We start from the raw sequence: 56253 nt of genomic DNA on the forward strand, positions 1-56253 counted from the left end.
CGTGCGGTAACGTGTGAACCAGTCGTCGAATGCCGCACGGTCAATAAACTCATCGCGCAGTGGGGACAAGGCACTGTGTTGTTCCGTTTGGCTGAGCATGCGGAACGTTCGCGTGTAGTCGCTACCTTCCCGCGCCATCAGGCTAAACAGTTCGCTAAGGATTTCGTTATCGTTTTTCTGCTCGCTAAAGAAACCCAGTTTTTGCCGCATGCGTTGCCCATAGCGGGTGAGCAAGGCCAGTTGATAACCGTCCAGCGCATCATTGAGCACATCAACCGGGATGAATGGCGACAGCGTCTGCGCCAGACGTTGTAGGTTCCACAACGCCGCAGCAGGCTGATTATCAAAACTATAGCGCCCCTGATGATCGGAGTGGTTGCAGATAAAATCTGGCACGTAATCATCAAGGAAACCGAAGGGACCATAATCCATCGTCAGGCCAAGAATCGACATGTTGTCCGTGTTCATCACCCCATGCGCAAAGCCTACGGCTTGCCAGTCGGCCATTAACACCGCGGTGCGCGTAACAACATCCGTAAACCACAACTGATACTTATCCGCCTCTTCCTGCCATTGTGGCCAGTAATGACGGATCGCAAAGTCAGCAAGCTGGCGTACTTTTTCCGGTTCACGACGATAATAAAAGTGCTCAAAATGACCGAAACGCATATGGCTTTGTGCCACGCGAATAAGCATCGCGCCTACTTCAGTGGTCTCTCGCTGCACCGGAGTCTCGCTGGTGACAATCGACAAGGCCCGGGTTGTGGGTATCCCCAAATAATGCATGGCTTCACTGGCCAGGCTCTCTCTAATCGTCGAGCGCAGCACGGCGCGCCCATCCCCCATGCGGGAATAAGGCGTTAATCCAGCGCCTTTCAGATGCCAGTCAAGGGTTGTGCCATCTGCAAGCAATTGCTCACCCAGCAGAATCCCTCGTCCATCGCCGAGTTGCCCGGCCCAGACACCGAACTGATGCCCGCTGTAGACTTGTGCCAATGGCGACATCCCAGGTAGTAGCGATTCGCCCCCCCATACACCTGCCCCACCAGAAACATCAAACAACGCATCTGGAATACCCAATTGCGCAGCCAGAGCATCGTTATGCCAGATGATGTGCGCGTTTTTCAGGGGGGTGGGCGAAAGAGCGGTATAGGTTGCTGGTAATTCATCACGCCAGCGAGTAGTAAAAGACAGGGTCATAGGGCCTCCTGTCTCTAGTGTAGACTGTTAATAGCCTGTTAAACACCAGCAAATAAAAGGGTTATCATTTTACCAGTGAAATGATCTTTGTAGGTGATACCGCCGGCCACAGTCCTCCTTGCATAGCGCTGAATCCCAAAGGCAATACCCGCGCCAGCATCTCCTGTGTATCAATACCGCTAATGATGATTGATTCACAACTGGGGGATAATTGTGCCAGAATAGCCCGCATAAACGGCTCAAACGAAATATGTGTAATCCTTTGTTGAACAAAGTTTTTATCCAGCACGACACGTTTGAACAGACCATCAAAAATTGCCCGCGTGGATATGCCCCCGGCACCGTAGTTTGTCAGTATTAATGGGAACCGCGCAGCCAGAGCCGCCAGTGTGGGATTTTCTTTGCCACTGTTTAACTCCGGATAACTTTCATTAATCGTCAGTTCAATAAATGAAAATCGTTCAACACGTGAAGCATATTCAGCGTCTGATAATAAAGTATTAGCAACCGCTGGCGTTAAATTAATCCAGGCCGGAATTTTGCGTTGAATAAAAAAGTGTTGGCACGTTTCGATTAATTCCAGCTTCTCGGCAAATAAACGACATTGCTCGTCGTCTGACATCCGGGGCATAACCAGCTCTGTTGGCATGCGTACGTTGCCATCCGGGCTGACAAAGTTTGTAACAATATCGACGAACTCAAGGTCACCTTTTTCACTTCGTGCAGGAAGAAAAGAGAACTCTGAATGATAAAGATAATCCAGTGAAACAATCATTGTGCCAGCCCCTCTGCATGGGTGTAATCCGGCATCCTGTAGCAAAGGATGGAAAAATACGTTGCTGCTGATACAAATAGAGGCCCTTTCATTTTTCCCTTTTTAGCCAGTAAATCGAATCCTTTTTTTTTAGCTTATCCTGATTATAAACGAATATCCAGCTTTGCACTTTTTAATATCTCGGGATAAATCATATTTTTAGCAAGATACGCTCTTAACGTTTGGGGTTATTGACCGACAAACAGCAGAAGTGAAAGTTGACATTTAAAATGAGGATGACGAGACAACCGCGCACCGATCTCGTCATCCGTAATGATTAAATTCGACGTGCCTGCCAAAAGTTTTTACGCCAGTAGACGTTATCCAGTGAAGAACGCATCACTCCGCGACTGGTTGAAGCATGGATAAATTGATTATTGGTATCGTAAATTCCGACATGCAGACCACTTTCACCGGAACCCGTTTTAAAGAAAACCAGATCGCCGGGTAGCAAATCATCTTTATCGATCTCGGTACCAATCTTTGATTGAGTACGTGTGTCTCGCGGTAATTGAAGATCGAATTGGTCACGCATCGTCATCAACACAAATCCCGAACAATCCACCCCGCTACGGCTCATACCGCCATAGCGATAGGGGGTGCCATGCCAGGTTTGCAACTGATCGTTAAGACCCGCGATAACGGCGATAGAGTCCGACAGTCGGGCATTCGGCGCAGGAGCTCGATGGCTGCTGCACCCCGCCAAAAACAATGCTGTGATGAAAAGGAGCCAAAAGCGCATTCAGGACGAATCCTCTGATTTTTATTTTTGTGTCAATTTAGCGTGGAAATTATGTGATTTTCAAGAACCCATTTAACTTAAGTGGTTGATATGAGCATTCTGTGGCCTTCAATATCCAGGCGACGGAAATTTACACCATAGGCCAACGACAGATTTGCTGGCGTCAGCACCACATCACGCGAACCGCTCGCCAGCAGCTTTCCGCGTTTGAGCAACCACGCCTTGTGCGCATGGCGTAGCGTATGGTTAAGATCATGACTGCTCATCACAATGGCGATTCCTTGCAGACACAGCTGGCTCAACAATCTATCCAGCGCGTTTTGTTGCGCCACGTCCAGGCTATTCATCGGCTCATCCAGCAACAAAAGTTGCCCATGCGGATTAGACTGTGGACTCATTTGCAGGATGACGGCCGCCAGACGCACACGTTGCCATTCCCCCCCTGACAGCTGATTTACACCACGTCCCAGTTTATCTCCCAGCCCAAGCGCATCAGCCACCTCCTGCAGCAGGTCTGTTCGCGCTTTATCAGGCTGATGCAGCGTCAGAAAATGCCAGACCGGCATCGCAAATGGCGGATTTTGCTGTTGCGCAAGATAAGCACGATACTGCGCCAGCTTCGCTGCTGGCCAGTCTCCGAGCGGTGTATCACCAAAGGTGATGCTCCCCTCTCCGGTCGTCAGTCCCGCCATTCGCGCCAACAACGTACTTTTCCCCGCGCCGTTGGGGCCCACTAAATGCAGGATCTCTCCTGCTTTAATTTCACCAGATAGCGGGCCGAGTCGGGTAGATTCCGCAACATCCTGTAGCAGCATTAATCGGGACATTAGTTGGCCAATGCAGTCTTTATAGCGTGTACAAGAACCGGGTCCTCAGGCGTCATATCAGGGGAATAACGCTGCAGCACCTGCCCATCCCGACCGACTAAGAACTTCTCGAAGTTCCACAGAATATCGTCCGGGTAGAGCGGTGCCCGCCCTTTACTCGCCATACGCGCATAAAATCCGCTATCCGCCGGTGCAACCGCTGTGGGTGCCGCATCAATCAGCTTCTGATACAACGGATGGCGGGCTTCGCCATTGACATCAATCTTACTGAACATCGGGAAGGTAACGCCCCAGGTGGTGCTGCAATACGTCTTAATCTCGTCTTCGCTGCCGGGCTCCTGCCCCAGAAACTGGTTGCAGGGAAATCCCAGAACGGTGAAACCCTGCCCATGCCAGGCTTTCTGCAGGTTTTCCAGTTGCTCATACTGCGGCGTTAACCCACATTTTGAGGCTACGTTGACAATTAACAGTACATTTCCGGCATACGCCTGCAATGAGGTCGCCTCGCCGTCGATGGTTGTCACTTCCGTATTAAAAAGCGTGTTTTGCATAGCATCTCCAGACCAACAGGTGAATAGTGGGATGACCCTGTTCAGCTTTTAAGCATAGACCGAACCTGCGCTTTCTAGCGCGCAGCTTTTAACAATAACCAGATAAATACCGGTGCGCCCATCGTGGCCGTCACCACGCCAATGGGTAATTCAGCCGATGCCAGTACCAGACGTGCGACAACATCAGCAAACAGTAGTGCAATTGCCCCCGCCAGCGCACACCCAGGGAGTAAAACGCGGTGGTCGGTTAATCCACACAGTCGCAGAATATGGGGGATTACCAGCCCGATAAAACCAATTGCCCCTGCCAGCGCCACGCTCACGCCAACCATCCATCCCGTGGCAACCACCAGCAGGTTGCGCCAGAACCATAAAGGCAGCCCCAGCTGGCGCGCGGAGGTTTCGCCCAGCGCCAGCATATTCATCGGCTGAGACTGGCAACAAATCCACAGCAATACGGGGAGCAACGCGACCATGAGCCAGGCCTGATGCCAGTCTACGCCACCGAAGCCCCCCATCATCCAGTACATCAACTGTCGAAGATCAAAAGAGGTGGAAAAATAGATAGCCCAGGTCATCAGAGCGCTGCAGATAATCCCCAGCGCCACGCCTGCCAACAGCAAACGACTGGTCGATAAATGTCGACGGGCAAAACGAAGAAGAATGAGAGTGATAATCAGCGCACCAGCAATGGCGCATAGGCCCAATGCCCAGCCGGGTAATTGCCCTTGCCCCAACAGCACAGCCGCAATAAGCCCTACCCCCGCGCCATTAGACACACCGAGTAAGCCAGGCTCCGCGAGCGGATTTTCAAACAGCGCCTGCATCACCGCGCCAGCCAGGGCCAGTGCGGCACCTACCAGCAATACGGCAAGTGTACGAGGAAGTCGAATTTGCCAGACAAACAGATCACCGCGAGCGCTAAACCAATCGCCGGGAGCAATCCACTGTTCTCCTGCGCATAAACTTATCATTGTTGCCAGCAGCATCAGCACTGACAGAGACAGTATCCAGCGCACGTTTCGTCGCTGCTGTTGATGGGCGAAAGTCAGCATGTTTTCCATTCTGCTGAAAAAAGATGGGGAGATTCTACGGTGCTGATTCAGTAGTGAAAAGGAAAAAGGCCGCATAGCGGCCTTTTTAGTTATACGCGTCATACTTTGCGTATCGTTAAATCACTCTTCTTTGGGCGTTGCGTTTTCAACCCGGCTTTTTAACTTCTGCCCGGGTCTGAAGGTCACCACGCGCCGTGCTGTAATGGGAATATCTTCGCCCGTTTTCGGGTTACGTCCCGGACGTTGATTCTTATCACGCAGATCGAAGTTACCAAAACCAGAGAGTTTTACCTGCTCACCATTTTCCAGAGCACGACGGATCTCTTCGAAAAACAGCTCGACCAGTTCTTTGGCATCCCGCTTGCTAAGCCCAAGCTTATCAAACAGATATTCTGACATTTCAGCTTTTGTAAGCGCCATAGGTTCAATCCCTCAATGATGCCTGGAATCGCTCTTTTAATGCCTCTACACATTTGGCGACGGTAGCGGCAATCTCCTCTTCTTCAAGTGTACGGCTGGTATCCTGAAGGATCAGGCTGATAGCGAGGCTCTTATAACCCTCCGCAACACCCTTACCGCGGTACACGTCAAACAAGTTTACGCCAACTACCTGATTTACGCCAACTTTCTTACATTCGGATAAAATATCCGCTGCGGGAACGTTTTCTGCCACAACAACAGCGATGTCACGGCGGTTCGCCGGGAAGCGAGAAACTTCACGCGCCTGAGGCACCACGCGGTCTGCGAGCTTATTCCACTCCAGTTCGAACACCAGAGTGCGACCGTTCAGATCCAGTTTACGTTCCAGTTCAGGATGAACAACCCCAATGAAACCAATACGTTCACCTTTCAGATAAATCGCCGCAGACTGACCCGGATGCAGGGCTGGATTCGCTTCAGCTTTGAACTGGATGTCCGCCAGTTTGCCGGTCAGGTCGAGAACCGCTTCCAGATCGCCCTTCAGATCATAGAAATCAACCGTCTCTTTCGTCAGATTCCAGTGTTCATCATGACGGTTGCCGCAGATCACGCCCGCCAGCATCAGATCCTGACGGATCCCAAGGTTAGCCTGCGTATCTGGTACAAAACGCAAACCCGTTTCAAAAATACGCACACGGTTTTGCTGACGGTTTTGGTTATAAACCACCGTTGACAGCAAACCGGTCCACAGAGACAGACGCATTGCTGACATATCGATAGAGATTGGGCTTGGCAGCAGCAGCGCCTCTTCTCCCGGATGCAACAGCGACTGGACTTTAGGATCAACAAAGCTGTAGGTGATAACTTCCTGGTAGCCTTTATCATTCAGCATGGTTTTAACACGTTTCAGCGAGAGGTCCGCTTCACGATGCTCACCCATGATGAGTCCTGCCTGAATTGGGGTATTCGGGATATTGTCGTAACCGTATACGCGGGCGATTTCTTCGACCAGATCTTCTTCAATCTCCATATCGAAACGCCAGCTCGGCGCGACAGCCTTCCACTCGCCCTGGCCTTCAGTCACTTCACAGCCCAGACGACGCAGAATATCGCTCACCTGCTCATCGGCAATAGGGTGGCCGATCAGGCGATCCAGTTTGCTACGACGCAGCGTAATAGTGGCACGCTTCGGCAACGTCGCTTCGTTGGTCACATCAATCACTGGGCCGGCTTCGCCGCCACAGATATCAATCAGCAGACGCGTTGCACGTTCCATTGCTTTGTACTGCAGCGCAGGATCGACACCACGCTCATAACGGTGAGAAGCATCGGTGTGCAGGCCGTGACGGCGCGCGCGACCGGTAATAGACAGCGGACTGAAGAACGCGCATTCCAGCAGAACGTTTTGCGTTTCATCGTTCACACCAGAGTGCTCACCACCAAAGATCCCCCCCATGGCCAGCGCTTTGTTGTGGTCAGCAATCACCAGCGTATCCGCACTCAGTTTTGCTTCACTGCCGTCGAGCAGGACCAGGGTTTCCCCTTCTTTTGCCATACGCACGACAATTCCGCCTTCAATGCGATCTTTGTCGAATGCGTGCATCGGCTGGCCCAGTTCGAGCAGCACATAGTTAGTCACGTCAACCACTGCATCGATGGAACGAATACCGCAACGGCGCAGTTTCTCTTTCATCCACAGTGGCGTAGGCGCTTTCACGTTGATACCTTTCACCACACGCCCCAAATAGCGTGGGCACGCGTCAGCAGCATCGACCTGAATAGGCAGTACATCGTTAATGGTCGCCGCTACCGGGGTGATTTCCGGTTCAACCAGCGGAGCTTTGTTCAGCACAGCCACATCGCGCGCAACACCGATAATGCCTAAGCAGTCGGCACGGTTCGGCGTAACGCTGATTTCAATGGTGTTATCGTTGAGTTTCAGATATTCACGGATGTCGGTGCCAATCGGCGCATCGGCAGGCAGTTCAATAATACCGTTATGATCGTCGGAAATACCCAGCTCAGAAAACGAGCACAGCATGCCTTCAGACGGCTCACCACGCAGTTTCGCCGCTTTGATTTTAAAATCACCCGGCAGAACGGCACCAATGGTCGCTACCGCAACTTTCAGTCCCTGGCGGCAGTTCGGCGCACCACAGACGATATCCAGCAGGCGATCGCCGCCGACATTCACTTTGGTGACGCGCAGTTTGTCAGCGTTCGGGTGCTGACCGCACTCAACTACTTCACCGACAACAACACCGTTAAATTCACCGGCAACGGCTTCCACACCATCAACTTCCAGGCCCGCCATCGTAATTTGGTTTGACAGCGCATCGCTATCAATTGCTGGGTTAACCCATTCGCGTAACCACAGTTCACTGAATTTCATTGTATTACCCTGCCTTTATTTAAACTGTTTGAGGAAACGCAGATCGTTTTCGAAGAAAGAACGCAGATCGGTAACGCCATAACGCAACATGGTCAGACGCTCCATCCCCATGCCGAAGGCAAAACCGGAGTAAATTTCTGGATCGATACCGACGTTACGCAGCACGTTCGGGTGAACCATACCGCAGCCCAGTACTTCCAGCCATTTTCCGTTTTTACCCATGACGTCAACTTCCGCAGAAGGTTCAGTGAACGGGAAGTAAGAAGGACGGAAACGAACCTGCAGATCTTCTTCAAAGAAGTTACGCAGGAAATCGTGCAGCGTACCTTTCAGGTTGGTGAAGTTGATATTGGTATCAACGATCAGGCCTTCCATTTGATGGAACATCGGGGTGTGCGTCTGATCGTAGTCGTTACGATATACACGGCCCGGCGCAATGATGCGGATCGGCGGCTGTTTTTCTTTCATGGTGCGGATCTGCACGCCGGAGGTCTGCGTACGCAGCAGACGCGTTGCGTCAAACCAAAAGGTATCGTGGTCGGCACGCGCCGGGTGATGGCCAGGAATATTCAGCGCGTCAAAGTTATGATAATCGTCCTCAATTTCTGGACCTGTTGCCACGGTAAAGCCCAGCTCACCGAAGAAACTTTCAATCCTGTCGATAGTACGTGTTACCGGGTGCAGTCCACCATTTTCGATACGGCGTCCCGGCAGGGAGATATCGATAGTTTCTTCAGCCAGGCGCGCGTTCAGTGCAGCATTTTCTAATTCGGCTTTACGCGCGTTCAGCGCTTGCTGTACCTGCTCTTTGGCTTCGTTGATTACCGCACCTGCTGCCGGGCGCTCTTCTGGTGGCAGCTCGCGCAGGGTTGTCATCTGAAGGGTCAAGTGCCCTTTCTTGCCCAAATATTCGACGCGGACATTGTCTAACGCGGCAACATCTGAAGCCTGGTTAATGGCGGCCGTTGCACTGGCAACCAGCTCTGCGAGATGTGACATGGTTTTCCTCGTTATGTTGCGATATTCACTAGTCGCTCGTATATACGCAAAATCATTCAAGTTGTATCAAGGCGGCAAAAGAGCGAATGCAGCCAACACAGAGACAACTTGAAGGATGACGCGTATAAAAAAAGCCTCCACCAGGGAGGCTTTTAGGCGCTGTTTTCCGTTTCTTCTTTCACGCGCAAGCCTCCTGAGTTCAGGTGCTAAAGTAAAAGAAGAAGCGGAAAATAGCAGCATTCATGCTTGCGTTACCTTGTGTGGTAAAAACCGGACAACCTTTATTGAAAAGGCTTACGGATAAATTGTCAACCAATTGATTGAACTACAAATAAAAGAGAGGGAGCCAGGCTCCCTCTTTTCACCGGCTTATGCCAGAGCTGCTTTCGCTTTTTCGACCAGAGCGGTGAACGCTACTTTGTCGAATACTGCGATGTCAGCCAGGATCTTACGGTCGATTTCAACAGAGGCTTTTTTCAGGCCGTTGATGAATTTGCTGTAAGAAATACCGTTCTGACGTGCTGCTGCGTTGATACGCGCAATCCACAGTTGACGGAACTGACGCTTTTTCTGACGACGGTCACGATAAGCGTACTGGCCAGCTTTGATAACAGCCTGGAAGGCAACGCGGTATACGCGAGAACGCGCACCGTAGTAGCCTTTAGCTTGTTTCAAAATTTTCTTGTGACGTGCACGGGCAACTACACCACGTTTTACGCGAGCCATATGTGCTCTCCTGTCTCTATATTCTTAGTAAAAAAATGAATTAAACGTTAACGGCTTATGCGTACGGCAAGCACGCGATAACCAGACCCAGATCGCCTTTAGACACGAGGCCTTTTGGACGCAGGTGACGTTTACGCTTAGTAGATTTTTTGGTCAGAATATGACGCAGGTTTGCGTGCTTACGCTTAAATCCACCACCACCGGTTTTTTTGAAACGCTTAGCAGCACCGCGTACGGTCTTAATTTTTGGCATTTTAATAACTTCCACTTCGCATTGTTAATAAACGAAACGTAGGCGAACAACGGCTGTGGAACCCGCAGGCTCCACAGACATTGCTACTTGAAGGCCTTACTGTTTCTTCTTAGGAGCGAGCACCATGATCATCTGACGGCCTTCGATCTTCGTTGGGAAGGATTCGACTACTGCCAGTTCACTCAGATCGTCACGGACGCGGTTGAGCACTTCCATACCGATCTGTTGGTGGGCCATCTCACGACCGCGAAAACGCAGCGTGATCTTAGCCTTATCGCCATCTTCCAGAAAGCGTACCAGGCTGCGGAGTTTTACCTGGTAATCGCCATCGTCGGTGCCAGGACGGAATTTAATTTCCTTAACCTGGATAACTTTTTGCTTTTTCTTCTGTTCCTTAGAAGACTTACTCTTTTCATAAAGGAACTTGCCGTAGTCCATAATACGACAAACTGGCGGTTCGGCGTTAGGGCTGATTTCAACTAAATCTACTCCAGCTTCTTCAGCCTTTTCGATCGCTTCTCTCAGACTCACAATACCCAAAGCTTCGCCTTCCAGACCTGTTAAGCGAACTTCCAGGGCGCGAATCTCGCCATTGATACGATTCGGACGTGCCGTTTGAACTCGTTTTCCGCCTTTAATACCTTATTCCTCCAGTTGTTGAAGACTGCGGCTGCGAATCTCTTGTTGCAGCTTCTCAATCACTTCATTTACGTCCAGGCTGCCCAAGTCTTTGCCACGACGGGTGCGCACGGCAACTTTGCCTGCTTCTACCTCTTTGTCGCCACAGACCAACATGTAAGGGACACGACGTAAAGTGTGCTCGCGGATTTTAAAGCCTATCTTCTCATTTCTCAAGTCTGCATTTACACGAATACCCGCATTTTGTAGTTTCTGCGTTAATTCGTTGACGTATTCAGACTGAGAATCGGTAATGTTCATGACCACAACCTGAACCGGCGCAAGCCAGGTCGGGAAGAAGCCGGCGAACTCTTCAGTCAGGATACCGATGAAACGTTCCATAGACCCAAGAATTGCGCGGTGAATCATAACCGGCACCTGACGTTCGTTGTTTTCGCCAACATAAGAGGCGCTTAAACGGGACGGCAGGGAGAAGTCCAGCTGTACAGTACCGCACTGCCATGCACGATCGAGGCAGTCATACAGGGTAAATTCAATTTTCGGACCGTAGAACGCGCCCTCACCCAGTTGGAACTCAAACGGGATGTTATTTTCTTCCAGCGCAACGGCCAGGTCAGCTTCAGCACGGTCCCACATTTCATCGCTGCCGATACGTTTTTCGGGGCGAGTGGACAGTTTGACGACGATTTTCTCGAAGCCAAAAGTGCTGTACATATCGTAGACCATACGAATGCAAGCGTTAACTTCATCACGAATCTGCTCTTCAGTACAGAAGATATGTGCATCATCCTGAGTAAAGCCACGTACACGCATCAGACCGTGCAGCGCACCTGACGGCTCGTTACGGTGACAGCTACCAAATTCAGCCATACGCAACGGCAGATCACGATAGGATTTCAGACCCTGGTTAAAGATCTGAACGTGGCCCGGGCAGTTCATGGGTTTAATGCAGTATTCACGGTTCTCAGACGAGGTAGTGAACATCGCATCTTTGTAGTTGTCCCAGTGACCTGTTTTTTCCCACAGCACACGGTCCATCATGAACGGACCTTTAACTTCCTGATACTGATATTCTTTCAGTTTCGAGCGAACAAAAACTTCCAGCTCGCGGAAGATAGTCCAGCCATCGTTATGCCAGAACACCATACCCGGTGCTTCTTCCTGCATATGATACAGGTCAAGCTGCTTACCGATTTTGCGATGGTCACGCTTGGCTGCTTCTTCCAGACGTTGCAGGTATGCATTCAGGGCTTTTTTGTCGGCCCATGCAGTACCATAAATACGTTGCAGCATCTTGTTGTTGCTGTCGCCGCGCCAGTATGCCCCTGCGGTCTTCATCAGTTTGAAGTGATGACAGAAACGCATGTTCGGCACGTGCGGACCACGGCACATATCGACGTATTCTTCATGATGGTACAAGCCAGGCTTGTCATCATGGGCAATGTTTTCATCAAGAATAGAGACTTTATAGGTCTCACCACGCTTCACGAAGGTTTCGCGCGCTTCGTACCAGCTGACTTTCTTCTTAATGACATCGTAGTTTTTCTCAGCGAGCTCGTGCATCCGCTTCTCGAGCGCGTCGACATCTTCCTGGGTTAACGTACGGTCAAGATCGATATCGTAGTAAAAACCGTTGTCAACAACCGGTCCGATCGCCATTTTGGTGTTCGGCCAAAGTTGTTTGATCGCATGCCCTAACAGGTGCGCACAAGAGTGACGAATGATCTCCAGACCTTCTTCATCCTTCGCGGTGATAATGGAGAGTTTCGCATCATCTTCAATCAGATCGGAAGCATCTACCAGCTCACCGTTAACACGGCCAGCAATAGTCGCTTTCGCCAGACCTGGACCGATGTCCAGCGCAACATCCATGGGGCTTACAGCGTGGTCGTAATGGCGTTGGCTGCCATCAGGAAGAGTAATAACAGGCATGTTATATCCTTATTTGCAGTGGTGCCCCACACGTAAGAGCACATACAAAGATTCAATATTTAAAATTATCAAAAAGGTCTGGGCTGATTCCCGCTTCACTCTGCGAAATATGTCACAGGTCACCTGACAGGCAACGCTGGACCTACGCCCGTTTTTTGATAACACCGTTTGACAGTGTACACGGCATTACGAGCCGATCAAAGCTGCAATCAATGCGCTTTCCATGATGTAAATCAATTCACGGACACCCTTCTATCTTTGTTACACTAAGTCGAATGGTCTGACCTGGGCAGGAAAAGAACAATGCCAACAAATCGTTTTGCCAAAAAACACGGGAAGATGGTTGTAATACTGCTGGTTATTTGTGCGGCAATGCTGATGCTACGCTGGGCAGCCATGATCTGGGGTTAAACGTCAGAAGTACTATGCCAACCTGAGCAAATATATTCTACAGACTGTTAATTGTGTTTAATTATGACGGTAATGCTGAAATGCCATTTTCAGGACAGCCTATTTATTCATTAAATTGAAAGCGTCTAAAAATGCGGGATGTCAGAAAAGCATCAAAAATAAAGCGCGGTTAGGATAATAAAAGTACTTAACGTTAATTTATAAAAGCCGGGCCATTTAACTGGCCCGGCTAACTATTACATCCGATAGCCGAGCGAAACCGTCGTGCGGCGATCGGTATGCTCCGGCGCGGTTGCCGGCGGTTCGGAGTTCCAGGTCACGTTGTACGCAACCTTCAATCCAAAGTGTTCGTTGATAGCAACATTCAAGGCCGTTTCAGAATTCAGCGTTGTATCATCGGCACCAAATACCGACACACCCTGCGTAAACTTGGTGTTGTCCGTCATCTGCCACGCATAAGCCCCGGACGCATAACCTAACGGCTGCGTTTCAGTGGTGCCATCAGTGTGCTCGTCATAACGTACACCAGGACCGAATTCAAAGCGGAAGCTGTGCACCGGTCCATTAAGAAACTGGCGACCATAACCGGCCGTTAGCACATCACGCTCACGATATCCGTTATAACGGTCTGTTAACCAACTGGCCTGACCAAAGAGATAGTCATAGTCAGTCATGTTGTAACGACTACGACCACCTACAGCATATTTCTCAGATGAACGTTCATCATTTGAGGAGGTGTTGCTGGCATTTCCCCACAGAGACCACGCCGTAGATTGACCATACCAGGTCATGGTGGTGTCTGCGGTTAAAGAAGAACTTTTTGTGTTGCCTGACTGGGCAAGATATCCCGCGTTCAGGTTACCTTCAAAGGGTTTTTTCGCGCTGGAAGGGTCATCCATGACAGTAAAAACGGAATCATCGGCGGCGGCATGCATTGACGCAAACACGCACCCCGTCAGCAATACTGCTGCGGGCACTGTCTTCAAAAGCTTCATTTATAAAGAGTCCGTACAACAAAAAAAGAGACCATAACGGTCTCGGAAACTTTCATGTGGATCAATGACAAAAGACCCTTGAAAGGTAACAAATTATAAAAAGACTCGAATAACATAGCAATAAATTCTTATTTCATTTTTTGAATAAGAGCGTTCTTAATCCTTTATTTTATTTATATATCTTTGGCACGAGAATTTTAAATAAAGCTGCGAGAAATCATGTTGTTAATTACTTCACTTTCGTGACGTTAAGTGCCAGACTGGGGTCAGCCTAACAGGAGGTAAAGATGGTACGTATCTATACGTTAACACTTGCGCCCTCTCTCGATAGCGCAACAATCACCCCACAAATCTACCCCGAAGGTAAACTTCGCTGTACCTCACCGGTTTTTGAACCTGGCGGTGGAGGCATCAACGTCGCCCGTGCCATTGCACATCTTGGCGGAACTGCAACGGCCATCTTTCCGGTCGGTGGTGCGACTGGCGAGCACTTAGTTTCTTTACTTGCCGACGAAAATGTTCCCGTCTCGACGATCGAAGCCAAAGACTGGACCCGACAAAATCTCCATGTCCACGTCGAATCCAGCGGTGAGCAGTATCGTTTTGTCATGCCCGGTGCCGCGCTGACTGATGACGAATTCTACCAACTGCAGGATCAGGTACTGGAAATTGAATCGGGTGCGATACTGGTCATTAGCGGCAGTTTGCCGCCCGGTGTACAAATAGAAAAACTGACCCGACTCATCACCACCGCACAAAAACAGGGCATTCGCTGCATTGTCGATAGCTCCGGTGAGGCGCTGACGGCGGCATTAGCCATCGGCGGTATCGAACTGGTAAAACCCAACCTCAAAGAATTGAGTGCACTGGTGAAACGCGAACTCACACAACCCGATGACGTTCGCAAAGCAGCACTGGAGATTATACAAAGCGGCAAAGCGCTTCGCGTTGTGGTCTCTCTTGGGCCACAAGGGGCATTGGGCGTCAATAAAGAAACATGCGTCCAGGTCGTCCCACCACCGGTGAAAAGCCAAAGTACCGTTGGCGCAGGCGACAGTATGGTCGGCGCGATGACGTTGAAACTGGCAGAAAATGCCCCGTTTGAAGAGATTGTGCGTTTTGGCGTCGCTGCGGGTAGCGCAGCAACGCTGAATCAGGGCACACGTCTGTGCGCGCTGGACGATACGCAAAAAATATATTCGTATCTTGCCCAGTGATTACACCATCCCCCTTATCAAGCATTAAGGGGGATTTACCGACAAAACTGTCGACATGTGTATTATGCGTCTATGATAAAAAATCACGTGATTACAAAGAAGTGAATCATGTTAAACCGAAAGTCGTCATTTCTCAGAGAGGTGTGGAAGCACGACATACAATAAGTGCCTTTCCAGCGATGACGCGTCTACGGTGTGCGTCAGTTCGTGTTTTTTTACCGCATTCTTGCGCTAACCTTATGATCTGGCAGACAACATGGGGAGAGACATCATGTGGCAGGCTATCAGTCGTCTTTTAAGCGAGCAATTAGGTGAAGGCGAAATCGAACTGCGTAATGAACTGCCCGGCGGAGAGATCCACGCCGCATGGCATTTACGCTATGCGGGGCGCGATTTTTTCGTCAAATGTGATGAAAGAGAGTTGTTGTCTGGCTTTACGGCGGAGGCAGACCAGTTAGAACTGCTTTCCCGGAGTCAAACCGTTTCTGTTCCCAAAGTCTGGGCAGTGGGTGCAGACAGAGATTACAGTTTCCTGGTTATGGACTTCCTCCCTCCCCGCCCGCTTGATGCCCACAACGCGTTTATTCTCGGACAACAACTTGCACATTTGCACGAATGGAGCGATCAGCCACAGTTCGGCCTCGACTTCGATAATGCACTCTCCACGACACCGCAACCCAATGCCTGGCAGCGTCGCTGGTCAACCTTCTTCGCCGAACAACGCATCGGCTGGCAACTGGAACTTGCGGCGGAAAAAGGCATCGCGTTTGGCAATATTGACGCCATTGTCGATCACGTTCAGCAGCGACTATCCTCCCATCAGCCACAGCCTTCTCTCCTGCACGGCGATTTGTGGTCGGCAAACTGTGCGCTCGGACCGAATGGCCCCTACATTTTTGACCCCGCCTGTTACTGGGGCGACAGAGAGTGCGACCTGGCAATGTTGCCGTTACATACCGATCAGCCACCGCAGATTTATGACGGTTATCAGTCTGTCTCGCCGCTACCGTTAGATTTTCTCGACAGGCAGCCTATCTATCAGTTGTATACGCTGCTTAATCGGGCAATTCTGTTTGGCGGGCAGCATCTGGTGGTGGCGCAAAAAGCGATGGAAAGGTTACTGGCGGCTTAACGTATAGATAGCCCGAAGGCAGCTTTGCTTATCAGGCCTGACGCTTCACGTAACCCAGGCCTGATAATATCGGACTTACAAAAAGCCCAGTAATGAAAAGAAGACATAGCCGATCACGATAACGATCACCGGCAAAATATAGAGCGGGAAGATTTGTAAAAAGATCGTATGGTGTGGCACGACAATACGCGACTCAATTTGCTCACGCGATAACCCCTCACTGCCTTTTGCCTGTTCCAGAATCAACTGATCTTCAACTCCCTCGCGTAAAAAACGCGCCTGACGACTCATTCTGGCGCCAGAGTCCTGCAATGCCAGACCGATGAATATCAGAATGAAAATCAACCAAAAAACAAGATTCAGTCCGGTCTGAAAATCCGGTGTCGGCGAGTTATACCAGAACAGGTTAAGAAACGGCGTATTCACACGCATCATGTCGATCATCACATGGGCAAAATCGAGCATGACTGCATTAATCCCTTCCTGCTTTTCGCTGTGCGCGTACATAAACTTCAGTACTGAAACCAGTGTTGAAATCAGCGCCGGGATGAAAATCACCCATCCCAGCAACCTTTTCAAGACAGCAATGCGTCCAGCTTGTTGATACGTCATGAGTTCCCCTTGATAAAGACGTGTCATTTTGGCCTAAGTTTACCCGTTGATAACCGTTTTCGCCTGATCTTTAAAGGCGGTATACTGCCAAATTAGCCATAATGAACGCTTAGAGCTCGTTCTGGTGGGCTCTTAATCCCTGTTATCACCCTAAAGGAGAGGTTGTGATGTCAACCCCGCGTCAAATTCTTGCTGCAATTTTCGATATGGATGGATTACTGGTCGATTCAGAACCGCTCTGGGATCAGGCTGAACTGGATGTGATTGCAAGTTTAGGCGTAGATATCACCCGCCGCCATGAACTTCCCGATACGCTCGGTTTACGTATCGATATGGTTGTTGATCTTTGGTTCGCACAGCAACCGTGGAATGGTCCCTCTCGTCAGGAGGTGACGGAACGCATCATTACACGGGCCATTGCGCTGGTAGAAGAAACAAGACCACTGTTGCCGGGCGTACGTGAAGCTGTAGCGCTATGCAAATCCCAGGGGATGCTGGTAGGACTGGCCTCCGCGTCACCGCTGCATATGCTGGAAAAAGTGCTGACCATGTTTGATCTGCGCGATAGCTTTGACGCACTGGCCTCGGCAGAAAAATTACCTTACAGCAAACCGCACCCGCAGGTTTACCTCGATTGTGCCCAGAAGCTGGGGGTATCCCCGTTATCTTGTGTTGCGCTGGAAGATTCCGTGAACGGGATGATTGCGTCGAAAGCCGCTCGAATGCGCTCAATTGTTGTCCCCGCCCATGAAAATCAGGATGATCTCCGTTTTGTGCTTGCCGACGTCAAACTGGCCTCATTGACGGAGCTCACTGCCGGGCATCTTCACGGTTAATCTCCCTCCGGGCAATGACCATATTGCCCTTTTCTTTGCTTGACCAATAAAATTAAAACACCGTTTCAATTTTATTGTATTTTTGTTCAACCTCTTCTATCCTTCTGCTATCGCAATGCATTAACAGTAAAAATAGCTGAGGTGAACATGGTTCTGGACGCGTTTCGTCTTAAGGATAAAGTCGCAATCGTCACCGGTTGTGATACCGGGCTTGGGCAAGGTATGGCCCTGGCGCTGGCTGAAGCCGGATGTGACGTGGTTGGCGTAAACCGCAAAATCCCGCATGACACCGAGGAAAAAATCACCGCAGTTGGTCGGCGCTTTATGGCCATTCAGGCCGACCTCAGCCAACAGGAGGCGCTGTCCAGCATCGTGACGCAAACTGTTGCGGTATTTGGTCGGGTCGATATTCTGGTCAACAATGCAGGTACGATTCGTCGCCAGGACGCGCTGGATTTTAGTGAAAAAGACTGGGATGACGTAATGAACCTGAATCTCAAATCCGTTTTCTTTCTGTCGCAGGCGGTGGCGCGTCAGTTCCTGGCGCAGGGTAACGGCGGTAAAATTATCAATATTGCCTCAATGCTCTCTTTTCAGGGGGGAATCCGCGTTCCGTCCTACACCGCATCAAAAAGCGGCGTGCTTGGGATCACCCGCCTACTGGCTAATGAGTGGGCAGCTCAGGGAATTAATGTCAATGCCATCGCACCAGGTTATATGGCGACAAACAATACGCAGCAGTTGCGTGAAGACAGTACGCGTAATCAGCAAATCGTCGATCGTATTCCCGCGGGGCGCTGGGGAACACCGGATGACTTACAAGGCCCGGTCGTTTTTCTCGCCAGCCAGGCTTCTGATTATATTAATGGTTACACGCTTGCCGTAGACGGCGGTTGGTTGGCGCGTTAATCGTGCATTTGTGACAAAGGGTTACAACGTCACCTCTTCCGCCTACTGTATAAAACCCCTATACTGTATGAATTGACAGTTTATTGGGTTTTATCATGACGGCGGAAGGCCACCTTCTTTTTTCTATTGCCTGTGCGGTATTTGCCAAAAATGCCGAGCTGACACCCGTTCTCGCTCAGGGTGACTGGTGGCATATTGTGCCTTCGGCCATTCTAACGTGTCTGCTGCCCGATATCGATCACCCGAAATCCCTGCTTGGGCAGCGGCTGAAGTGGATATCAAAGCCTATTGCCCGGGCATTTGGCCATCGCGGGTTTACACACAGCCTGCTGGCCGTCTTTGCCCTGCTGGCCACGTTTTACCTGAAAGTTCCGGATAGTTGGATAATCCCGGCCGATGCGCTACAAGGTATGGTGTTGGGCTATCTCAGTCACATACTGGCCGATATGCTGACCCCGGCAGGCGTTCCTCTGCTTTGGCCCTGTCGCTGGCGCTTTCGTCTGCCAATCCTCGTCCCGCAGAAGGGAAATCAGCTGGAGCGCTTTTTGTGCATGGCGCTGTTTGCCTGGGCCATCTGGATGCCTCAGACGATGCCGGAAAACAGCGCAGTGCGCTGGTCATCGCAGATGATTAACACGCTACAGATGCAGTTTAATCGGTTTATAAAGCACCAGGCTGATTAATAAAACAGCCAAAATGTCATTTTAGGTATAAATAATTCCATTTGAATATAAGAGGCAAGTCACAGTTCTGCTAATCTTGCGCCAACAGTATCACCATTACATGGTGATACGCATAATAAGATCAGGAGAACGGGGATGAACTTTCCATTAATCGCGAACATTATCGTGTTCGTAGTACTGCTGTTCGTGCTGGCGCAAGCCCGCCACAAACAGTGGAGTCTGGCCAAAAAAGTACTGGTCGGTCTGGTCATGGGCGTGGTGTTTGGTCTCGCCCTGCACACCATTTACGGGTCCGACAGCCAGGTACTGAAAGATTCCGTACAGTGGTTTAACATTGTCGGCAACGGTTACGTACAACTGCTGCAAATGATTGTTATGCCACTGGTTTTTGCCTCTATTCTCAGTGCCGTTGCGCGTCTGCACAACGCCTCTCAGTTGGGAAAAATTAGTTTCCTCACTATCGGAACGCTACTGTTTACCACGCTGATCGCCGCGCTGGTGGGTGTTCTGGTGACAAACCTGTTTGGTCTGACTGCTGAAGGGCTGGTGCAAGGCGGCGCTGAAACCGCACGCCTGACCGCCATTGAAACCAATTATGTGGGTAAAGTTGCCGACCTCAGCGTGCCGCAGTTGGTGCTGTCGTTTATCCCGAAAAACCCATTTGCCGATCTTACGGGTGCAAACCCGACGTCGATTATCAGCGTCGTTATTTTCGCGGCCTTCCTGGGCGTTGCGGCACTTAAACTGCTGAAAGATGATGCGCCAAAAGGCGAGCGCGTATTAACGGCTATCGATACCCTGCAGAGCTGGGTGATGAAGCTGGTTCGTCTGGTGATGCAACTGACTCCGTACGGTGTTCTGGCACTGATGACCAAAGTGGTTGCCGGTTCCAATCTGCAGGACATCATCAAGCTGGGCAGCTTCGTCGTTGCCTCGTATCTCGGCCTGGGCATTATGTTCGTCGTGCACGGCATCCTGCTGGGTATTAACGGCGTTAGCCCACTGAAATACTTCCGCAAAGTCTGGCCGGTATTGACTTTCGCCTTCACCAGCCGCTCCAGCGCCGCTTCTATTCCACTGAACGTCGAAGCACAAACCCGTCGACTGGGCGTCCCTGAGTCCATTGCCAGCTTTGCCGCCTCTTTTGGTGCAACGATTGGTCAAAACGGTTGTGCGGGTCTGTACCCGGCGATGCTGGCCGTGATGGTGGCACCCACTGTCGGTATTAACCCGCTGGACCCAATGTGGATTGCCACGCTGGTGGGTATCGTGACCGTCAGTTCCGCAGGGGTTGCGGGTGTGGGCGGTGGCGCGACCTTCGCGGCACTGATCGTACTGCCTGCCATGGGTCTGCCGGTCACACTGGTTGCTCTGCTGATTTCTGTTGAACCACTGATCGATATGGGCCGTACTGCATTGAACGTTAGCGGTTCCATGACCGCGGGTACGCTTACCAGCCAATGGCTGAAACAGACCGATAAAACGATTCTGGACAGCGACGATCACGCCGAACTGGCGCATCGCTAAAAGCCTGTCTGTATAAAACAAAAAACCGCCGGTGAGTTGTTCCCCGGCGGTTTTTTTATATCTAATTAATCGCTCAGTTCATTTTCCTGGCGAATTTGGTTAGCCCAGCGCTGTGCCGACTCCGGAACCGTAAATGCAGGCGAACGCTGAAACGCCTCCCCCATTAAGACAAAAGCGACATATTTTCCGCGCAGTATCCATACGTCACGAAACGCATCCATTTTCACCGCATGCTCTGGTGGAGCTGGCTCCACACGAGGAACATAGCTGATAACCGGACGATTTTGTTGGCGAAGAGGTTTCATAATCAGTTGCTTCACTAAAGACAAATTCTAAAAATCTGAAAAACGCTATCTTAGCTGATTTTACCCTCGGACGGTGCAAAAACAGTGAATTCGTGAAGTGGGTGGCGATAACGGGGGGGACGGACTGGTTGCGGCAAATATCAATGACGCAGACAAAAAAATGCGGCGCACCGACGCGCCGCCAACTCAGGAATTAAACGTTCAGAAAACTGCCAAGACGATAACCGCGCTCCGCAATAGCGTATTTCAATGACGAAGACGTCAGTACGTCAAGCTCAGTTAAGCGGGGGTAACAGTAGGCACTTTGTCGAATGATGTCATCGATAAACGCCGGATGACACATCACTTCCAGCGAGGACTCTCCCCGGTCTGCGGACGCGTCCAGCGTCTGCAAGAACAGGGCCTCAGAAATCGCGTCGCCATAAAACTCACTGCTAAATCCCTGGGAGGTACGCAACGTTTCCGGTAAATCGGACGCCAGGAACACCGTTTGCCGATCGATCCGCAACGCAACACCCCTCTCCGCGGCAAAACTGGCGACAATCGGGAAAATCTGCGGGAACATATGCACGTGGTGATGACTATCCAGATGCGTCGGCTCCCGCCCGAACAGGTCAATAAAACGCTGATACTGTGCAGCCAGCTCCTGAGAAATCTCGTCCAGCGGCAATGTATCTTCCTCTGCCATCTGCCAGATCCATTTCCCTAACACACCGTCACGCGTCAGACCCGGCATCGCCGTTAACGGTTTGCCAAGCGTCAGGACAAAGTGCATCCCAACGGCAAGTTCCGGTAAATCGCGACTAAGCTGTACCGCATGCTCTATCGCCTCGCCATTCACCAGAGCAGTGGTTGAGGTGACAATGCCATTGCGACAGGCTTCAACAATGCCGTAGTTTTGCCCTTTGCTCAGGCCAAAATCATCCGCATTCACAATCAGTACGCGTTCCATAGCCAACCTCAGTTAGTGTTGTTCGCTTTTAAGCTTCTCGATGCATCCAGCGAAATTTGGCAGCCATTTTTCATGCGCCAGGATCAGCTCACGGGCAAGAATTTCAGCATCAGTGTCTGAATGCACCAGTGGACTCAGGTTTAACGCCAACAGTACATCATTCAACTCGCCGCTCAGTGCTGCGTTGCTCGCCGCCACTTCAAAACCTTTAATGGTATAGATAAGGCCCAGGACCTTTTCATCGAAATGGGTGATACGTGGGTGCGGAGTTGCACCATTGCGTCCCAGCGTGCAGGTCATCTCAACAGCCCAGTCCGCAGGAATATTATCAACATGACCATGATGAGGAATGTTGACGTAATGCTCGGTCTGCTTGTCGTTGTAGATAGCATTGATGACTTCACACGCGGCATCAGAGTAATAAGCCCCGCCACGCTGTTCCAGCTCTTTCGGTTTAACATTCAACTCAGGATTTTTATACAGATCAAACAGTTGCTTCTCAACTTTTTGTACTACCTGTGCACGTGCGCCACCTTTGTAATATTCACCCATTTCAATCGCCAGCATCTCTTTTGGCTTGAAGTAATACAGCAAATACGAGCACGGCAGCAGTCTCAGTGAACGAATCAGACCTTCACTGAACGGCAGATCGAAGATGTTCTTCACGCCAGAGGCTTTCAACTGACCCGACGCCACGCCGTCCAACAGTTCATCAAAACGTGACACACCGTTGACCAGAACATCCTTAATAAAGACCATATGGTTCAGACCAAACAGATCGATGGATAAATCATCACTCTGTTTCAGCGCCAGGACGTCGCTGATAAACATCTTCATACCGATCGGAATATTGCACACGCCGATAAACTTCTTGAAGTTAGTATGGCGATAGACCGCTTCAGTTACCATGCCAGCCGGGTTGGTAAAGTTAATCACCCACGCATTCGGACACAGTTCTTCCACATCCTTCACAATGTCAAAGATCACCGGAATGGTACGTAGTCCTTTAAACAGGCCTCCAGCACCGTTAGTTTCCTGCCCCAGATAACCATGGCTCAGAGGGATACGTTCATCCTGTTCACGAGCCTTAAGTTGTCCTACGCGCAACTGCGTGGTGACAAAATCAGCATCTTTCAGCGCTTCTCGGCGATCCAGCGTTTTATACACTTTCATCGGGACGCCAGCTTTATCAATCATGCGCTGGCAGAGGTCAAAAATAATGTCCAGCTTCTCTTTACCACCGTCGACATCCACCAGCCACAATTCAGAGACCGGTAATTCATGATAACGCTTAATAAAGCCTTCAAGTAATTCAGGGGTGTAGCTGCTCCCGCCACCGATAGTGACGACTTTTAATTTCTGGCTCATAATTTCTCCCTTCAGTGTAAAAACACTGACACGTATTATGCTCAACCCATTCGTCAGGTATAGCGTGGCAGTCCCAGCGCTATTTTGGGCAAGCTATAAAAATTGGTTATTGGTAAATAAAATTTACTGATTAAATTCCGTTAATTTCTTACGGTAGCTATTGGGTGTAAACGACGTCAGCTTTTTAAACGTTTTAATAAACAGGCTCGGACTACTGTAACCAGCCTCATAGGCAATATCAGTTACAGAATAGTTAGTCATTTCCAGCTGCTTTTTAGCAAAATTAATGCGAATTTCATTAATAATCTGCATTGGCGTTTTACTGTAATAACGCTGGGTTGCACGGGTCAGATACTCCTGGGATTTTGCGGACAGGTGTATCATATTTTCCAGCGCATTTTCGCTGAACTTCCTTTTGTCATGCATGCTTTCCACGGTAGTTTTAAGCCATTGTGGAATATCATCCAGCACCTGTTCTTCCCGATGATGGCGTAACCGATTAATAATATAGAAGGTGACCACTTCTACAAATTCATCCAGTCCGCTTTCACGAAAGTTCAGTGATGCTATAACCGTTTCGATGTAGGTAAGAAACGAGCTGTTCGCCCGATACACCTGCGATGCAACAAAACAAAATGGTAGCAACGGGTGGTAGTGCTGTTCAAAAAAACGTTTACTGATACCAACGTTAAGAATTCGCGTCGCGCCGAAATCATAGAAACTTTGATGGTGCGATCCCAACGGGATAAAGACAAAGTCTCCGCGCTCAAGCAGTACACGCTTACCGTTGATCTCCTGATAGTAACGTCCCGTTAAGACCAGGGTAAATTCGTAGTAATCATGCTGATGCAGCCCACTGATGCTCTCAGTTTTGTTATAGATGAACACATGAAAATTTTTGCCATTAAAAAGCTGCTGCTCATAGACGGTTTTGATTTCCGGTGCGTTAATCTGTAGCTGCATTCTGCACTCCTCGTTATTTCAGCTTCTCGTGAAGCTCAATCAGTTCTGTCACCAGTTCACGTGCCAGCATCGACGTCATCAGGTGGTCCTGTGCATGGACCAGCACCAGGCTGACTTTCATTTTACCTTCACCCTGATCGCCTTCAATCAGTTTGGTCTGGACAAGGTGTGCTTCGTTCAGCGCCATGCGAGACTGTTCCATCATGCTCTTCGCTGACTCAAAATCACCCTGTTTGGCCAGTTTGAGCGCGCCGTACGCCAGACTACGTGCCTGACCCGAGTTGATGATGAGCCCCATCACCACTTCTTCAAGCTCTTCAGCCTCTGACTGCGTATCGACGATATTTTCGATATCTAACATACTCTTTTCCTCTGGTTCAGTCCGGCATGGCCGCATAGCCATGCCGGATTAAATTTAGAATTTCAATGCGTTAGCGATATCTTCTTCGCTTTCTTCTTTATCAATCACGTTCTGAGCTTTGTTGGCGACGACCACGAATGGCAGGTACACCAGCGTTGCGATACCAAGGTTAAACAACGCGACCAGCAGAGCAGCGACGCTACCGTTGGTGTTAAAGAATGCGCCCAACCCGGTTGGCATCGTCCATGGTGCAATGTTGGTAATCGGTGGAATAATGCCTGTGTAATAAGCGGCCAGTGTAATCGCTGCCAGAATCGGCTGAACCAGGATGAACGGAATAAACATAACCGGGTTCATGATAATCGGCAGACCGAACAGAATGGGTTCGTTAATCTGGAACAGACCTGATGGCAGTGCCAGTTTTGCTACCTGACGATAATCAGCGCGACGAGAAGCCAGGAAGATAGCAATAATCAGACCCAACGTTGCCCCACTCCCTCCCAGGAAAATATAGGAGTCCAGCATCGGCTTCGCCCAGACGTGGAACGTCTTACCCGCTTCCAGTGCCGCGTCTACGGAACCAAACTGTTGGTAGATAGAGATGTTTTCCAGTGCCCAAGGGGTCATGATACCGCTGTCCAGTGCAGTCAGTGCCAAAGAACCGTGAATACCAAAGAACCACAACAGCGGAACAAAAATCACGTACGCCCAACCCACCACACTACCCAGTGACGCCAGCGGAGTTGAAATGGAATCCATGATGATCTGGTGGAAGTTCGTTCCCCAGGTGTTCAACGCCCAGGCGATGATCCCCATAATAGAGAGGATAATGAAGCCAGGAATCAGTGCAGAGAACGAGCGAGAAACAGAAGCCGGAACGCTATCAGGTAATTTAATAACCCAATTACGATGCACGACGAAGGTGAACATTTCCGCGACCACCAGGCCGATAATAATACCGGATATAATGTTTGCACCGCCCAACCAGTTAGCACCCACGGCATAGGCTTCGCCCACGCTGTAAGGTGTGACTGTCATAAATGCGGCGACAGATAATAAACCAGCAGCCAGTGCATCGACTTTGCGTTCTTCCGCCAACGCCATACCGATAAAGAATGGCGCCATCAATGACATAATACCCAGCGTACCGTTATAGACGTTCCCACCGATGCCTTTTAAACTATTTAGCGTTTCAATAGTTGAAGCATCAAGTCGAATGCCCATGGAATAAAAAAACGACCCCTCCCCAAAGCTCAGGAAAACGTTATTGATTAATACAAACATTGCCCCTGCGAGGGTTAACGGCATTAAACGAATAAAACCGTTTTTGATTGCATTAACGTGTGGCTGCTTTCCAATTTTTACAGCAAAAGGAAGGAGTACCTTTTCAAGTGAAGCAATAGCGTTACTCATAGAAAAATACCCTTAAATACCGCAATTAACAATTGCGGTGAATGTTAATGAAATAACTCTTTGACGGGAAAATTTAAAATAAAATAATTAATTTGCTGCGGCTTTTTTAATTGCTGCAACTGCAGCCTTAAGCACGCCTAAACCATCGACTTTGCCATACAACAGCGAGTCAATCACTTCTACAGGTTTGTTAGGTAACAAACGCTGAATTTCGGGCAACATATAAGCAATCTGTGGACCTAATAACACAACATCAGCTACTGGGCCTTTTTCTCCGGCCAGCGTTTCAGGAAACGCTTCAATGATAACCGGCACTTCGTATTTTTCAGCCTGAGCACGCATCTTCGAGACCAACAAAGAAGTCGACATGCCCGCAGAACAAAACAGATAAATGTGTTTCTTTTCCATTAAAACGATCCTCATGTGCGATTATCTGTGTACCAGACACTCCGCAAGCCATAACCTGCATCCATGCTCTGGGTAACTTGCGTCAGCTAAATTACTTTTTTAGGTGGCTGAAATGAGTATACGGGATTGCACCCGCGGATGGTATTTCATTGACCAACTAAATTGTCTCTCCTTGACCTGTGGTTATGACACCCCTCACACTTCAGGCAAATAATTCGCGACAATAAATAAGATCGCGTGACACAAAAAAACCGGCACAGTGGCCGGTTCTGCAGAGTGCTCAGGCAATAAACAGATGCAACTACTTCGCAGACTGCGGGTCGGTGTCGTACTCCGCACAGGTCTGGTAGCCGGAATTAATCACGTGCCCAGTATCATCTAATGCAACAAAATAGGTCTCTGCTTTACCATCTCGTTGACCCAGGATGTAGGTCTGACATGTACCACGCGCATGGATCATGCTGACTTCAGATGACGGTTTGCCGGCAATCTGCGCCACTTGCGCCCGACTCATCCCTTTCTTCACATCTTTCACCACGGGCTGCACAAATTGGTCTTTGGTACGATCGTAAGCCGTACACCCTGCCAGCATAGTCAATACCGCCGCTGCGCTCAGAATTCCTGTTAGATTCTTGTTCATATTCCGTCCTCTTGTTTTTCAGCGTGTTATATAAGCCTGGAGCACAACAACGCATTTTTCAAGCTGTCAGTGGATACTCGGGTCATTTCAGAAAATTCTATCAAAACAAAATGATGTTATATCCGGCTGCATCCCTTGTCGTTTGGGCGTCAACGCGTTAGCTTTAACACATCGTTATTTTTGATCATTTCATTTTTTGGAGGGGGTTAAATGACTCTGCAGCAAGAGATAATCCGGGCACTTGGCGCCAAACCACACATTAATGCAGAAGAGGAAATTCGCCGCAGCGTGGATTTTCTGAAATCGTACCTCAAAACCTACCCTTTCCTTAAATCACTGGTGTTAGGGATTAGCGGTGGGCAGGACTCCACCCTGGCCGGAAAGTTATGCCAAATGGCGATTTCCGAGTTACGTGAAGAAACGGGTAACGATGCTTTGCAGTTTATTGCCGTGCGCCTGCCTTATGGTGTGCAGGCCGATGAACAGGACTGTCAGGACGCGATCGCGTTCATACAACCTGACCGCGTGCTCACCGTCAACATCAAAGGCGCGGTATTGGCCAGCGAGCAGGCATTACGTGAAGCAGGTATTGAACTGAGCGATTTCGTGCGCGGCAATGAAAAAGCCCGCGAACGTATGAAGGCACAATACAGTATCGCCGGAATGACCAGCGGTGTTGTCGTGGGTACCGATCACGCCGCAGAAGCCATTACCGGATTCTTTACTAAGTATGGCGATGGCGGCACGGACATTAACCCAATATTTCGCCTCAACAAGCGTCAGGGTAAGCAGCTTCTTGCGGCATTAGGTTGCCCTGAACATTTATACAAGAAAGCGCCAACCGCCGACCTCGAAGACGATCGTCCTTCTCTGCCCGATGAAGCCGCATTAGGCGTTACCTACGACAACATTGACGATTATCTGGAAGGAAAAACGTTGGATGCCGACGTTGCGAAGAAAATTGAAGGCTGGTACGTGAAGACAGAACACAAACGCCGCCCACCGATTACGGTGTTTGACGACTTCTGGAAAAAAGCGTAATTCGCTGATTTACCCGTGCCGGATAACCACAAAAGGGTTTATCCGGCCCAAACGACGTCATTGCACCGAATCAGGCGAGAAACCAGGCTTCCAGTTAATCTCACTAAACAGCAATTTCCCCTCGCGCTCCAACAGTCGCAACGTATGCTTACCGTCATGCCAGCACGCCCCCTGGTCAGCCGTCAGCAACTTATCCCCCAGTTGCCAGGCTCCGCTAATCACAAATACCACGCCGCCACGCGAACCAAAGGTCGTAAACGTCCGGTCAGCCACACGAACTTTCGCCTGGCAAACATCCCGACGGGTCATGATATTAAAATCCATCGACATCTGCCCTTCCGTCAGCTTCGCTTTTACCACGCGGTCGCCGGCGAAAGTAAAAGGCTGATGCTGTTTTAGCGTATGCGGTAGCGTGTTAGCGCCTTCCAGCGTGACTTCTCCCCCTTCGAGCAGCGTAATGACGCGCTCAACGCCGGGGAAGAGTGAAAATTCGCCGTTCGCAGCAATGGAGGCAATACTCGCCCGCCAGTGAAAGTCGCGTGTTGCTGGCGGAAAACAACATATTTCACGCGTTTCTCCCGCACCATTACGCCAGAGATTAACCGGCATTTTGCGGATATCAAAGTACTCCATCATCCCTCCAGAAAGGCACTGTGCGCCGACATGCCGTCATCAGGCAGCCAAATCATCATTGTTATCATTCACCCTGCTCGTTGTTATCGGCAGCAGAGTTGATTTGCCTTAGCGATGACCATGGCGTTTTGCAAAAAAGTTTAACGCGCTGATCCAGGTAGCATTTTCGCGGGCTTCAGGAGCATAACGTGTCCGAAGCGCTGTGCAAGAGGTAGGAAAGAAAAAACCGCCGATCCTGCCCACATCGTTAAACGTGTTGTGGACAAGGCCGGCGGTCTTGAGTTTTTTTTCACGCTGTCCGGGGCAATCTGCTCCGACACAGCGTGAATGATTGAGTATAGACGCCTACCGATTATTCGGCAGCCTGTGGCATTTTACCTTTCTGCGCTGCACGTTCTGTCAGACGCTTCTCAAAATTGGCATTAAACTGTTTTTTCTGTTCCGGGGTCAGAATGTTATAAATTTTGTTCTGCGTTTCCATATGCGCCAGCATGTTAGCTTTGCGCTGCTCTTCCATCTTCGCAATCTGCGCTTCAGCTTTCGCTTTATCGAAGCTATCGCTGGCGATGATATCGTGCATTGCACGGCGTTCTTCCAGCGGAGGACGTTTCATCTGATCGCGCTGACCTTTCATGATGTCGCGGATCTGCTGTTTCTGTGCATCGGTCAGGTTCAGGTCTTTAAACATCATGTCATGATGCGGGGCAAACTTACCGTTGTGGTGCATCATCGGTTTGGCATCTGCCGGAGCGGCTGTGGTCGTGTCAGCGGCATGAGCCAGATTTGCAGCGCCCAGCGCCAGGGTAGAGGCAACAAACAGAGCAGTCAGTTTACGCATAATTTCTATCCTTCCTTTCAGTTATTCTTACGACATTCATGCGACTCTTATGCAACGTGATGTCGTGTTGACGAGATTAACTTTACCGGCTTAAGCGTCAATTAATCAGAGCAACGGTAAAACAATGAAAGTGTAAAAAACAAACTTTCATCAATTATGAAGAAAAAAAGAATAAATTGCGGAGAGTTGAAATAAAAAATTACAACAGGATGATTTTGAAAGGATTATGAAGAACTATACCTGAACTCTGGTTATTAAGAAAGCAACTTACCAGGAATAATCCGTAATAAATATAAACAGCACGCAAAAATAAGCCCTCAGAGATTAACCCAAGGGCGGATATATCTTTTACAACCTTTCCAGCATCAGTCCCGCACGTAAACCACAGGCCACATTGGGATTAGGAAAGAGAACATATTCAACGTCATGAGTGACGATACAACGTTCATCACCATCCTGAGCCAGTACGGTTCCCTCTTTAAACGCGGTAAAGTTCAGTGTCTGGTTGTCCATGTAGAGAATGAAATCGTCGCTGCGCCGTGTAATTTGCGCTACCACGCGATAGCGTAACGGCGGCGTCTCAGCTGCCGCTGCGGGTCTGCCTGTCAACAACATTGCCAGCGCCTGCGCAGTGTGAGCAAACTGTGACAGGTTGTTTTGCCCAAACGGCAGCGCCTTGCCCAGCTCCAGCGTGCAGGCCAGCGCGCCAAAATGCTCCCCACTAAAATGGGTAAACGTTCCGCCTGGTGCCTGGTGGAAAACCAGAGCCTCCAGCCCCGCATCCCCCAGCCAGTGAAGGAACGCCTCATCCCATGCCACATCACGCTGCGGTAGCACGCCAAAACGCAAATGATGTGACCCGCGAATAGCCGTGTGGAGATCGAGATGCCAGCGAACAGGTGCCTTTGCCCGCGCGTAAAAATCTTCCAGACACAGTTCAAGCTCGCGGGCACGCCGTGTTTCACCGCTCTCATCGAAGAGCTGCCAGCGGCCACCAAACATACGGTTCAGATCGCTATGACAATAGCGTTTGCCCGCAGCTAACGCCTGCGGATTGCCCAGGATCACCAATAGCCGCCATGTCAGCGGCAGCTTGCCGCTAAACAACCCGGACAGCAAGGTATCCAGTATTTCTACTGGTGCGGTTTCGTTACCATGAATGCCCGCAGACAAAACCAGCGAACGCTCAACCGGAACAACCGGCGTCAGTTCCAGCATGCCATGCCCAATCCATTGCCAGTCAAAACCGTGAGCTTTCCCCCGGGAGGTATCTGGCGAGTCTCCCGCAAGCGTCAGCGCAAGGAAATTATCCATGACGTGTACGCTCCTGCTGGAAGGGATACACCGAACCGAGTTTGAGTAATTGTGTCAACGTATCCAATGCTTCACGCCCTTCGCGCAGCAACTGCGGGTCAGCAAGATCGGCTGCGGTAAGGCGATCGCGATAGTAACGATCAACCCAGTTATTCAGCGTGTTAAACAGCACATCATTCATGAGAACCGCCGGGTTCACCGCCTGTTGCTCCTGTGGGGTTAACACGACCCGAAGGCGCAGACACGCCGGGCCACCACCGTTGGACATGCTTTCGCGCAGATCGAATACCCGTAGATCGTCAATCGGGTTGTCATCTTCAAGCAGACTGTTTAAATAATGCCATACCCCTGCATGCTCCCGGCATTCCTGCGGCAAGACCAACATCATTGAACCGTCATCACGACTGAGTAGCTGGCTGTTAAACAGATACGTTGCCACAGCATCCTGCACTGACACTTCCGCCAGGGGAACTTCCAGCGCCGTAAATCCCGCCACCTGGCTACGTAACTGCTGTAACAACGCCTGCTGGTTGGCAAACGCCAATTCATGACAAAACAGCACCTGACGATTTGATACCGCAATAACATCGTTATGAAACACCCCAAGATCGATAACATCCGGGTTTTGCTGAGCAAAGATAATCTGTTTAGGGTTCACGTGATTCAGGCGCGCAACAGCTTCGCTGGCCTCACGTGATTGCCTCGCCGGATAACGCTTCGGCTGCGCGCTATTGCCCTCTTCACGACCATAGACAAACACCTGCACGCCGGGATCACCATAATCACCGCCGAGGCGGTTATGGTTAGCCGCACCTTCATCACCCAGTAACGCAACTTGTGGCAATGCACTATGGACCGTAAAGCGGCTCTCATCACGGAAGATCGCGTTTAACAACGCTTCAGTGGTCGAAGCCTCCAGCGAACGGTGAAACTTGTTATTCAGGTTGGCGACGGTCAGATGCACTTTCCCGTCCAGCGAATCTGCCGAAGGACAGACCGTGGCCGCATTCGCCACCCACATCGGCGAAGCGGAACTGGCACTGGAGAGCCAGTGAGGTGCCTGCCGTGCCACCTTTTCCAGCACCTGTTCATCACTGCCGCTAAATCCCAACTGGCGCAGCACGGGAATATAGGGACGCTCGTGAGGTGGGATCACCGCCTGCGGGAATCCGGCATCGGCCAACGCCTTCATCTTCAACAGGCCCTGTTTCGCCGCCAGACGGGGATTCGACACCTGAAAACGGTGTCGGGTTGAGGCCTCATTGCCAAATGACAACCCCGCATAATGGTGAGTCAGTCCCACCAGACCGTCGAAATTTACTTCGCGCGCTTTCATGGCTTATCCTCGCATGAAAAATCGAGTCCTGGGCTAAGCGCTGTCGGCAACGTCAGGGTCGGAGATTCCAGGCTCGCCATCGGCCAGGCGCAATAATCTGCGGCATACCACGCACTGGCGCGATGGTTGCCTGAAGCACCAATCCCACCGAACGGCGCGGTGCTTGCCGCGCCGGTTAGCGGTTTATTCCAGTTGACGATGCCCGCACGAGCTTCCAGTAGCAATTGGTCAAACTGATTGCGATCCGGTGAAACCAGCCCGCACGACAAACCAAAGCGGGTATTGTTGGCCATGCGAATCGCATCATCAAAGCTGTCATAACGCCAGACACCGAGCAGCGGGCCGAAGACTTCTTCATCCGCGACATTCGCCACGCCGGTCAGTTCAATAATGCCGGGGGTCAACAGTGAAGTCCCCGCGCGTACCTGCCGTGGTGCCAACAGGGTTCGCCCTCCCTGCGCTTCAAGGTGTTGCCAGGCATCACAAACATGTTGCGCCGCCTGTTCAGAAATAAGCCCACCAATAAACGGTTGCGGTTGTGCATCCCAGTTGTCCGGTATTAAACGCTGACAAACATCCACCAGCCGCGCCAGAAACGCATCGCCCTGCGCCCCTTTTTTAACCAGCAGACGACGGGCACAGGTACACCGTTGCCCGGCTGTAACAAACGCTGACTGAATAGTCAGATGTACTGCCGCATCAATATCTTCGGGGTTCTCGATAATCAGCGGGTTGTTCCCGCCCATCTCCAGCGCGAGGATCTTTTCCGGCTGGCCAGATAGCTGACGATGCAGCTGATAACCCGTATTTGCGCTACCGGTAAACAACAGGCCATCAAGGTCCTCCAGCGCACTCAGTGCCTGTCCTGTTTCACGCCCCCCCTGAACCAGGTTCAATACGCCCGGCGGTAATCCCGCCTGTTCCCACAGTTTGATCACCGTCTCACCGGTCCACGGCGTCAGCTCGCTGGGCTTGAAAATCAGCGTATTGCCAGCCAACAACGCCGGAACGATATGACCATTAGGTAAATGACCGGGGAAGTTATACGGGCCAAACACGGCCAGCACACCGTGTGGGCGATGACGTAACGTCGCTGCGCCATCTGGCAGCGCGTTATGCTGTTCTCCGGTACGGGTGTGATACGCCTTCACTGAGATGGCAATTTTATTGATCATCGCCGTCAGTTCGGTTGCAGCTTCCCAACGCGGCTTGCCGGTTTCCCGTGCAATGATCGCCGTCAGTTCTGCTTTATTACTCTCCAGCAGCGTCGCGAATTTCTCGACAATGTCCTGGCGGGCAGCAAAAGCCTGTTTTGCCCAGCCCGGAAAGGCAGCCCGCGCCGCCTGGCATGCCAGTGCTACCTGAGTCGCATCGGCATCATTGCCTTGCCACAGCACGTCCCCGCTCACTGGGTTCGTTTTCACCCGACGTGCACCCAACCCGGTCACCCAGTCGCCGTTTATCCATAATGTCATGCTGCTTTCTCCTCTGCACAAAGACGCACAAAACGTACATGGTCACCCGCGTGGCATTTCAGGGCGTCCAGTTGCGCTGCCGTCAGTACCAGTCGCTGGGTATTCGGATCGGCACGCACTAACATGACGCGGAAGTTTTGGTAATTTTCATTAGCCACCAGGCAGGCAGGAAATTCGCCCAGTGCAGGCTGACCTTCAGCCACTTCCACCAGTCGACTTTTGCGGATAGCACGTACCCGGTCGATATCGCATTCCAGCGTCGGCCCACCGTCGAAAATATCGATATAGTTGCGGTAGCGAAATCCTTCTTTCTCCAGCACCGCACGGGCTGGCGCCGTTTGCGGATGCACTTCGCCAATCACACTTTGCGCTTCTTCCGACAGGAAGTGGGTGTATATAGGATGTTTAGGCATCAGCTCTGCAATAAACGCTTTTTGTCCGGTGCCACAGAGAAAATCTGCGCGGCTGAATTCCATCGAGAAAAAACGCTTGCCAAGGCTTTGCCAGAATGGCGAATAGCCGTGTTCATCAATGACACCCCGCATCTCTGCAACGACTTTTTCGTTAAAACGGTCACGAAACGCCGCCATAAACATAAAGCGCGACTTCGACAGCAAATAGCCGTTACCTTCTTTACGCCAGTCCGGATCGAGAAACAGGGTACAAAGCTCACTGCTTCCGGTGTGATCGTTACTGAGAAACAGCGTCGGCAATGCGTTATAGACATTCAACTCTTTCGAAGCATGAACCAGCGTGCCAACACGGTAGTTGTACCAGGGATCGTTAAGCCCTACCGCCACTTCAATCGCACAAATCCCCGCCACGGTTCCGGTGGCACTGTCTTCCAATACAAAAACGTAGCCCTGCTCGCTTTTAGGCAACTCGCCACGCCAGGTTTTCAACGAACGATCAATACGCGCCGCCAGCGTGGCTTCATTTGCGGGCAATGACGTCAACCCACCGCCGGTCTTACTGGCAAGCTGCATTAACGCGGTGATATCCGCGTGTTCAATAGGACGGATCACCATCATGATGAACCTCCTGCTTTAATGCGTTCGCATGCCAGCGCAAAACGATCGAGTCCGGTTGCCACCTCTTCCTGGCTGACATTTAGCGCAGGCGCAAAACGCACCACGTTACCGCCGGCAATCAACACCATGACGCCTGCATTGGCCGCTTCCTGGGAGATCTGTTTCGCTTTTCCGGCAAATTCCGCATTCAACACACAACCAATTAGCAGCCCCAGGCCACGGATTTCACTAAACAATCCAAAACGTTCGTTAATAGCGTTAATACGCTCCACAAACCAGTCATGACGCTGTTTCACACCATTGAGGACTTCCGGCGTGTTAACAATTTCCAGCAACTTACCCGCTACGGCAGTGGCTAATGGGTTTCCACCGTAAGTTGTGCCGTGAGTGCCCACGGTCATCACGCTGCTGCAACGTTCTGTGGTCAATAACGCGCCAATAGGGAATCCACCGCCAAGCGCTTTGGCCGTCGTCAGCAGGTCTGGTGTCACACCGTAGTGCATATAGGCATACAGTTCGCCGGTACGCCCAACGCCGGTCTGTACCTCATCAAAAATCAGCAGCGCATTATGACGATCGCATAATTCACGCAGCCCCTGTAAAAACGCGGTGGTTGCCGGCACGACGCCACCTTCCCCCTGCACTGGCTCCACAATAACCGCACAGGTGGTGTCATCAATCAATTGGCTGGCGGAGTCGAGATCGTTATACACCGCGTGACGGATATCCGGCGGCAGTGGTGCGAAATCCTGTGAATAGGCTGGCTGCCCCCCAGCACTGACGGTAAACAGCGTGCGACCGTGGAAGGCGTTTTTAAATGCCACAATGCCGCTTTTTTGGCTGCCAAACCGATCGTGGGCAAATTTACGCGCCAGTTTTAGTGCGGCTTCGTTGGCCTCTGCGCCGGAGTTGCAGAAGAAAACACGCTCGGCAAACGTCGCGTCGATAAGCTTCTTCGCCAGACGCAATACCGGTTCGTTAGTGTAACCGTTGCCGGTATGCCAGAATTTGCTGGCCTGGTCGTTTAATGTCTCACGCAATGCCGGATGCGCATGTCCCAGTGCGTTAACCGCAATGCCTCCCGCGAAATCGATATACTCTTTACCCTGTTGATCCCACAGACGTGAACCTTCACCACGCACCGGAATAAAAGGCGCTGGGACATAGACAGGCATCATCCATTCATCAAAATTTTCACGCGTAACTGACAGAGACATAGCGACCTCAACGGTAAATAAAAGGTTATTTATATGTTAATAAATATAGTGTTTGCGGTGTAAATGTAGATTGCAGGGTTCGTGCCAGCCAGCGAAAAAAGTGCATAAACGGAGTCGTTGAACGGAATATCAACAAGTTACAACACAACGATATTCACTTTCCGTGCATATAAAGTGAATATGTTTGCGTATCAGAGGACTAAATAGAGGAAAAACCGCAATTTTATTCAGTCGCCAAATATAATTCTGGAATTGTGATCGTATACGAAATTTATCGGAAATTATTGCCCCATAGCGACGCGCTTCGCGCCAAAACGGTGCAGTTTTTGCTCCATCGTTAACACCATTAGCAATCATTGTTGGAATCAGGTGACAAGAAGCAGTCAGTTCGTGGAAATTCTGCTACCATCCTTGCACTATTCATCTTACAAAGTGGCAGCGACTATGAAATTTGTCTCTTTTAATATCAACGGCCTGCGTGCCCGACCTCATCAACTGGCAGCCATTGTCGAAAAACACCAACCGGATGTTATTGGCTTACAGGAGACAAAAGTTCACGACGATATGTTCCCTCTCGAAGAGGTAGCAAAATTGGGCTACAACGTTTTCTATCACGGTCAGAAAGGCCATTACGGTGTGGCACTGTTAACCAAAGAAACACCGATCGCAGTGCGCCGTGGTTTCCCGAATGATGACGAAGAGGCTCAGCGCCGTATCATTATGGCGGAGATCCCGTCTCCGCTTGGCAACATCACCGTCATCAACGGCTACTTCCCACAGGGCGAAAGCCGCGACCATGAAACTAAATTCCCGGCAAAAGCGGCGTTCTATCAGAACTTACAAAACTATCTTGAGACGGAGCTGAAACGCGATAATCCGGTGCTGATCATGGGTGATATGAATATCAGCCCAACCGACCTGGATATCGGCATCGGCGAAGAGAATCGCAAACGCTGGTTGCGTACCGGGAAATGTTCCTTCCTGCCGGAAGAACGCGAGTGGATGGAACGTCTGTTAGGTTGGGGACTGGTGGACACCTATCGTCACGCGCATCCTGATAAAAACGACCAGTTTTCGTGGTTTGATTACCGCTCGAAAGGCTTCGACGATAACCGTGGTCTGCGTATTGACCTGCTGCTGGCAAGCAATCCGCTGGCGGAACGCTGCGAAGAAACGGGTATCGACTATGAGATCCGCAGCATGGATAAACCGTCCGACCACGCGCCAGTGTGGGCAAAATTCCGCGTCTAATCATCAGCATTTTTTCGCTCTCCGGGCCTCGCCTGGAGAGTCAGTATATTCTGTGCAAAATCAATAAAGCGACGGTAATACATTGTTGCGAGCCGGATTTTAATATATCTTCGCGCGCACTTTTCGCTGGTGAAAGCGCTTAATCACCCACGGATTTACAGGAGACCCCCCATGAAAAAGAAGTTCGCATAAGGCAGAATACCGACTGCTGATTGTGGCAGTGCTATTCTGCGCCCTGGCTGGGGTTTTCCACTATTTTGGTCTGTCTGACCTGATAACCAATCTCCATCATTTACAAGATATCATCCGCCAAAGCGGGCTGTTCGGCTACGCGCTTTATATTCTGCTCTTTATCGTCGCGGCGCTATGCCTGATACCCGGCAGCATTCTGGTGATTGTCGGCGGTATCCTTTTCGGCCCACTGGTTGGCACGCTCATCTCTTTACTGGCAGCAACCGTTGCCTCGGCATTGTCATTTTTACTGGCACGCTGGCTTGGGCGGGAACTATTACTGCAACACGTCGGGCATACGGCGACGTTTCAGGCGATCGAAAAAGGCATTGCCCATAGCGGTATCGACTTTCTGATCCTGACCCGTCTCGTCCCCCTGTTTCCTTATAATATTCAAAACTATGCTTACGGACTGACGGCCATTCCGTTCTGGTCATTTACTCTGATTTCAGCTGTCACCACGTTACCAGGTATCTTTATCTATACGCTGATGTCACACGAACTCGCCAGTGAAGGCATCACCTGGGCGTTTATCGTTAAACTCAGTGTTGCAGGCTTTGCCTTGTTTGCCCTCGTGCAGGCGGCAAAAGCCTGGGCCCGATATAAACATGTCGACCCCTCTGCAAATCGAGAGCTTGCCGGTAAATGAGAACGCTGAATAAGACACAGTTAAGAAAGTGTTGCCGGGCTGGGTTCATTGCCCTGTTGGTCGTCGCGTTAATGGCGTGGGCATGGCTGCCCGACGTGAGAGACTTTCTCACACAGAGCCTGACTGCGTTTACCACGCTTGATCAGCATGCTCTTGAAAATTTCATTCGTTCCTGGGGTCCCCAGGCCGCGGTCGTATCGTTCTTCCTGATGATTTTACAGGCGATCATCGCCCCACTTCCCGCCTTCCTGATCACCTTTGCGAATGCCTCATTGTTTGGCGCATTCTGGGGAGGTGTTCTCTCCTGGACCAGTGCGATGGCGGGGGCAGCACTCTGCTTTTTTATCGCCCGGGTGTTCGGCCGCAGCGCAGTAGAAAGATTAACCGGTAAAACGGTGTTGAAAAATATGGACGCCTTTTTTGAGCGCTACGGTAAACACGCCATTTTAGTCTGCCGCCTGTTACCTTTCGTTCCATTCGATCCGGTCAGTTACGCCGCCGGCCTGACGTCCATCCGCTTTCGTCATTTTTTCATCGCCACCGGTATTGGCCAGTTGCCTGCCACTATCGTTTACTCATGGGCTGGTAGCCTGCTGACCGGCGGCACATATTGGTTCGTGACCGGGCTGTCTATTCTGTTTGCCCTGAGTGTCGTGATTTCAGTGGCAAGAGGCCTTTATCTTGAGCGGCACAGGAAGCGTTCCTGAAGCCTCCATAAACGACTGGAGATACTATGCGTTACTGTTTATTGTGCCTGAGTTTGCTGCTCTCTCCGCTGGCGACCTTTGCGCAGAGTGATAACTGGCAGCACATCAAAAACGACGCCCGGGGTCAGACGGTGTGGTTTAACGCCTGGGGAGGCGATAACGCCGTTAATCAGTATCTCGACTGGGTTAGCGGTGAGATGAAAACACACTATGCCATTAACCTGAAAATTGTCCGTCTGGCGGATGCCGCCGATGCTGTAAAACGCATCCAGACCGAAGCAGCATCAGGGCGTAAAACAGGCGGTTCGGTTGATCTCCTGTGGGTCAATGGCGAGAATTTTCGCACGCTGAAAGACGCTGGCCTGCTGCAAACGCAGTGGGCGCAAATGCTGCCCAACTGGCGCTACGTGGATACCCAACAACCGGTGACTGAAGACTTCGCCATTCCAACTGAGGGTGCCGAATCTCCGTGGGGTGGCGCGCAGTTAACCTTTATCGCCAATCGGGATATCACCGAACACCCCCCTCGCTCTGCGCAGGCACTGCTGGAATTTGCGCGAGCGCATCCCGGCACGGTGACTTATCCGCGCCCACCCGACTTTACCGGTACCGCTTTTCTCGAACAGTTGCTGATTACGCTCACCGCAAAACCACAAGCACTGAAAAGCGCGCCCGATCCAGCCACGTTCGCCGAGGTTACCGCCCCCTTGTGGCAGTATCTTGATGCTTTACATCCCGTACTGTGGCGCGAAGGGAAAGACTTTCCCCCTACGCCTGCCCGCATGGATGCCCTGCTGAATAGCGGCACGCTGCGGATGTCGTTAACCTTTAACCCTGCGCATGCACAGCAAAAAATCGCTCGCGGCGAGTTACCGAAAAATAGCTATAGTTTTGGCTTCTCTCAGGGCATGCTGGGTAATGTGCATTTTGTCACCATTCCCGCGAATGCGCGTGCCAGTGCCGGGGCGAAAGTGGTGGCTAACTTCCTGCTCTCGCCTGAAGCGCAGCTCCGCAAAGCTGACCCCACCTTTTGGGGCGATCCTTCAGTGCTTGACCCCAAAAAATTACCAGCCGAACAGCGGGAGGCGCTACTGGCTCGAATCCCGAAAGGACTCCCCGCTGTCCTGCCTGAGCCACACGCAGCCTGGGTAAATGCACTGGAACAAGAATGGCTACGCCGTTACGGTACGCATTAATTCTGCTGCTCTGGGCCTTCATGACGGCAATCTATTTGCCGCTGGTCCCTGCGGCTTTTACGCTAATTGCGCCAGCGCTTTCCATTGCACACTGGCTGGCGCTGTTTGCCGATCCCCAACTCCTGCAAGCGCTACTGGCGACACTGGTTTCTGTCACGCTGGCAGCCACTGGCGCGCTCAGTATCGCCCTGCTGACCGTTCTTGCATTCTGGCCCGGCGCCAGATGGGTGCGGCTTTGTACTCACCTCCCCTGGCTGCTGGCGGTTCCGCACGTTGCCTTTGCCACCAGCACGCTGTTACTTTTTGCCGAAGGCGGCATGCTCTACCGTCTATTGCCGTTTCTCAGCCCACTATTGGACCGCTACGGTGTGGGTCTGGGCATCACATTGGCGGTGAAAGAAAGCGCTTTCTTGCTCTGGATCCTTTCCGCTTTATTGAGTGACAAGCAGTTGTCGCAACAGGTCATCGTGCTGGACTCTCTGGGTTACAGCCGATTGCAGTGTCTGAACTGGCTGGTACTGCCCTCTATCGCGCCAGCGCTAGGGAAAGTTATGCTGGCGATTGTCGCGTGGTCGCTCTCCGTCGTGGATGTCGCCATCGTCCTTGGCCCCGGCAACCCGCCAACACTCGCGGTGTTGAGCTGGCAATGGTTAAGTCAGGGCGACGCCGACCAGCAGACAAAAGGCGCGCTCGCCAGTTTGCTGCTGGTGCTGTTACTGGTCATTTTTGCGCTGGCGGGCTATCTGCTCTGGCGCGGCTGGCGGCGCACAATTCCGGCAATCAGCGGTGTACGCCTGCATTTTTCATCCTGTACAGCCGGACGCTCGCTGATACAGCTTCTGCCCCTCAGCGGCATTGTGTGCGCAGTCGTTTTGCTCCTGATGGCAGAATACTCATCGCTGAACCGAGATGCGCTGATCAACAGCCTGCTAATGGGGCTTCTGGCCAGTACGCTTGCGCTGGCCACGCTGTTGATATGGCTGGAATGGGGGCCACAAACCGGGCACCGTTGGGTCTGGTTGCCCATTATATTACCCGCGTTACCGCTGGTCACCGGGCAATATACGCTGGCGCTATATGCCCAACAGGATGGCCAGTTCATCACGGTGGTCTGGGGGCATTTATTGTGGGTAACACCGTGGATGCTGTTTGTGCTTAAACCTGCATGGCAGCGTATTGACTCGCGCCTTATTGTGATTGCGCAAACGCTGGGCTGGACACAATACCGCATCTTCTGGCAGGTAAAATGCCCGTTGATTCTGCGCCCGGCACTGATTGCTTTCGCCGTAGGATTTTCGGTGAGTATTGCCCAGTACATGCCAACATTATGGTTGGGCGCAGGTCGTTATCCCACACTCACGACCGAAGCCGTAGCATTAAGCAGCGGTGGTAGCACCGCTATTCTGGCGGCACAGGCGCTATGGCAATTGCTGTTACCGTTGGTTGTTTTCGCACTCGCAGCCTCGCTTTCCGCCTGGGTTGGCCGCTTTCGACAAGGACTCCGCTAATGCTCATAGTGAAAGATGCTTCCCTGTACCTGGGTTCAACACCCCTGCTGACAGGCGTCAACCTTCAGGTCAATAAAGGTGACATCGTCACTATTATGGGGCCTTCGGGTAGTGGCAAGTCTTCACTATTTTCGTGGATGATTGGTGCGCTCCCCGATCAACTTCGTGCCTCCGGTCAACTATGGCTCAATGAACGGCGCATTGACACATTACCTACCGCACAGCGCCAGATTGGTATTCTGTTCCAGGATGCCCTGCTGTTTGATCATTTCAGTGTTGGGCAAAATTTATCACTGGCACTACCCGCTGACCTGAAAGGTACGGCGAGACGCGATGAAGTGGAACATGCCCTTGAGCGCGCGGACCTGGCAGGCTTTTATCATCGCGACCCGGCATCGCTGTCCGGAGGGCAACGCTCACGCATCGCCCTGCTTCGCGCCTTGCTGGCACAACCGCAGGCTTTGCTGCTGGATGAACCCTTCAGTCGCCTGGATGCGTCACTGCGGGATACGTTTCGCCTGTGGGTTTTCACCGAAGTGCGGAAGTTGGGGATACCTGTGGTGCAAGTCACCCACGATACGCAAGACGTCCCCCCGGCAGGCCGTGTAGTACAAATGGATTCCTGGGCGTGAATGTGGCGTTATGCTGCGTTAACGCAAGGATTTTACTTAACCGGCGGCACACAATGTCGTCCTCTTTTTTTCAACGTCGGGCTATTCGATGAAACGTGTTTCTCAAATGACCGCGCTGGCACTGGCTTTAGGGCTCGCTTGCGCTTCTTCCTGGGCTGCTGAAACAGCACAGACGCTTACCCTCAACCAGTTACAGCAAAAACAAGGCGCGGCAATCGATACCCGTCAGAGCGCTTTTTATAATGGCTGGCCTCAGTCGCTCAATGGCCCTTCCGGGCACGAACCCTCCGCACTGAATCTGTCTGCCGCCTGGCTCGACAAGATGAACGATGAACAACTTAGCGCCTGGGTTCAGGCACATCAGTTAAAAACCGATGTGCCAGTGGCACTGTATGGCAACGACAGCGATGTGAAAGCCGTCAAAAACCGCCTGCAAAAAGTGGGTTTTAACCATATTTCGACCCTTAGCGATGCGCTACAGGACCCTGCACGCTTGCAGCGCCTGCCGCACTTCGAACAGTTGGTCTACCCACAATGGCTGCACGATCTTCAGCAAGGTAAAGACGTTACCGCAAAACCGGCTGGTGACTGGAAAGTCATTGAAGCGGCCTGGGGTGCGCCAAAATTTTATCTGCTGAGCCATATTCCGGGTGCGGGATACATTGACACTAACGAAGTCGAAAGCGAACCACTGTGGAATAAAGTCTCCGACGAACAGCTAAAAGCGATGCTGGCTAAGCACGGTATCCGCCACGACACCACGGTCATTTTATATGGTCGCGATGTGTACGCCGCCGCACGCGTGGCACAAATCATGCTGTATGCGGGTGTAAAAGATGTTCGCCTGCTCGACGGTGGCTGGCAAACCTGGTCCGACGCAGGTTTACCCGTCGAACGCGGCACCCCGCCGACGGTCAAACCAGAACCGGATTTTGGCGTCACGATCCCCGCCCAACCACAATTGATGCTGGATATGGCGCAGGCTCGCGGCTTGCTGCATCGCCAGGATGCGTCACTGGTCAGCATCCGTTCGTGGCCAGAGTTTATCGGCACCACCAGTGGATACAGCTACATCAAGCCAAAAGGTGAAATCGCTGGCGCTCGTTGGGGCCATGCGGGAAGTGACTCCACTCACATGGAAGATTTCCATAATCCGGATGGTACGATGCGCAGTGCAGACGACATCGCCGCCATGTGGAAGCAATGGAACATTCTGCCGGATCAGCAGGTCTCTTTCTATTGCGGCACCGGTTGGCGCGCCTCAGAAACCTTTATGTACGCCCGCGCAATGGGCTGGCAAAACGTGTCGGTCTATGATGGCGGTTGGTATGAGTGGAGCAGCGATCCGAAGAACCCGGTAGCCAGCGGTGAACGTGGTCCGGACAGCAGCAAGTAAGATTGGCATTATTACCGGATAAGCGTATCCGGCAACGCAATACGTTACGCCTGACGCTGAACCGCTTTCAGCGTCAAATATCCACTCCAGATCCGGGTGAGTGTTGTCATCCAGCACAGCGCGCCAAATATCCATGCCATCAGGGCAAAATATCCCGGGAACAGGCAGCCCAGCACAAATAACAAAATGGTCTCGGTTCCTTCGGTCAGCCCGCCCAGATAATAAAACGACTTATGCGCATAACCCGGATTATCAATCTGGTGTTTCGCCGCCAACGCGGCAAAGGCGAGAAAACTACTCCCCGTTCCGATAAAGGCGAACAAAAGCCAGCTGCCGGCCAGCGCATTCAGCTCCGGTGCGGCCAGAATAAAACCAAACGGTACTAAGGCGTAAAAAAGAAAGTCGAGCGAGATATCGAGAAACCCGCCGGCATCAGTAAGCCCCCTGCGCCGCGCAAGCGCACCGTCCAGTCCATCAAACAGACGATTTAGCACGATAACCACCAACGCCGCCTGATACCAGCCTAAAGCCAGAAACGGCAACGCCAGCACACCAATGGCAAAACCAACCAGTGTCAGGCCATCCGGCGTAATTGCAGGCTTATCGATAACCCGCACACACCGATGCAAAAGCGGTTTTAAGCGCGGATGAAGATGGCAGTCAAGCATGTGGGCGTCCTTTGAAGGTGTCGCACAGTCCCTGCGAAGGAATATCAAGGGCGGCATTAAAGCGCGCCGAGAGATTTTGGAACGCAATCAGCGCGGTCATTTCAGTAATGGCATCCTCGGTAAAATGCAACTTCATTTGCGCCTTTAATGCCTCATCAACCCGAGGCGGCGTGGCCGTAACGGCATCCGCATAAGCCAGTGCGACACGTTCTTCTTCACTGAACAGCGTCGATTCCTGCCAATTAGCCACTTGTAATACTTTATCCAGTGCGCCACAGCGTTCAGCCAGACGTAAACTGTTGGCATCCACACAAAAGGCGCAATGGCACACCTGAGAAACACGTGTCATCAACAATGCTCGCATCACCGGCGTTAAGCGCGCCCGCTTACGCTCCAGGAAGCCAACAAACAGCGCCACCAGCCAGAACAGAAATGGCATTCGCCCCCACCAGCGCGTGGGATGTAGCACATCGCCATAGTGTTTTTTCTGTGTTGCAACAAGCGGTTTCAAACTGGAAGGGATGCGCGTCAACGGTTTTACCCATGACTGAGGTTCATTCAACGGTTGCTCCTGAATACTTTTGGTCAAACCCATGGTTAACTATATTATGTCATTTTCTGCTGTTAGATCTTGATGAATATGATGAAAACCCTCGACGTGGTCGCCGCGATTATTGAACGTGATGGCAAAATTTTACTGGCTCAACGCCCGCAGCATGCAGATCAATCCGGTATGTGGGAATTTGCTGGTGGTAAGGTTGAACCTGGAGAGAGCCAACCACAAGCGCTGGTCCGTGAATTACGTGAGGAACTGGGTATCGAGGCTATCGTTGGGAATTACATCGCCAGCCATCAGCGTGAAGTATCAGGCCGATTGATACATCTGCATGCCTGGCACGTGCCGGCTTATCAGGGCGAGCTTTACGCCCATGAGCATCAGGATTTGGTCTGGTGCTCCCCCAAAGAGGCGCTGAGTTATCCACTCGCGCCTGCCGATATCCCGCTATTAGAAGCGTTTATTCTTTTACACGCCGCCAGACCAGCGGATTCGTGCTAATGGTTTTCTCATCGCGCTGGCACTGTAGCAGCACGCCATCGGCTTTCACCACTGCCCCTTCTGAATAGTTTTGATCCTGATAAATGCAGCACTGATTACAGGGCTGCGCGCGCTGGCCGCTGGAACTGAACACTTCCGGCGGCACATTCACTTGCACATCCGGACGATAAAGCTGATTTGCCAGTACCCCGTTGGATAACATCACCAACGCACCTGCCATGATTAAACGGCGCATATTCTTTCCTTTTTAACTGACATCTATGCTCAGTATAACGGTATAAACCGGCAGAAACTTTAGTTCCTCCATCATCGTTTTTGGTTATGAGCAACGCCGCGATATTAATTTACTTAGCGGGATTAATTTTTTCTTGCGTCTCGTCACACTGCTGATGGTATAGTCAAAAACTGCAAAACACTTAACACAAATATCAAAAATATAACCATATCAATACATAAGAGGTTCTTATATCTATGGATCAGACATGTTCTCTGGAGTCGTTTCTCAACCATGTACAAAAGCGCGACCCGAATCAGACCGAGTTCGCGCAAGCCGTTCGTGAGGTAATGACGACACTGTGGCCGTTCCTTGAGCAAAACCCGCGCTATCGTCAAATGTCCTTGCTGGAGCGTCTGGTTGAACCTGAGCGCGTGATCCAGTTCCGCGTGGTCTGGCTCGACGATCGCAATCAGGTACAGGTTAACCGTGCGTGGCGCGTACAGTTCAGCTCCGCAATTGGCCCGTACAAAGGCGGCATGCGTTTCCATCCTTCGGTGAACCTGTCGATCCTGAAGTTCCTCGGCTTTGAGCAGACCTTTAAAAACGCACTCACCACGCTGCCAATGGGTGGTGGTAAAGGCGGTAGCGACTTTGATCCGAAAGGTAAAAGCGAAGGCGAAATCATGCGTTTTTGTCAGGCGCTGATGACGGAACTGTTCCGCCATTTAGGGCCCGATACCGACGTCCCTGCGGGTGATATCGGCGTGGGCGGTCGTGAGGTCGGCTTTATGGCCGGGATGATGAAAAAGCTGTCCAATAACAGCGCCTGCGTCTTCACCGGAAAAGGCCTTTCTTTCGGTGGCAGCCTGATTCGCCCGGAAGCAACGGGCTACGGTCTGGTGTACTTCACCGAAGCGATGCTCAAACGCCATGGTCTGGGTTTTGAAGGAATGCGTGTGGCCGTTTCCGGATCCGGTAACGTTGCACAATTCGCCATTGAGAAAGCGATGGAGTTTGGTGCGCGCGTGGTTACCGCCTCCGACTCCAGCGGTACCGTGGTTGATGAAAGTGGTTTTACAAAAGAAAAACTGGCGCGTCTGTGTGCGATTAAAGACAGCCGTGACGGTCGCGTGGCGGATTACGCCCGTGAATTTGGTCTGACCTACCTGGAAGGTAAACAACCCTGGTCTGTTCCGGTTGATATCGCCCTGCCATGCGCAACCCAGAACGAACTGGATGTCGATGCCGCACGCGTACTGATCGCCAATGGCGTGAAAGCCGTCGCCGAAGGCGCAAATATGCCGACGACAATCGAGGCTACCGATCTGTTCCTGGAAGCAGGCGTTTTGTTTGCGCCAGGCAAAGCCGCTAACGCAGGTGGTGTCGCCACATCCGGTCTGGAAATGGCGCAGAATGCCGCGCGTCTGGGCTGGAAGGCAGAGAAAGTCGATGCCCGTCTGCACCATATCATGCTGGATATTCACCATGCCTGTGTCGAGTACGGCGGTGAAAGCAAACAAACCAACTATGTGCGCGGTGCCAACATCGCAGGCTTTGTGAAAGTTGCCGACGCGATGCTGGGCCAGGGTGTGATTTAATTCAGAACTGTAGCTCCCGTAGGCCTGATAAGCGTCGCGCCATCAGGCATTGCCGGATGCGGCACACGTGCCTTATCCGGCCTACGAATACACTACACGCTCGCCTCATCTGCTGGCGGGCTTTTTTTTGCCGGACGTTTACGCGGCACACTCTTTTTCTTCTCACTACCGCCAGGTGCAGCAATCCCACGAAACCGACGAACGGGTGTACTCCGGGCCTGGTCGATTAACTGATACAGCGTTCCGACCAACGGCTGCATAAAGTCCTGATAACGACACTGTTTTTCACTAATTTGGGTCAGAATCGACTCCCAGTGCGCGGTCATATCCGGGCGCGTCGCCATTTCAGGCAGCGAGTGGAACAGCGCTTTTCCGGCATCAGTCGAATGGATATAGCGCCCTTTTTTCACCAGGAATCCGCGTTTAAACAGTAATTCGATAATCCCGGCTCGTGTTGCTTCTGTCCCCAGTCCGTCCGTCGCGCGGAGGATCTTTTTCAGATCTTTATCCTGCACAAAACGCGCGATCCCGGTCATTGCCGACAACAACGTCGCATCGGTAAAGTGACGCGGCGGCTGGGTCTGGCGTTCAACAACTTCGCCTTTTTCACACAGCAATGCATCGTCTTTTGCCACCACTGGCAGCGGTGTACCGTCGTTATCTTCATCGCGCTCTTTGTTACCGAGCAGCGTACGCCATCCGGCCTCGGCCAGGAAACGCGCCTTGGCAACAAACTTACCTTTGGCGATATCCAGTTCAATGACGCACTTACGAAAAACAGCATCCGCGCAAAACTGCATCAGATACTGACGAGCAATCAGAGTGTAAATCTTCGACTCATTGTCATTGAGATTGATGGTTGAGCTACGCGCTGTTGGAATAATAGCGTGGTGCGCATCCACCTTTTTATCGTCCCAACAACGATTGCGCGTATCGGGATTCACAGCAGGCTGCGGCAACAGATCCGGCGCATGGATGCTAATCGCGTTCATCACCGCATGGCGTCCGGCAAAGTGCTCCTCCGGTAGATAGCGACTGTCCGAACGCGGATAGGTAATCAGCTTGTGGGTTTCGTACAGTTTCTGGCAGATATCCAGAACATTTTGCGCACTTAAACCGAAGCGTTTCGCGGCTTCAATCTGCAGCGCCGACAGCGAAAACGGCAGCGGCGCGGATTCTGATTCCCGTTTATCATTATAACTGGTGACTATCGCTGGCTGACCGTTGATGCGCTTCACCACATGCTCAGCCAGCGTACGATGCAGTAAACGCCCTTCTTCGTCCTGATAAGGTTCACAGGCCTCGCTGGGTTGCCAGATGGCGGTAAAACGCTCATCGGCGGGTGTCACGATATGCGCTTTCACCTCAAAAAAATCTTTAGCGACAAAATTCTCGATCTCTTCATCGCGACGTACAACCAGCCCAAGCACCGGTGTCTGTACACGGCCAACAGAAAGAACGCCCTGGTACCCTGCGTTGCGCCCGAGAATAGTGTAAGCACGCGTCATATTGATGCCGTACAGCCAGTCCGCGCGTGCGCGTGCCAGTGCCGACACGCACAGTGGGATGAAATCGCTGTTTGCACGTAGACGCTCTATCGCCCGCTCCACTGCCTGTGGGTTGAGGTCGTTAATCAGGCAACGTTGCACCTGCTGGCGTTTTTCGGGGGCAAGCTGCAGGTAATCCAGCACCTCGTCCACCAGCAGTTGTCCTTCACGATCGGGGTCTCCGGCGTGAATAACTTCGCTGGCTTCATGTAAAAAGCGTTTAATGACGTTGAGTTGCTTGGTCACAGAGGGACGCGGCTGCAGTTGCCACTTTTCCGGAACAATCGGCAGATCGGCCAGGCTCCAGCGAGCATAACGACTGTCGTAGGCGTCTGGCTGCGCCTGTTCGAGCAAGTGACCGATACACCAGGTCACCACTTGCCCATTTCCGCATTCAATGAAACCGTCACCTTTACGATGTGGCTTGGGTAACACATCGGCGATGGCGCGCGCCAGACTCGGTTTTTCGGCAATAAACAACCGCATCGGGTTAACGAATCTCAACCATGGCGCGACCGCCGCGGGCTTCCACTAGCTCACCGATAGCCGTGAGATCGATACCAAACTGCGCAGCTGCGGCTTTGACCTCAGCTTCAGATTCCGGTGTTACCGCCAGCAGCAAGCCGCCGGAAGTTTGCGGATCGCACAGCAGATCGCGTACCGATTGCGGCATTTCCCCCATCAGGTGTCCATAGCTCGCGTAGTTACGCTGCGTACCGCCCGGCACTGCGCCCTGTGCGATGTATTCTTCAACACCGGGAAGCTTAGGAATGTCCTGGTAGACGATCTGCGCCTGAACGCCGGCCCCCTGGCACATCTCGCTCAAATGACCCAGCAGACCAAAACCGGTTACATCGGTCATGGCTTTCACACCGTCGATATCGGCAAATGCCGCACCGGCAATGTTCATACGGCACATCACTTCTGTCGCCAGTCCGACGTGTTCCGGTTTCAGCAGCGATTTCTTCTCTGCGGTGGTCAGTACACCAATACCCAGTGGTTTGGTGAGGAACAGCTTACATCCAGCCTCAGCGGTGCTGTTTTTCTTCACACGTTCGGTTGGCACAATACCCGTCACAGCGAGTCCAAAGATTGGTTCAGGGGCATCAATAGAGTGTCCACCCGCCAGTGCAATCCCCGCCTGACGACAGGCAAAACGCCCGCCTTCGGTCACTTCGCGGGCTATTTCCGGTGCCAGCTTATCAAGAGGCCAGCCCAGAATAGCGATTGCCATAATCGGTTTGCCGCCCATTGCAAAAATGTCGCTGATAGCGTTGGTCGCAGCAATGCGGCCAAAATCAAACGGATTATCGACAATCGGCATAAAGAAATCGGTGGTACTGATAACGCTGGTGCCGTTACCCAGATCGTACACCGCCGCGTCATCGCGGGTTTCATTACCCACGAGTAAATTCGGATCAACAAACTTCGCCTGCTCGCTGTGCAGGATGGTTTCCAACACTTTCGGGGAAATTTTACAACCGCAACCGGCTCCGTGGCTGTATTGTGTTAAACGAATAGCGTTCTCGCTCATGGACATCTCCTGTCATTGCAATGCGGATATGGTAGCGCTCATTCCATGATGTGGTAAGAGTGACTGTCTGAATTAGGGTGTCTTTGCTCATAATCCAGACAGTTTTGCCGTTGATGTCAGAAATAACGGACGAATGAGGTCGGATCGGCAAGATTAATCGAGGTGGAGGCTTTTAGCTGCGGCGTTCCCAGATAGAGAAAACCGACGATTTTATCCTGTGGACGACAATCAAACGCTTCGCGGACTACCGTACTTTCCGTTAAGGCTCCGCTGCGCCAGATCCCGCCAAACCCTTGCGCAATCGCCGCCATTTGCATCGCCATTACCGCACAGCCCGCAGACATTTCTTGTTCCCACATCGGGACCTTGTCGCTTTCTTCACATTTCGCCACCACAGCGATAATCAGCGGCGCGCGAAACGGTGCTGTACGGGCTTTTTCCTGTGCTTTTTCATCACTTCCGGCAGCAATCGCACCTTTTTCAAGCACGGCACTAAAACGTTCGCGCCCTTCGCCTTCAATCACAAAAAATTGCCACGGTTGTAGCGATTTGTGGTCTGGCGCACGCATACCGGCGCGCAGGATATTTTGCAGTTGCTCTCCCACCGGGGCCGGTTCGACAAGACGAGAAGCGCTACGACGGGTCATAAGTAATTCGAGTGCATCCATTTGCTTAACTCCAACAATGATATTTGTTCACAAAATTAACACGCGGGCGGATTTTGTTACAGCACAGGTGGTGATTCCTGCTGACAAGTGCCTGTCGGGTCATTACGATAGCCACATCTTAACGCCTTTCTCGTGGCTCACGGGGGCGTGTTGTTAATCGATAGGGAGAATACATGCGAACCCTGTGGCGATTTATTGCCGGATTTTTTAAATGGACATGGCGATTACTCAATTTCGTCCGTGAATTTGTGCTTAACCTGTTCTTTATCTTTTTAGTACTGGTGGGTGTTGGGATCTGGATGCAGGTCAGTAGCAGCAACACCAGCGAACATGCTGAACGTGGCGCACTGCTGCTGGATATCTCGGGGGTAATTGTTGATAAACCGTCAAGCACCAGTCGGTTAAGTGTCATCGGTCGTCAGCTGTTTGGCGCAAGTTCCGATCGTCTACAGGAAAACTCCCTGTTCGATATCGTGAATACCATTCGACAGGCCAAAGATGACCGCAACATTACCGGCATCGTGATGGACTTGAAAAACTTCGCCGGTGCCGACCAACCGTCGATGCAATATATCGGTAAAGCACTACGCGAGTTCCGCGACAGCGGTAAGCCTGTCTTTGCTGTAGGCGATAACTTCAGCCAGGGGCAGTATTACCTGGCAAGTTTTGCCAACAAAATTTGGCTATCTCCGCAGGGTTCCGTTGATCTGCACGGCTTTGCCACCAACGGTCTGTACTACAAATCCCTGCTGGATAAGCTGAAGGTCTCAACGCACGTATTCCGCGTGGGTACCTATAAATCCGCCGTCGAGCCGTTTATCCGTGATGATATGTCACCTGCCGCGCGTGAAGCTGACAGCCGCTGGATTGGCGAGCTGTGGCAGAACTATCTCGATACGGTCGCCGCTAACCGGCAAATTCCGGCGCAACAGGTATTCCCTGGCGCGCAAGCGATGCTGGACGGCCTGACGAAAGTCGACGGTGATACGGCGAAATATGCTCTCGATAACAAATTGGTGGATGCTCTCGCCTCCAGCGCTGAAGTCGAAAAGTTGCTGACCAAACAGTTTGGCTGGAGCAAAGCGGATAAAAACTACCGCTCTGTCAGCTACTACGATTACACGCTGAAAACACCTGCTGATACCGGGGACAGCATCGGCGTCGTCTTCGCCAACGGTGCCATTATGGACGGAGAGGAAACGCCAGGGAATGTGGGTGGCGATACGACCACCGCACAGATCCGTGAAGCACGCCTCGATCCGAAAGTGAAGGCCATTGTCCTGCGCGTGAATAGCCCTGGCGGTAGCGTCAGCGCCTCGGAAGTGATCCGTTCTGAGCTGGCAGCGGCAAAAGCGGCGGGCAAACCGGTTGTCGTTTCCATGGGCGGCATGGCGGCGTCCGGGGGGTACTGGATCTCCACGCCTGCAAGCTACATCGTGGCAAACCCCAGCACCCTGACCGGCTCCATCGGCATCTTTGGTGTTATCAATACCGTAGAAAACAGCCTGGATTCAATTGGCGTACATACTGACGGTGTTGCAACGTCCCCACTGGCGGATATCTCCATCACCAAAGCGTTACCGCCGGAAGTACAGCAAATGATGCAGTTAAGCATCGAGAACGGCTATAAGCGCTTTATCACGCTGGTTGCGGATGCGCGTAAGACGACACCGGAGCAGATTGATAAAATTGCTCAGGGTCATGTCTGGACCGGTCAGGATGCGAAAGCAAACGGACTGGTAGACAGCCTGGGCGATTTCGATGATGCCGTCGCGAAAGCTGCAGAGCTGGCAAAACTGAAACAATGGCACATTGAGTATTATCAGGACGAGCCTACCTTCGTGGATATGGTCATGGACAGCATGTCAGGTTCGGTGCGCGCCATGCTGCCAGAAGCCCTTCAGGCAATGCTCCCGGCACCGCTGGCTTCTGCTGCCAGCGCGGTAAAAGCTGAAGGAGATAAACTGGCTGCGTTTAACGATCCGCAAAACCGTTATGCGTTCTGCCTGACCTGCGCCAACGTCCGTTAAGTCGCTATTGCCGGACAGGACGCTAAGGCGTCTTATCCGGCCTACGAATATCGCGCAACTTTTAGGCCGGATAAGGCATAGCAGCCATCCGGCTATATTAATATCCTGACTCCTTAAGAAAATCGTCATGCAAAAGAAATCGATTTACGTTGCCTATACCGGCGGTACCATAGGTATGCAGCGCTCTGAACAGGGTTATATTCCGGTTTCGGGTCATCTGCAGCGCCAACTGGCATTGATGCCTGAATTCCACCGCCCTGAGATGCCAGACTTCACCATCCATGAATACGTCCCACTGATGGATTCCTCCGATATGACGCCGGAAGACTGGCAACATATTGCCGAAGACATCAAAGCCCACTATGACGATTACGATGGTTTTGTCATTCTGCACGGTACCGACACCATGGCGTTTACCGCGTCGGCGCTCTCTTTTATGCTGGAAAATCTGGGCAAACCGGTCATTGTGACAGGGTCACAAATCCCACTAGCAGAACTACGCTCGGACGGACAAATCAATTTGCTGAATGCATTGTATGTTGCGGCAAATTACCCGATTAATGAAGTCACCCTGTTTTTCAACAATCGCCTGTTTCGTGGCAACCGTACAACCAAAGCACATGCTGACGGTTTTGACGCTTTCGCCTCACCGAACCTTGCTCCACTATTGGAAGCGGGAATCCACATCCGCCGGCTGGGAACACCACCCGCACCGCATGGTGTGGGCTCACTGATTGTTCACCCCATCACCCCGCAGCCGATCGGCGTGGTCACGATTTACCCGGGGATCTCTGCTGACGTGGTGCGAAATTTCCTGCGCCAGCCCGTGAAAGCGTTAATTCTTCGATCCTACGGTGTCGGTAATGCACCACAAAACAAAGAGTTTTTGAAAGAGCTTGAAGATGCCAGTTCGCGTGGCATTGTGGTGGTGAATCTCACCCAATGCATGTCCGGCAAGGTCAATATGGGCGGTTACGCGACGGGTAATGCGCTGGCGCACGCGGGAGTCATTGGCGGCGCGGACATGACCGTCGAAGCTACGCTTACCAAGCTGCATTATTTGCTGAGTCAGAACCTGGATACCCAGGCAATTCGCGAAGCGATGACGCAAAATCTGCGTGGTGAGCTCACACCGGACGAGTAAAGGAGTCTATGACGATGGCCCGAGCCTTATTGCTGGTCGATTTACAGAATGACTTTTGCGCCGGTGGCGCTCTCGCCGTCCCGCAAGGTGACAGCACAATCGATATTGCCAACCGTCTGATTGACTGGTGCGCCGTACGCGGTGACACCGTCGTTGCCAGTCTGGACTGGCACCCGGCGAATCACGGTAGCTTCGCCAGCCAGCATCAGGTTGCGCCTTACAGTCAGGGACAACTGGACGGGCTGCCGCAGACGTTCTGGCCCGATCACTGTGTGCAAAATAGCGAAGGTGCTGCCCTGCATCCGCTGTTGAACCAGCGTGCGATTTCTCAAACCTTCACCAAGGGTGAAAATCCACTGGTCGACAGTTACAGCGCCTTTTTTGATAACGGCCGTCGTCAGGCAACCGCGCTTAATGCCTGGCTGCTGGAAAATCGCATGGCTGAACTGATCATCATGGGTCTGGCAACCGACTATTGCGTAAAATTTACCGTGCTGGATGCGCTCGATCTTGGCTATACCGTCAGCGTTATTACTGACGGTTGCCGTGGGGTAAATATTCAGCCAGAAGACAGCGTGCACGCCTTTATGGAAATGGCTGCAGCCGGAGCAACGCTGTACACGCTGGCTGACTGGGAAGAAACGCAGCGCTAACGTTTTGCCTGATGGCGTACTGTCAGGCAAAACTCACCCCAGGCTCGATATCTGCTCCAGCGAAACCCTGCGGGTTTCAATACCAAAACAAAACAGGATCAGTGAGCACACCACCAGCATAGCGCCGAGCACAATAAACACGGTGACCGCGCCATACTGAGTGAGTAATACAGCAACCCCGTACGGTGTAAATACAGCGACAATTCTCCCCACGGCATTCACAAAACCGGAACCTCGCAATCGAAGATGGGTTGGCCAAAGTTCCGGGACATACACCGCAGAAGCAAAACAGACATACATATACAAAAAAAAGATCATCACCAGGCCATAGCTTAAAATCGCCCATTCCTGTGTTTGAATCGAATAAAAATATCCCAGGATAGCAATAATAATCAGCAGCGTTGAGCCAAATAACCGTCGTGGGAAGCGGTCAATAATTAATGCGGCAATATAAATGCCTACCGGTGCCCCAATCATAATAATCGAGGTCATGAAAATAGATTTCGTCACATCAAAACCGGTGTTAACGAAAATTGTCGGGATCCAGACGGTAATAGTATACAGCGAGATGTTCATCGCGATCAGTACTGTGATCGCCACCAGCGTCCGGCGTAACATTTGCCCCTTGAATAACAACCAAAACGAATCATTTACCGTGCTTAACCCCGTTTTTTCTCGAGGATTTGGACATGGCGGCAAGATGATCTTTTTTTCTTTCTCGACCTGTTGTTCTACATCCAGGATATGCTTTTCCGCCTTTTCTTGCAGACCTTTGCCTGCCAGCCACCGGGGAGACTCAATAAGGTATTTTCCTGACAGATACCAGGCCAACAGCATTCCCACACCACCAAGAAAAAACATCACTCGCCAGCTGAAACAGGCGATGACGACAACACCGACAGCCGCAGACAGCATGGGTGACCAGTTGCCGACAAAAGACAAACGAGCAGACCATTTACCGCGTACCACCGGGGGAATAAACTCAGTAAAGGAGGCATAACCCACCATAATCAGCGCCCCCATTCCTACCCCCATAAGCCCACGGAAGAAGATTAACCAATACATATTGGGAACAAAAGAGGCGGCAGTTGCAGAAATACCGACTATCAGCAAATTCATCCGAAACGCTTGCCGCCGCCCAAGATAATCGCCGATAAACCCACCGCTCAATGAGCCAATAAAATAACCAAACATTAGCGCTGAAGTAAATGCCGCATTAAGGTAGTTATTCGACCAGCCATTACTAACCAGTTTAGCTAATACCACATTACCGGAATAACTCAGAAAGCCCGTCAGCAACAAACCAAAGCTGATAATACCAAAAATACGAAAGTGAAACTTTGAAAAAGGTAAGCGATCCAGCCTTGCGCCGATATGTTCATATTGTTCCATCTGGGTGC

General features: G+C 51.5%; 58 protein-coding genes and 1 other annotated feature (1 of these 59 cut by a window edge). Of the genes, 20 read left to right on the top strand and 38 right to left on the bottom strand.

Going from position 1 to position 56253, the window contains the following annotated elements:
- The 14 genes from selO to thrS form a co-directional block, all read right to left on the bottom strand.
- On the bottom strand, nucleotides 1–1200 hold the 5' portion of the coding sequence (gene selO / locus NNO03_RS06220) for a protein adenylyltransferase SelO (protein WP_271449089.1). 243 nt of this gene lie to the left of the window's left edge; only the first 1200 of its 1443 coding nucleotides appear in the window; the start codon lies at nucleotides 1198–1200; its stop codon lies off the left edge, out of view.
- Between the two features lie 64 nt (nucleotides 1201–1264).
- Nucleotides 1265–1975, bottom strand: coding sequence for an EAL domain-containing protein (locus tag NNO03_RS06225; protein WP_271440759.1), 711 nt, complete (start codon nucleotides 1973–1975; stop codon nucleotides 1265–1267).
- A 316-nt stretch (nucleotides 1976–2291) separates the two neighbouring features.
- The gene (locus tag NNO03_RS06230; protein WP_005120307.1) at nucleotides 2292–2756 is read right to left on the bottom strand and encodes an NlpC/P60 family protein; all 465 of its coding nucleotides are present in this window, start codon (nucleotides 2754–2756) and stop codon (nucleotides 2292–2294) included.
- Nucleotides 2757–2833: 77 nt separating this feature from the next.
- Nucleotides 2834–3583 (bottom strand): vitamin B12 ABC transporter ATP-binding protein BtuD, encoded by a 750-nt coding sequence (gene btuD, locus NNO03_RS06235; protein ID WP_271449090.1) that lies wholly within the window; start codon nucleotides 3581–3583, stop codon nucleotides 2834–2836.
- On the bottom strand, nucleotides 3583–4134 hold the full coding sequence (locus NNO03_RS06240) for a glutathione peroxidase (RefSeq protein WP_137383360.1): 552 nt from the start codon (nucleotides 4132–4134) through the stop codon (nucleotides 3583–3585). The genes btuD and NNO03_RS06240 overlap by 1 nt, the downstream gene beginning before the upstream one ends.
- Before the next feature lie 74 nt (nucleotides 4135–4208).
- A complete protein-coding gene (gene btuC, locus NNO03_RS06245) occupies nucleotides 4209–5189 on the bottom strand; it encodes a vitamin B12 ABC transporter permease BtuC (protein WP_271449091.1) in 981 nt (326 codons plus the stop codon).
- Nucleotides 5190–5309: 120 nt separating this feature from the next.
- Complete coding sequence (gene ihfA, locus NNO03_RS06250) at nucleotides 5310–5609, bottom strand: integration host factor subunit alpha (RefSeq protein ID WP_003030571.1); 300 nt, start codon at nucleotides 5607–5609, stop codon at nucleotides 5310–5312.
- Nucleotides 5610–5613: 4 nt separating this feature from the next.
- Nucleotides 5614–8001: a phenylalanine--tRNA ligase subunit beta gene (pheT, locus tag NNO03_RS06255; RefSeq protein WP_271449092.1), complete on the bottom strand. Its 2388-nt coding sequence runs from the start codon at nucleotides 7999–8001 to the stop codon at nucleotides 5614–5616.
- Nucleotides 8002–8016: 15 nt separating this feature from the next.
- On the bottom strand, nucleotides 8017–9000 hold the full coding sequence (gene pheS / locus NNO03_RS06260) for a phenylalanine--tRNA ligase subunit alpha (protein WP_137383362.1): 984 nt from the start codon (nucleotides 8998–9000) through the stop codon (nucleotides 8017–8019).
- A gap of 124 nt (nucleotides 9001–9124) precedes the next feature.
- Nucleotides 9125–9249, bottom strand: a sequence feature (Phe leader region).
- Nucleotides 9200–9244 carry a pheST operon leader peptide PheM gene (pheM, locus tag NNO03_RS06265; protein WP_001386830.1) on the bottom strand — a complete coding sequence of 15 codons (45 nt, stop codon included), beginning with the start codon at nucleotides 9242–9244 and terminating at the stop codon, nucleotides 9200–9202. It overlaps the preceding feature by 45 nt.
- A gap of 120 nt (nucleotides 9250–9369) precedes the next feature.
- Nucleotides 9370–9726 carry a 50S ribosomal protein L20 gene (gene rplT / locus NNO03_RS06270; RefSeq protein ID WP_003030578.1) on the bottom strand — a complete coding sequence of 119 codons (357 nt, stop codon included), beginning with the start codon at nucleotides 9724–9726 and terminating at the stop codon, nucleotides 9370–9372.
- Between the two features lie 55 nt (nucleotides 9727–9781).
- A complete protein-coding gene (gene rpmI / locus NNO03_RS06275; protein ID WP_003030583.1) occupies nucleotides 9782–9979 on the bottom strand; it encodes a 50S ribosomal protein L35 in 198 nt (65 codons plus the stop codon).
- Between the two features lie 96 nt (nucleotides 9980–10075).
- Entirely contained in the window at nucleotides 10076–10618 is a 543-nt protein-coding gene (gene infC / locus NNO03_RS06280; protein ID WP_048997935.1) for a translation initiation factor IF-3, read from the bottom strand.
- Between the two features lie 3 nt (nucleotides 10619–10621).
- Entirely contained in the window at nucleotides 10622–12550 is a 1929-nt protein-coding gene (gene thrS, locus NNO03_RS06285) for a threonine--tRNA ligase (RefSeq protein WP_271449093.1), read from the bottom strand.
- 303 nt (nucleotides 12551–12853) lie between these two features.
- Between thrS and yniD the strand changes: the two genes are divergently transcribed.
- Nucleotides 12854–12961, top strand: a complete 108-nt coding sequence (gene yniD / locus NNO03_RS06290) for a small membrane protein YniD (RefSeq protein ID WP_271449094.1) — start codon at nucleotides 12854–12856, stop codon at nucleotides 12959–12961.
- A gap of 236 nt (nucleotides 12962–13197) precedes the next feature.
- On the opposite strand, the gene NNO03_RS06295 is transcribed toward yniD, so the two are convergent.
- Nucleotides 13198–13956, bottom strand: coding sequence for a YdiY family protein (locus NNO03_RS06295; RefSeq protein WP_137383363.1), 759 nt, complete (start codon nucleotides 13954–13956; stop codon nucleotides 13198–13200).
- Between the two features lie 287 nt (nucleotides 13957–14243).
- Here NNO03_RS06295 and pfkB point away from each other — a divergent pair, with 287 nt between their 5' ends.
- Both pfkB and NNO03_RS06305 read left to right on the top strand, forming a co-directional pair.
- A complete protein-coding gene (pfkB, locus tag NNO03_RS06300; protein WP_271449095.1) occupies nucleotides 14244–15173 on the top strand; it encodes a 6-phosphofructokinase II in 930 nt (309 codons plus the stop codon).
- 271 nt (nucleotides 15174–15444) lie between these two features.
- Entirely contained in the window at nucleotides 15445–16305 is an 861-nt protein-coding gene (locus NNO03_RS06305) for a fructosamine kinase family protein (RefSeq protein ID WP_101741711.1), read from the top strand.
- Between the two features lie 75 nt (nucleotides 16306–16380).
- Here the strand turns inward: NNO03_RS06305 and NNO03_RS06310 are convergent, their stop codons facing one another.
- The gene (locus tag NNO03_RS06310; protein WP_271441126.1) at nucleotides 16381–16917 is read right to left on the bottom strand and encodes a YniB family protein; all 537 of its coding nucleotides are present in this window, start codon (nucleotides 16915–16917) and stop codon (nucleotides 16381–16383) included.
- Nucleotides 16918–17084: 167 nt separating this feature from the next.
- On the opposite strand from NNO03_RS06310, the gene hxpB reads away from it, so the two are divergent.
- From hxpB to tcyP, 4 genes are all read left to right on the top strand, one after another.
- Nucleotides 17085–17753, top strand: a complete 669-nt coding sequence (hxpB, locus tag NNO03_RS06315; protein ID WP_271449096.1) for a hexitol phosphatase HxpB — start codon at nucleotides 17085–17087, stop codon at nucleotides 17751–17753.
- 147 nt (nucleotides 17754–17900) lie between these two features.
- Nucleotides 17901–18662: a 2-dehydro-3-deoxy-D-gluconate 5-dehydrogenase KduD gene (gene kduD / locus NNO03_RS06320; RefSeq protein WP_271441128.1), complete on the top strand. Its 762-nt coding sequence runs from the start codon at nucleotides 17901–17903 to the stop codon at nucleotides 18660–18662.
- Nucleotides 18663–18757: 95 nt separating this feature from the next.
- On the top strand, nucleotides 18758–19345 hold the full coding sequence (locus tag NNO03_RS06325) for a metal-dependent hydrolase (protein ID WP_170974385.1): 588 nt from the start codon (nucleotides 18758–18760) through the stop codon (nucleotides 19343–19345).
- A 135-nt stretch (nucleotides 19346–19480) separates the two neighbouring features.
- Nucleotides 19481–20872: a cystine/sulfocysteine:cation symporter gene (gene tcyP / locus NNO03_RS06330; RefSeq protein ID WP_137383368.1), complete on the top strand. Its 1392-nt coding sequence runs from the start codon at nucleotides 19481–19483 to the stop codon at nucleotides 20870–20872.
- A gap of 65 nt (nucleotides 20873–20937) precedes the next feature.
- On the opposite strand, the gene cedA is transcribed toward tcyP, so the two are convergent.
- The 8 genes from cedA to osmE all read right to left on the bottom strand — a co-directional run bounded on the left by cedA (nucleotide 20938) and on the right by osmE (nucleotide 27282).
- A complete protein-coding gene (gene cedA, locus NNO03_RS06335; RefSeq protein ID WP_071887334.1) occupies nucleotides 20938–21201 on the bottom strand; it encodes a cell division activator CedA in 264 nt (87 codons plus the stop codon).
- Between the two features lie 169 nt (nucleotides 21202–21370).
- Complete coding sequence (gene chbG / locus NNO03_RS06340) at nucleotides 21371–22129, bottom strand: chitin disaccharide deacetylase (RefSeq protein WP_271441129.1); 759 nt, start codon at nucleotides 22127–22129, stop codon at nucleotides 21371–21373.
- A gap of 12 nt (nucleotides 22130–22141) precedes the next feature.
- Nucleotides 22142–23497, bottom strand: coding sequence for a 6-phospho-beta-glucosidase (locus NNO03_RS06345; protein WP_271449097.1), 1356 nt, complete (start codon nucleotides 23495–23497; stop codon nucleotides 22142–22144).
- Nucleotides 23498–23620: 123 nt separating this feature from the next.
- Nucleotides 23621–24460: a transcriptional regulator ChbR gene (chbR, locus tag NNO03_RS06350; RefSeq protein ID WP_271449098.1), complete on the bottom strand. Its 840-nt coding sequence runs from the start codon at nucleotides 24458–24460 to the stop codon at nucleotides 23621–23623.
- Between the two features lie 13 nt (nucleotides 24461–24473).
- A complete protein-coding gene (gene chbA / locus NNO03_RS06355; protein ID WP_202038820.1) occupies nucleotides 24474–24821 on the bottom strand; it encodes a PTS N,N'-diacetylchitobiose transporter subunit IIA in 348 nt (115 codons plus the stop codon).
- A 54-nt stretch (nucleotides 24822–24875) separates the two neighbouring features.
- The gene (gene chbC / locus NNO03_RS06360) at nucleotides 24876–26234 is read right to left on the bottom strand and encodes a PTS N,N'-diacetylchitobiose transporter subunit IIC (RefSeq protein WP_040233680.1); all 1359 of its coding nucleotides are present in this window, start codon (nucleotides 26232–26234) and stop codon (nucleotides 24876–24878) included.
- Between the two features lie 87 nt (nucleotides 26235–26321).
- Nucleotides 26322–26642 carry a PTS N,N'-diacetylchitobiose transporter subunit IIB gene (gene chbB / locus NNO03_RS06365; protein ID WP_003832547.1) on the bottom strand — a complete coding sequence of 107 codons (321 nt, stop codon included), beginning with the start codon at nucleotides 26640–26642 and terminating at the stop codon, nucleotides 26322–26324.
- Between the two features lie 301 nt (nucleotides 26643–26943).
- Nucleotides 26944–27282: an osmotically-inducible lipoprotein OsmE gene (gene osmE / locus NNO03_RS06370; protein WP_202038822.1), complete on the bottom strand. Its 339-nt coding sequence runs from the start codon at nucleotides 27280–27282 to the stop codon at nucleotides 26944–26946.
- Nucleotides 27283–27492: 210 nt separating this feature from the next.
- Here osmE and nadE point away from each other — a divergent pair, with 210 nt between their 5' ends.
- Entirely contained in the window at nucleotides 27493–28323 is an 831-nt protein-coding gene (gene nadE, locus NNO03_RS06375) for an ammonia-dependent NAD(+) synthetase (protein ID WP_202038823.1), read from the top strand.
- Nucleotides 28324–28380: 57 nt separating this feature from the next.
- Here nadE and ves read toward each other — a convergent pair whose 3' ends face one another.
- From ves to NNO03_RS06410, 7 genes are all read right to left on the bottom strand, one after another.
- Entirely contained in the window at nucleotides 28381–28956 is a 576-nt protein-coding gene (gene ves / locus NNO03_RS06380) for an environmental stress-induced protein Ves (protein WP_048211887.1), read from the bottom strand.
- A gap of 352 nt (nucleotides 28957–29308) precedes the next feature.
- Nucleotides 29309–29794: an ATP-independent periplasmic protein-refolding chaperone Spy gene (gene spy / locus NNO03_RS06385; RefSeq protein WP_115602141.1), complete on the bottom strand. Its 486-nt coding sequence runs from the start codon at nucleotides 29792–29794 to the stop codon at nucleotides 29309–29311.
- Between the two features lie 348 nt (nucleotides 29795–30142).
- Entirely contained in the window at nucleotides 30143–31108 is a 966-nt protein-coding gene (astE, locus tag NNO03_RS06390) for a succinylglutamate desuccinylase (protein WP_271449099.1), read from the bottom strand.
- Nucleotides 31101–32444, bottom strand: coding sequence for an N-succinylarginine dihydrolase (gene astB, locus NNO03_RS06395; RefSeq protein WP_271449100.1), 1344 nt, complete (start codon nucleotides 32442–32444; stop codon nucleotides 31101–31103). The genes astE and astB overlap by 8 nt, the downstream gene beginning before the upstream one ends.
- On the bottom strand, nucleotides 32441–33919 hold the full coding sequence (gene astD / locus NNO03_RS06400; RefSeq protein ID WP_271449101.1) for a succinylglutamate-semialdehyde dehydrogenase: 1479 nt from the start codon (nucleotides 33917–33919) through the stop codon (nucleotides 32441–32443). The genes astB and astD overlap by 4 nt, the downstream gene beginning before the upstream one ends.
- Entirely contained in the window at nucleotides 33916–34950 is a 1035-nt protein-coding gene (astA, locus tag NNO03_RS06405; RefSeq protein ID WP_271441134.1) for an arginine N-succinyltransferase, read from the bottom strand. The genes astD and astA overlap by 4 nt, the downstream gene beginning before the upstream one ends.
- Nucleotides 34947–36167 carry an aspartate aminotransferase family protein gene (locus NNO03_RS06410; RefSeq protein ID WP_271449102.1) on the bottom strand — a complete coding sequence of 407 codons (1221 nt, stop codon included), beginning with the start codon at nucleotides 36165–36167 and terminating at the stop codon, nucleotides 34947–34949. Before NNO03_RS06410 ends, astA begins: the two co-directional genes overlap by 4 nt.
- A gap of 444 nt (nucleotides 36168–36611) precedes the next feature.
- Between NNO03_RS06410 and xthA the strand changes: the two genes are divergently transcribed.
- From xthA to NNO03_RS06445, 7 genes are all read left to right on the top strand, one after another.
- On the top strand, nucleotides 36612–37418 hold the full coding sequence (xthA, locus tag NNO03_RS06415; RefSeq protein ID WP_271449103.1) for an exodeoxyribonuclease III: 807 nt from the start codon (nucleotides 36612–36614) through the stop codon (nucleotides 37416–37418).
- Nucleotides 37419–37638: 220 nt separating this feature from the next.
- A complete protein-coding gene (locus tag NNO03_RS06420; RefSeq protein WP_271449139.1) occupies nucleotides 37639–38298 on the top strand; it encodes a TVP38/TMEM64 family protein in 660 nt (219 codons plus the stop codon).
- Complete coding sequence (locus NNO03_RS06425) at nucleotides 38295–39005, top strand: TVP38/TMEM64 family protein (protein WP_271449104.1); 711 nt, start codon at nucleotides 38295–38297, stop codon at nucleotides 39003–39005. Before NNO03_RS06420 ends, NNO03_RS06425 begins: the two co-directional genes overlap by 4 nt.
- Before the next feature lie 26 nt (nucleotides 39006–39031).
- Nucleotides 39032–40201: an ABC transporter substrate-binding protein gene (locus NNO03_RS06430; RefSeq protein WP_271449105.1), complete on the top strand. Its 1170-nt coding sequence runs from the start codon at nucleotides 39032–39034 to the stop codon at nucleotides 40199–40201.
- Nucleotides 40174–41709 carry a thiamine ABC transporter permease gene (locus NNO03_RS06435; RefSeq protein WP_271449106.1) on the top strand — a complete coding sequence of 512 codons (1536 nt, stop codon included), beginning with the start codon at nucleotides 40174–40176 and terminating at the stop codon, nucleotides 41707–41709. The genes NNO03_RS06430 and NNO03_RS06435 overlap by 28 nt, the downstream gene beginning before the upstream one ends.
- Nucleotides 41709–42341, top strand: a complete 633-nt coding sequence (locus NNO03_RS06440; protein ID WP_271449107.1) for an ATP-binding cassette domain-containing protein — start codon at nucleotides 41709–41711, stop codon at nucleotides 42339–42341. Before NNO03_RS06435 ends, NNO03_RS06440 begins: the two co-directional genes overlap by 1 nt.
- 88 nt (nucleotides 42342–42429) lie before the next feature.
- Nucleotides 42430–43737 (top strand): sulfurtransferase, encoded by a 1308-nt coding sequence (locus tag NNO03_RS06445; protein WP_271449108.1) that lies wholly within the window; start codon nucleotides 42430–42432, stop codon nucleotides 43735–43737.
- A gap of 44 nt (nucleotides 43738–43781) precedes the next feature.
- Here NNO03_RS06445 and NNO03_RS06450 read toward each other — a convergent pair whose 3' ends face one another.
- Together NNO03_RS06450 and NNO03_RS06455 are read right to left on the bottom strand one after the other, a co-directional pair.
- Nucleotides 43782–44405 (bottom strand): CDP-alcohol phosphatidyltransferase family protein, encoded by a 624-nt coding sequence (locus tag NNO03_RS06450; RefSeq protein WP_271449109.1) that lies wholly within the window; start codon nucleotides 44403–44405, stop codon nucleotides 43782–43784.
- A complete protein-coding gene (locus tag NNO03_RS06455; protein WP_271441141.1) occupies nucleotides 44398–44967 on the bottom strand; it encodes a carboxymuconolactone decarboxylase family protein in 570 nt (189 codons plus the stop codon). The genes NNO03_RS06450 and NNO03_RS06455 overlap by 8 nt, the downstream gene beginning before the upstream one ends.
- Nucleotides 44968–45048: 81 nt before the next feature.
- Between NNO03_RS06455 and NNO03_RS06460 the strand changes: the two genes are divergently transcribed.
- The gene (locus tag NNO03_RS06460) at nucleotides 45049–45462 is read left to right on the top strand and encodes a pyrimidine (deoxy)nucleoside triphosphate diphosphatase (protein WP_271449140.1); all 414 of its coding nucleotides are present in this window, start codon (nucleotides 45049–45051) and stop codon (nucleotides 45460–45462) included.
- On the opposite strand, the gene NNO03_RS06465 is transcribed toward NNO03_RS06460, so the two are convergent.
- Nucleotides 45422–45697 (bottom strand): YnjH family protein, encoded by a 276-nt coding sequence (locus NNO03_RS06465; protein WP_137383420.1) that lies wholly within the window; start codon nucleotides 45695–45697, stop codon nucleotides 45422–45424. The genes NNO03_RS06460 and NNO03_RS06465 overlap by 41 nt on opposite strands.
- 236 nt (nucleotides 45698–45933) lie before the next feature.
- Between NNO03_RS06465 and gdhA the strand changes: the two genes are divergently transcribed.
- Nucleotides 45934–47277, top strand: a complete 1344-nt coding sequence (gene gdhA, locus NNO03_RS06470) for an NADP-specific glutamate dehydrogenase (RefSeq protein WP_003832501.1) — start codon at nucleotides 45934–45936, stop codon at nucleotides 47275–47277.
- A 92-nt stretch (nucleotides 47278–47369) separates the two neighbouring features.
- Here the strand turns inward: gdhA and NNO03_RS06475 are convergent, their stop codons facing one another.
- From NNO03_RS06475 to NNO03_RS06485, 3 genes are all read right to left on the bottom strand, one after another.
- Nucleotides 47370–49310: a DNA topoisomerase III gene (locus NNO03_RS06475; RefSeq protein ID WP_271449110.1), complete on the bottom strand. Its 1941-nt coding sequence runs from the start codon at nucleotides 49308–49310 to the stop codon at nucleotides 47370–47372.
- Nucleotides 49311–49314: 4 nt separating this feature from the next.
- On the bottom strand, nucleotides 49315–50358 hold the full coding sequence (gene selD, locus NNO03_RS06480; protein ID WP_271449111.1) for a selenide, water dikinase SelD: 1044 nt from the start codon (nucleotides 50356–50358) through the stop codon (nucleotides 49315–49317).
- Between the two features lie 116 nt (nucleotides 50359–50474).
- Complete coding sequence (locus NNO03_RS06485) at nucleotides 50475–51026, bottom strand: NAD(P)H nitroreductase (RefSeq protein WP_271449112.1); 552 nt, start codon at nucleotides 51024–51026, stop codon at nucleotides 50475–50477.
- Nucleotides 51027–51199: 173 nt separating this feature from the next.
- On the opposite strand from NNO03_RS06485, the gene sppA reads away from it, so the two are divergent.
- The 3 genes from sppA (at nucleotide 51200) to pncA (ending at nucleotide 54853) form a co-directional block, all read left to right on the top strand.
- Nucleotides 51200–53056, top strand: coding sequence for a signal peptide peptidase SppA (gene sppA / locus NNO03_RS06490; protein WP_271449113.1), 1857 nt, complete (start codon nucleotides 51200–51202; stop codon nucleotides 53054–53056).
- 127 nt (nucleotides 53057–53183) lie between these two features.
- Nucleotides 53184–54200: an asparaginase gene (gene ansA / locus NNO03_RS06495; RefSeq protein WP_202038841.1), complete on the top strand. Its 1017-nt coding sequence runs from the start codon at nucleotides 53184–53186 to the stop codon at nucleotides 54198–54200.
- Between the two features lie 14 nt (nucleotides 54201–54214).
- Complete coding sequence (gene pncA / locus NNO03_RS06500) at nucleotides 54215–54853, top strand: bifunctional nicotinamidase/pyrazinamidase (RefSeq protein WP_271449114.1); 639 nt, start codon at nucleotides 54215–54217, stop codon at nucleotides 54851–54853.
- 33 nt (nucleotides 54854–54886) lie between these two features.
- On the opposite strand, the gene NNO03_RS06505 is transcribed toward pncA, so the two are convergent.
- The gene (locus tag NNO03_RS06505; RefSeq protein WP_137383428.1) at nucleotides 54887–56245 is read right to left on the bottom strand and encodes an MFS transporter; all 1359 of its coding nucleotides are present in this window, start codon (nucleotides 56243–56245) and stop codon (nucleotides 54887–54889) included.
- Nucleotides 56246–56253: the final 8 nt, after the last annotated feature.

Source organism: Citrobacter sp. Igbk 16 (genome assembly GCF_028069755.1).
GTDB lineage: Bacteria > Pseudomonadota > Gammaproteobacteria > Enterobacterales > Enterobacteriaceae > Citrobacter.

What these genes read in the sequence shown, in the direction of transcription:
- nadE (WP_202038823.1), top strand. Translation starts at nt 27,493, where the DNA reads ATGACTCTGCAGCAAGAGATAATCCGGGCACTTGGCGCCAAACCACAC.
- chbR (WP_271449098.1), bottom strand. Translation starts at nt 24,460, where the DNA reads ATGCAGCTACAGATTAACGCACCGGAAATCAAAACCGTCTATGAGCAG.
- NNO03_RS06465 (WP_137383420.1), bottom strand. Translation starts at nt 45,697, where the DNA reads ATGCGCCGTTTAATCATGGCAGGTGCGTTGGTGATGTTATCCAACGGG.
- tcyP (WP_137383368.1), top strand. Translation starts at nt 19,481, where the DNA reads ATGAACTTTCCATTAATCGCGAACATTATCGTGTTCGTAGTACTGCTG.
- pheS (WP_137383362.1), bottom strand. Translation starts at nt 9,000, where the DNA reads ATGTCACATCTCGCAGAGCTGGTTGCCAGTGCAACGGCCGCCATTAAC.
- NNO03_RS06450 (WP_271449109.1), bottom strand. Translation starts at nt 44,405, where the DNA reads ATGCTTGACTGCCATCTTCATCCGCGCTTAAAACCGCTTTTGCATCGG.
- NNO03_RS06475 (WP_271449110.1), bottom strand. Translation starts at nt 49,310, where the DNA reads ATGCGGTTGTTTATTGCCGAAAAACCGAGTCTGGCGCGCGCCATCGCC.
- kduD (WP_271441128.1), top strand. Translation starts at nt 17,901, where the DNA reads ATGGTTCTGGACGCGTTTCGTCTTAAGGATAAAGTCGCAATCGTCACC.
- rpmI (WP_003030583.1), bottom strand. Translation starts at nt 9,979, where the DNA reads ATGCCAAAAATTAAGACCGTACGCGGTGCTGCTAAGCGTTTCAAAAAA.
- NNO03_RS06230 (WP_005120307.1), bottom strand. Translation starts at nt 2,756, where the DNA reads ATGCGCTTTTGGCTCCTTTTCATCACAGCATTGTTTTTGGCGGGGTGC.
- pheT (WP_271449092.1), bottom strand. Translation starts at nt 8,001, where the DNA reads ATGAAATTCAGTGAACTGTGGTTACGCGAATGGGTTAACCCAGCAATT.
- thrS (WP_271449093.1), bottom strand. Translation starts at nt 12,550, where the DNA reads ATGCCTGTTATTACTCTTCCTGATGGCAGCCAACGCCATTACGACCAC.
- NNO03_RS06410 (WP_271449102.1), bottom strand. Translation starts at nt 36,167, where the DNA reads ATGTCTCTGTCAGTTACGCGTGAAAATTTTGATGAATGGATGATGCCT.
- NNO03_RS06435 (WP_271449106.1), top strand. Translation starts at nt 40,174, where the DNA reads ATGGCTACGCCGTTACGGTACGCATTAATTCTGCTGCTCTGGGCCTTC.
- pncA (WP_271449114.1), top strand. Translation starts at nt 54,215, where the DNA reads ATGGCCCGAGCCTTATTGCTGGTCGATTTACAGAATGACTTTTGCGCC.
- rplT (WP_003030578.1), bottom strand. Translation starts at nt 9,726, where the DNA reads ATGGCTCGCGTAAAACGTGGTGTAGTTGCCCGTGCACGTCACAAGAAA.
- hxpB (WP_271449096.1), top strand. Translation starts at nt 17,085, where the DNA reads ATGTCAACCCCGCGTCAAATTCTTGCTGCAATTTTCGATATGGATGGA.
- astD (WP_271449101.1), bottom strand. Translation starts at nt 33,919, where the DNA reads ATGACATTATGGATAAACGGCGACTGGGTGACCGGGTTGGGTGCACGT.
- spy (WP_115602141.1), bottom strand. Translation starts at nt 29,794, where the DNA reads ATGCGTAAACTGACTGCTCTGTTTGTTGCCTCTACCCTGGCGCTGGGC.
- osmE (WP_202038822.1), bottom strand. Translation starts at nt 27,282, where the DNA reads ATGAACAAGAATCTAACAGGAATTCTGAGCGCAGCGGCGGTATTGACT.
- selD (WP_271449111.1), bottom strand. Translation starts at nt 50,358, where the DNA reads ATGAGCGAGAACGCTATTCGTTTAACACAATACAGCCACGGAGCCGGT.
- NNO03_RS06460 (WP_271449140.1), top strand. Translation starts at nt 45,049, where the DNA reads ATGAAAACCCTCGACGTGGTCGCCGCGATTATTGAACGTGATGGCAAA.
- NNO03_RS06430 (WP_271449105.1), top strand. Translation starts at nt 39,032, where the DNA reads ATGCGTTACTGTTTATTGTGCCTGAGTTTGCTGCTCTCTCCGCTGGCG.
- NNO03_RS06440 (WP_271449107.1), top strand. Translation starts at nt 41,709, where the DNA reads ATGCTCATAGTGAAAGATGCTTCCCTGTACCTGGGTTCAACACCCCTG.
- astB (WP_271449100.1), bottom strand. Translation starts at nt 32,444, where the DNA reads ATGAAAGCGCGCGAAGTAAATTTCGACGGTCTGGTGGGACTGACTCAC.
- chbB (WP_003832547.1), bottom strand. Translation starts at nt 26,642, where the DNA reads ATGGAAAAGAAACACATTTATCTGTTTTGTTCTGCGGGCATGTCGACT.
- chbG (WP_271441129.1), bottom strand. Translation starts at nt 22,129, where the DNA reads ATGGAACGCGTACTGATTGTGAATGCGGATGATTTTGGCCTGAGCAAA.
- gdhA (WP_003832501.1), top strand. Translation starts at nt 45,934, where the DNA reads ATGGATCAGACATGTTCTCTGGAGTCGTTTCTCAACCATGTACAAAAG.
- NNO03_RS06485 (WP_271449112.1), bottom strand. Translation starts at nt 51,026, where the DNA reads ATGGATGCACTCGAATTACTTATGACCCGTCGTAGCGCTTCTCGTCTT.
- btuC (WP_271449091.1), bottom strand. Translation starts at nt 5,189, where the DNA reads ATGCTGACTTTCGCCCATCAACAGCAGCGACGAAACGTGCGCTGGATA.
- NNO03_RS06445 (WP_271449108.1), top strand. Translation starts at nt 42,430, where the DNA reads ATGAAACGTGTTTCTCAAATGACCGCGCTGGCACTGGCTTTAGGGCTC.
- xthA (WP_271449103.1), top strand. Translation starts at nt 36,612, where the DNA reads ATGAAATTTGTCTCTTTTAATATCAACGGCCTGCGTGCCCGACCTCAT.
- yniD (WP_271449094.1), top strand. Translation starts at nt 12,854, where the DNA reads ATGCCAACAAATCGTTTTGCCAAAAAACACGGGAAGATGGTTGTAATA.
- astA (WP_271441134.1), bottom strand. Translation starts at nt 34,950, where the DNA reads ATGATGGTGATCCGTCCTATTGAACACGCGGATATCACCGCGTTAATG.
- NNO03_RS06225 (WP_271440759.1), bottom strand. Translation starts at nt 1,975, where the DNA reads ATGATTGTTTCACTGGATTATCTTTATCATTCAGAGTTCTCTTTTCTT.
- chbC (WP_040233680.1), bottom strand. Translation starts at nt 26,234, where the DNA reads ATGAGTAACGCTATTGCTTCACTTGAAAAGGTACTCCTTCCTTTTGCT.
- NNO03_RS06310 (WP_271441126.1), bottom strand. Translation starts at nt 16,917, where the DNA reads ATGACGTATCAACAAGCTGGACGCATTGCTGTCTTGAAAAGGTTGCTG.
- ansA (WP_202038841.1), top strand. Translation starts at nt 53,184, where the DNA reads ATGCAAAAGAAATCGATTTACGTTGCCTATACCGGCGGTACCATAGGT.
- btuD (WP_271449090.1), bottom strand. Translation starts at nt 3,583, where the DNA reads ATGTCCCGATTAATGCTGCTACAGGATGTTGCGGAATCTACCCGACTC.
- pfkB (WP_271449095.1), top strand. Translation starts at nt 14,244, where the DNA reads ATGGTACGTATCTATACGTTAACACTTGCGCCCTCTCTCGATAGCGCA.
- ves (WP_048211887.1), bottom strand. Translation starts at nt 28,956, where the DNA reads ATGGAGTACTTTGATATCCGCAAAATGCCGGTTAATCTCTGGCGTAAT.
- chbA (WP_202038820.1), bottom strand. Translation starts at nt 24,821, where the DNA reads ATGTTAGATATCGAAAATATCGTCGATACGCAGTCAGAGGCTGAAGAG.
- NNO03_RS06325 (WP_170974385.1), top strand. Translation starts at nt 18,758, where the DNA reads ATGACGGCGGAAGGCCACCTTCTTTTTTCTATTGCCTGTGCGGTATTT.
- astE (WP_271449099.1), bottom strand. Translation starts at nt 31,108, where the DNA reads ATGGATAATTTCCTTGCGCTGACGCTTGCGGGAGACTCGCCAGATACC.
- sppA (WP_271449113.1), top strand. Translation starts at nt 51,200, where the DNA reads ATGCGAACCCTGTGGCGATTTATTGCCGGATTTTTTAAATGGACATGG.
- NNO03_RS06295 (WP_137383363.1), bottom strand. Translation starts at nt 13,956, where the DNA reads ATGAAGCTTTTGAAGACAGTGCCCGCAGCAGTATTGCTGACGGGGTGC.
- NNO03_RS06345 (WP_271449097.1), bottom strand. Translation starts at nt 23,497, where the DNA reads ATGAGCCAGAAATTAAAAGTCGTCACTATCGGTGGCGGGAGCAGCTAC.
- NNO03_RS06505 (WP_137383428.1), bottom strand. Translation starts at nt 56,245, where the DNA reads ATGGAACAATATGAACATATCGGCGCAAGGCTGGATCGCTTACCTTTT.
- ihfA (WP_003030571.1), bottom strand. Translation starts at nt 5,609, where the DNA reads ATGGCGCTTACAAAAGCTGAAATGTCAGAATATCTGTTTGATAAGCTT.
- NNO03_RS06305 (WP_101741711.1), top strand. Translation starts at nt 15,445, where the DNA reads ATGTGGCAGGCTATCAGTCGTCTTTTAAGCGAGCAATTAGGTGAAGGC.
- NNO03_RS06240 (WP_137383360.1), bottom strand. Translation starts at nt 4,134, where the DNA reads ATGCAAAACACGCTTTTTAATACGGAAGTGACAACCATCGACGGCGAG.
- NNO03_RS06425 (WP_271449104.1), top strand. Translation starts at nt 38,295, where the DNA reads ATGAGAACGCTGAATAAGACACAGTTAAGAAAGTGTTGCCGGGCTGGG.